The 57,671-nt window shown below is 69.4% G+C and carries 47 protein-coding genes and 3 pseudogenes (1 of these 50 only partly in view); 23 read left to right on the forward strand and 27 right to left on the reverse strand.

Features of this window, described 5'->3' with window-relative positions; all coding sequences use genetic code 11:
* The 7 genes from ACIQNG_RS33445 to ACIQNG_RS33475 form a co-directional block, all read right to left on the reverse strand.
* On the reverse strand, positions 1–1,247 hold the 5' portion of the coding sequence (locus ACIQNG_RS33445; RefSeq protein ID WP_401440367.1) for an aldehyde dehydrogenase family protein. Its footprint begins 208 nt before the window's first position; the window shows 1,247 of its 1,455 coding nt (coding positions 1–1,247); the start codon lies at positions 1,245–1,247; its stop codon lies beyond the left edge, outside the window.
* Positions 1,248–1,355: 108 nt separating this feature from the next.
* Positions 1,356–2,459 carry a zinc-binding dehydrogenase gene (locus tag ACIQNG_RS33450; protein WP_401490274.1) on the reverse strand — a complete coding sequence of 368 codons (1,104 nt, stop codon included), beginning with the start codon at positions 2,457–2,459 and terminating at the stop codon, positions 1,356–1,358.
* Between the two features lie 12 nt (positions 2,460–2,471).
* Positions 2,472–3,755 (reverse strand): MFS transporter, encoded by a 1,284-nt coding sequence (locus ACIQNG_RS33455; protein WP_401490277.1) that lies wholly within the window; start codon positions 3,753–3,755, stop codon positions 2,472–2,474.
* Positions 3,756–3,895: 140 nt separating this feature from the next.
* Positions 3,896–5,248, reverse strand: coding sequence for a phosphonoacetate hydrolase (gene phnA / locus ACIQNG_RS33460; RefSeq protein WP_401490279.1), 1,353 nt, complete (start codon positions 5,246–5,248; stop codon positions 3,896–3,898).
* A gap of 463 nt (positions 5,249–5,711) precedes the next feature.
* Positions 5,712–6,623, reverse strand: a complete 912-nt coding sequence (locus ACIQNG_RS33465) for an ROK family protein (protein ID WP_401490281.1) — start codon at positions 6,621–6,623, stop codon at positions 5,712–5,714.
* 50 nt (positions 6,624–6,673) lie between these two features.
* Positions 6,674–7,327 (reverse strand): ATP-binding protein, encoded by a 654-nt coding sequence (locus tag ACIQNG_RS33470; RefSeq protein WP_401490284.1) that lies wholly within the window; start codon positions 7,325–7,327, stop codon positions 6,674–6,676.
* 32 nt (positions 7,328–7,359) lie between these two features.
* Positions 7,360–8,280 (reverse strand): LysR family transcriptional regulator, encoded by a 921-nt coding sequence (locus ACIQNG_RS33475; protein WP_401490286.1) that lies wholly within the window; start codon positions 8,278–8,280, stop codon positions 7,360–7,362.
* A 452-nt stretch (positions 8,281–8,732) separates the two neighbouring features.
* Between ACIQNG_RS33475 and ACIQNG_RS33480 the strand changes: the two genes are divergently transcribed.
* Positions 8,733–11,153: a beta-N-acetylglucosaminidase domain-containing protein gene (locus ACIQNG_RS33480; protein ID WP_401490288.1), complete on the forward strand. Its 2,421-nt coding sequence runs from the start codon at positions 8,733–8,735 to the stop codon at positions 11,151–11,153.
* Positions 11,154–11,245: 92 nt separating this feature from the next.
* Here the strand turns inward: ACIQNG_RS33480 and ACIQNG_RS33485 are convergent, their stop codons facing one another.
* Positions 11,246–13,576 (reverse strand): hypothetical protein, encoded by a 2,331-nt coding sequence (locus ACIQNG_RS33485; RefSeq protein WP_401490291.1) that lies wholly within the window; start codon positions 13,574–13,576, stop codon positions 11,246–11,248.
* Positions 13,577–13,746: 170 nt separating this feature from the next.
* Here ACIQNG_RS33485 and ACIQNG_RS33490 point away from each other — a divergent pair, with 170 nt between their 5' ends.
* Genes ACIQNG_RS33490 through ACIQNG_RS33510 form a run of 5 tightly spaced genes read left to right on the forward strand, consistent with a single transcriptional unit; the run spans position 13,747 to position 19,479 of the window.
* The gene (locus tag ACIQNG_RS33490) at positions 13,747–14,796 is read left to right on the forward strand and encodes a LacI family DNA-binding transcriptional regulator (protein WP_401490294.1); all 1,050 of its coding nucleotides are present in this window, start codon (positions 13,747–13,749) and stop codon (positions 14,794–14,796) included.
* Between the two features lie 5 nt (positions 14,797–14,801).
* Positions 14,802–16,388 (forward strand): FAD-dependent oxidoreductase, encoded by a 1,587-nt coding sequence (locus ACIQNG_RS33495; RefSeq protein ID WP_401490369.1) that lies wholly within the window; start codon positions 14,802–14,804, stop codon positions 16,386–16,388.
* 40 nt (positions 16,389–16,428) lie between these two features.
* Positions 16,429–17,679 (forward strand): ABC transporter substrate-binding protein, encoded by a 1,251-nt coding sequence (locus tag ACIQNG_RS33500; protein WP_401490296.1) that lies wholly within the window; start codon positions 16,429–16,431, stop codon positions 17,677–17,679.
* The gene (locus tag ACIQNG_RS33505; protein WP_401490299.1) at positions 17,676–18,656 is read left to right on the forward strand and encodes a carbohydrate ABC transporter permease; all 981 of its coding nucleotides are present in this window, start codon (positions 17,676–17,678) and stop codon (positions 18,654–18,656) included. The genes ACIQNG_RS33500 and ACIQNG_RS33505 overlap by 4 nt, the downstream gene beginning before the upstream one ends.
* Positions 18,646–19,479: a carbohydrate ABC transporter permease gene (locus ACIQNG_RS33510; protein WP_401490301.1), complete on the forward strand. Its 834-nt coding sequence runs from the start codon at positions 18,646–18,648 to the stop codon at positions 19,477–19,479. The genes ACIQNG_RS33505 and ACIQNG_RS33510 overlap by 11 nt, the downstream gene beginning before the upstream one ends.
* Positions 19,480–19,705: 226 nt before the next feature.
* Here the strand turns inward: ACIQNG_RS33510 and ACIQNG_RS33515 are convergent, their stop codons facing one another.
* Positions 19,706–20,647 carry an AraC family transcriptional regulator gene (locus tag ACIQNG_RS33515; RefSeq protein ID WP_401490303.1) on the reverse strand — a complete coding sequence of 314 codons (942 nt, stop codon included), beginning with the start codon at positions 20,645–20,647 and terminating at the stop codon, positions 19,706–19,708.
* A gap of 82 nt (positions 20,648–20,729) precedes the next feature.
* Between ACIQNG_RS33515 and ACIQNG_RS33520 the strand changes: the two genes are divergently transcribed.
* Together ACIQNG_RS33520 and ACIQNG_RS33525 are read left to right on the forward strand one after the other, a co-directional pair.
* Positions 20,730–21,563, forward strand: coding sequence for an NmrA family transcriptional regulator (locus tag ACIQNG_RS33520; protein WP_401490305.1), 834 nt, complete (start codon positions 20,730–20,732; stop codon positions 21,561–21,563).
* Between the two features lie 107 nt (positions 21,564–21,670).
* A pseudogene (locus tag ACIQNG_RS33525) lies at positions 21,671–21,976 on the forward strand (hypothetical protein); the annotation flags it as partial.
* A 115-nt stretch (positions 21,977–22,091) separates the two neighbouring features.
* On the opposite strand, the gene ACIQNG_RS33530 reads toward ACIQNG_RS33525, so the two are convergent.
* From ACIQNG_RS33530 to ACIQNG_RS33550, 5 genes are all read right to left on the reverse strand, one after another.
* A complete protein-coding gene (locus tag ACIQNG_RS33530; protein WP_401490307.1) occupies positions 22,092–22,673 on the reverse strand; it encodes a hypothetical protein in 582 nt (193 codons plus the stop codon).
* Between the two features lie 1,484 nt (positions 22,674–24,157).
* Positions 24,158–24,478, reverse strand: a complete 321-nt coding sequence (locus ACIQNG_RS33535) for a hypothetical protein (RefSeq protein WP_401490310.1) — start codon at positions 24,476–24,478, stop codon at positions 24,158–24,160.
* 720 nt (positions 24,479–25,198) lie between these two features.
* A complete protein-coding gene (locus ACIQNG_RS33540) occupies positions 25,199–25,399 on the reverse strand; it encodes a hypothetical protein (RefSeq protein ID WP_401490312.1) in 201 nt (66 codons plus the stop codon).
* A 97-nt stretch (positions 25,400–25,496) separates the two neighbouring features.
* Entirely contained in the window at positions 25,497–25,649 is a 153-nt protein-coding gene (locus ACIQNG_RS33545; RefSeq protein WP_401490314.1) for a hypothetical protein, read from the reverse strand.
* 201 nt (positions 25,650–25,850) lie between these two features.
* Positions 25,851–26,402 (reverse strand): isochorismatase family protein, encoded by a 552-nt coding sequence (locus ACIQNG_RS33550; protein ID WP_401490316.1) that lies wholly within the window; start codon positions 26,400–26,402, stop codon positions 25,851–25,853.
* 378 nt (positions 26,403–26,780) lie between these two features.
* On the opposite strand from ACIQNG_RS33550, the gene ACIQNG_RS33555 reads away from it, so the two are divergent.
* Positions 26,781–27,320, forward strand: a complete 540-nt coding sequence (locus ACIQNG_RS33555) for a hypothetical protein (protein ID WP_401490319.1) — start codon at positions 26,781–26,783, stop codon at positions 27,318–27,320.
* 298 nt (positions 27,321–27,618) lie between these two features.
* Here the strand turns inward: ACIQNG_RS33555 and ACIQNG_RS33560 are convergent, their stop codons facing one another.
* The 4 genes from ACIQNG_RS33560 to ACIQNG_RS33575 form a co-directional block, all read right to left on the reverse strand.
* The gene (locus ACIQNG_RS33560) at positions 27,619–27,993 is read right to left on the reverse strand and encodes a peptidase inhibitor family I36 protein (protein WP_401490320.1); all 375 of its coding nucleotides are present in this window, start codon (positions 27,991–27,993) and stop codon (positions 27,619–27,621) included.
* 371 nt (positions 27,994–28,364) lie between these two features.
* On the reverse strand, positions 28,365–29,105 hold the full coding sequence (locus tag ACIQNG_RS33565) for an SDR family NAD(P)-dependent oxidoreductase (RefSeq protein WP_401490322.1): 741 nt from the start codon (positions 29,103–29,105) through the stop codon (positions 28,365–28,367).
* Between the two features lie 84 nt (positions 29,106–29,189).
* On the reverse strand, positions 29,190–29,621 hold the full coding sequence (locus ACIQNG_RS33570; protein ID WP_401490371.1) for an Rrf2 family transcriptional regulator: 432 nt from the start codon (positions 29,619–29,621) through the stop codon (positions 29,190–29,192).
* A 491-nt stretch (positions 29,622–30,112) separates the two neighbouring features.
* On the reverse strand, positions 30,113–30,280 hold the full coding sequence (locus tag ACIQNG_RS33575; RefSeq protein WP_401490324.1) for a hypothetical protein: 168 nt from the start codon (positions 30,278–30,280) through the stop codon (positions 30,113–30,115).
* A 681-nt stretch (positions 30,281–30,961) separates the two neighbouring features.
* Here ACIQNG_RS33575 and ACIQNG_RS33580 point away from each other — a divergent pair.
* The 4 genes from ACIQNG_RS33580 to ACIQNG_RS33595 all read left to right on the forward strand — a co-directional run bounded on the left by ACIQNG_RS33580 (position 30,962) and on the right by ACIQNG_RS33595 (position 35,201).
* Positions 30,962–31,759, forward strand: coding sequence for a 2OG-Fe(II) oxygenase family protein (locus tag ACIQNG_RS33580; protein WP_401490326.1), 798 nt, complete (start codon positions 30,962–30,964; stop codon positions 31,757–31,759).
* 118 nt (positions 31,760–31,877) lie between these two features.
* A complete protein-coding gene (locus ACIQNG_RS33585; RefSeq protein ID WP_401490328.1) occupies positions 31,878–33,170 on the forward strand; it encodes a ferric iron reductase in 1,293 nt (430 codons plus the stop codon).
* 20 nt (positions 33,171–33,190) lie between these two features.
* A complete protein-coding gene (locus ACIQNG_RS33590) occupies positions 33,191–34,660 on the forward strand; it encodes an IucA/IucC family protein (RefSeq protein WP_401490330.1) in 1,470 nt (489 codons plus the stop codon).
* A gap of 331 nt (positions 34,661–34,991) precedes the next feature.
* Complete coding sequence (locus ACIQNG_RS33595) at positions 34,992–35,201, forward strand: hypothetical protein (RefSeq protein WP_401490332.1); 210 nt, start codon at positions 34,992–34,994, stop codon at positions 35,199–35,201.
* Between the two features lie 472 nt (positions 35,202–35,673).
* On the opposite strand, the gene ACIQNG_RS33600 is transcribed toward ACIQNG_RS33595, so the two are convergent.
* Positions 35,674–36,321, reverse strand: coding sequence for a TetR/AcrR family transcriptional regulator (locus tag ACIQNG_RS33600; RefSeq protein ID WP_401490333.1), 648 nt, complete (start codon positions 36,319–36,321; stop codon positions 35,674–35,676).
* A gap of 147 nt (positions 36,322–36,468) precedes the next feature.
* Here ACIQNG_RS33600 and ACIQNG_RS33605 point away from each other — a divergent pair, with 147 nt between their 5' ends.
* A complete protein-coding gene (locus ACIQNG_RS33605; RefSeq protein ID WP_401490335.1) occupies positions 36,469–37,227 on the forward strand; it encodes an SDR family NAD(P)-dependent oxidoreductase in 759 nt (252 codons plus the stop codon).
* A 964-nt stretch (positions 37,228–38,191) separates the two neighbouring features.
* Here ACIQNG_RS33605 and ACIQNG_RS33610 read toward each other — a convergent pair.
* On the reverse strand, positions 38,192–38,449 hold the full coding sequence (locus ACIQNG_RS33610; RefSeq protein WP_401490337.1) for a hypothetical protein: 258 nt from the start codon (positions 38,447–38,449) through the stop codon (positions 38,192–38,194).
* A gap of 372 nt (positions 38,450–38,821) precedes the next feature.
* On the opposite strand from ACIQNG_RS33610, the gene ACIQNG_RS33615 reads away from it, so the two are divergent.
* The 4 genes from ACIQNG_RS33615 (at position 38,822) to ACIQNG_RS33630 (ending at position 41,767) form a co-directional block, all read left to right on the forward strand.
* Positions 38,822–39,547, forward strand: a complete 726-nt coding sequence (locus tag ACIQNG_RS33615) for a hypothetical protein (protein ID WP_401490338.1) — start codon at positions 38,822–38,824, stop codon at positions 39,545–39,547.
* Positions 39,540–40,043, forward strand: coding sequence for a hypothetical protein (locus ACIQNG_RS33620; RefSeq protein WP_401490340.1), 504 nt, complete (start codon positions 39,540–39,542; stop codon positions 40,041–40,043). Before ACIQNG_RS33615 ends, ACIQNG_RS33620 begins: the two co-directional genes overlap by 8 nt.
* A 408-nt stretch (positions 40,044–40,451) precedes the next feature.
* Positions 40,452–40,715, forward strand: a complete 264-nt coding sequence (locus tag ACIQNG_RS33625; protein WP_401490342.1) for a hypothetical protein — start codon at positions 40,452–40,454, stop codon at positions 40,713–40,715.
* A gap of 197 nt (positions 40,716–40,912) precedes the next feature.
* The gene (locus tag ACIQNG_RS33630) at positions 40,913–41,767 is read left to right on the forward strand and encodes a transposase family protein (RefSeq protein WP_401490344.1); all 855 of its coding nucleotides are present in this window, start codon (positions 40,913–40,915) and stop codon (positions 41,765–41,767) included.
* Between the two features lie 103 nt (positions 41,768–41,870).
* On the opposite strand, the gene ACIQNG_RS33635 is transcribed toward ACIQNG_RS33630, so the two are convergent.
* The 5 genes and pseudogenes from ACIQNG_RS33635 to ACIQNG_RS33655 form a co-directional block, all read right to left on the reverse strand.
* Positions 41,871–42,608 (reverse strand): phosphotransferase, encoded by a 738-nt coding sequence (locus ACIQNG_RS33635; RefSeq protein WP_401490346.1) that lies wholly within the window; start codon positions 42,606–42,608, stop codon positions 41,871–41,873.
* Between the two features lie 293 nt (positions 42,609–42,901).
* Positions 42,902–43,219, reverse strand: coding sequence for a hypothetical protein (locus tag ACIQNG_RS33640; RefSeq protein WP_401490348.1), 318 nt, complete (start codon positions 43,217–43,219; stop codon positions 42,902–42,904).
* Between the two features lie 181 nt (positions 43,220–43,400).
* Entirely contained in the window at positions 43,401–49,709 is a 6,309-nt protein-coding gene (locus ACIQNG_RS33645; protein ID WP_401490350.1) for a LamG-like jellyroll fold domain-containing protein, read from the reverse strand.
* Positions 49,706–50,797: a hypothetical protein gene (locus ACIQNG_RS33650; protein WP_401490352.1), complete on the reverse strand. Its 1,092-nt coding sequence runs from the start codon at positions 50,795–50,797 to the stop codon at positions 49,706–49,708. Before ACIQNG_RS33650 ends, ACIQNG_RS33645 begins: the two co-directional genes overlap by 4 nt.
* Before the next feature lie 1,295 nt (positions 50,798–52,092).
* Positions 52,093–52,383, reverse strand: a pseudogene (locus ACIQNG_RS33655) (SRPBCC family protein); the annotation flags it as partial.
* Between the two features lie 272 nt (positions 52,384–52,655).
* On the opposite strand from ACIQNG_RS33655, the gene ACIQNG_RS33660 reads away from it, so the two are divergent.
* Both ACIQNG_RS33660 and ACIQNG_RS33665 read left to right on the forward strand, forming a co-directional pair.
* Positions 52,656–53,219: a hypothetical protein gene (locus tag ACIQNG_RS33660; RefSeq protein ID WP_401490354.1), complete on the forward strand. Its 564-nt coding sequence runs from the start codon at positions 52,656–52,658 to the stop codon at positions 53,217–53,219.
* Positions 53,216–53,473: a hypothetical protein gene (locus tag ACIQNG_RS33665; RefSeq protein ID WP_401490356.1), complete on the forward strand. Its 258-nt coding sequence runs from the start codon at positions 53,216–53,218 to the stop codon at positions 53,471–53,473. The genes ACIQNG_RS33660 and ACIQNG_RS33665 overlap by 4 nt, the downstream gene beginning before the upstream one ends.
* 57 nt (positions 53,474–53,530) lie before the next feature.
* Here the strand turns inward: ACIQNG_RS33665 and ACIQNG_RS33670 are convergent, their stop codons facing one another.
* The gene (locus tag ACIQNG_RS33670) at positions 53,531–54,079 is read right to left on the reverse strand and encodes a hypothetical protein (protein ID WP_401490358.1); all 549 of its coding nucleotides are present in this window, start codon (positions 54,077–54,079) and stop codon (positions 53,531–53,533) included.
* A gap of 29 nt (positions 54,080–54,108) precedes the next feature.
* Here ACIQNG_RS33670 and ACIQNG_RS33675 point away from each other — a divergent pair, with 29 nt between their 5' ends.
* The gene (locus ACIQNG_RS33675; protein ID WP_401490360.1) at positions 54,109–54,282 is read left to right on the forward strand and encodes a hypothetical protein; all 174 of its coding nucleotides are present in this window, start codon (positions 54,109–54,111) and stop codon (positions 54,280–54,282) included.
* Between the two features lie 102 nt (positions 54,283–54,384).
* A complete protein-coding gene (locus ACIQNG_RS33680; protein WP_401490361.1) occupies positions 54,385–54,627 on the forward strand; it encodes a hypothetical protein in 243 nt (80 codons plus the stop codon).
* 335 nt (positions 54,628–54,962) lie between these two features.
* Here the strand turns inward: ACIQNG_RS33680 and ACIQNG_RS33685 are convergent, their stop codons facing one another.
* Positions 54,963–55,616 carry a hypothetical protein gene (locus tag ACIQNG_RS33685; protein WP_401490363.1) on the reverse strand — a complete coding sequence of 218 codons (654 nt, stop codon included), beginning with the start codon at positions 55,614–55,616 and terminating at the stop codon, positions 54,963–54,965.
* Between the two features lie 872 nt (positions 55,617–56,488).
* Between ACIQNG_RS33685 and ACIQNG_RS33690 the strand changes: the two are divergent.
* Positions 56,489–57,484: pseudogene (locus ACIQNG_RS33690) on the forward strand (IS5 family transposase).
* The last annotated feature ends 187 nt before the right edge of the window (positions 57,485–57,671 follow it).

Here is a 57,671-nt window from a genome sequence, read left to right on the forward strand (position 1 = left end):
CCGGACATGCCGTACTTCACTGAGTTGGAGATGCGCATGGCGTCGTCGTACCCGTCGCAGTCGATCACCGACAGCACGGGACCGAAGACCTCCTCCTGGGCGATCTCGCTGTCCCAGGCCACATCGGTCAGCACGGTCGGCTCCACGAAGTAGCCCGGTGTGTCCAGTACGGCCGCGCTGCCGCCGCAGGCCACCGAGGCACCGGCGGCGACCGCCGTCTCCACCGCATCGAGACAGGCCCGCATCCGCTCGTCGTTGACGACCGGCCCGATATCGGCCCCGTCCTGGTCACCGCGCCCGATGCGCATCGCCCGCACACGCGGGACGAGCCGGTCGAGCAGGGGCTCACGAACGGAACGGTCCACGATCACCCGGCTCGTCGCGCTGCACCGCTGGCCGCTCTGTCCGAAGGCGCCGTGCACGATCGCGTCGACGGCCGCGTCGAGGTCGGCGTCGGCCAGGATGATGAGCGCGTTCTTGCCGCCCAGCTCCAGCTGGGTGCGCATCAGACGGCCCGCGCCCGCCTTGTTGATCGCCTGCCCCACCGGCAGTGAGCCGGTGAACGAGATCCCCGCCACCCGCGCGTCCTCGACGAGGGCCTCGCCCGGCTGCCGATCGCCCTGGACCAGGTTGAGCACACCCGGCGGCAGGCCCGCGTCGGCGAACGCCTCCGTCAGCAGGGCCGAGGTCCACGGGGTCAGCGGGGACGGCTTCAGTACGGCGGTACAGCCGGCGACCAGCGCCGGGGCGACCTTCCACATGGGGATGGCCACCGGGAAGTTCCACGGGGTGATGAGGCCGACGACACCGAGCGGACGCCGGAAGGTCATCGCGAGGGTCCGCGGCTCCTCCGCCGGAGTGGTGACGCCGTTGATCCGCCGGGCCTCACCGATGGTGAACTCCAGGATGGCCAGCGAGCGGGACACCTCTCCCCGGCCTTCGGACAGGCGCTTGCCCTGTTCGCGGGTGATGGCCTCGGCGAACAGATCGTGGCGCTGCTCGATCAGCCGGGCCGCGGCGGTCAGGATCTTGGCCCGCTCGATCGGGCCGAGCGCGTCCCACGCGCCGTGGGCCGCCGCCGCGGCGTCGACAGCGGCGGTGGCGTCCTCGGCGCCGGACTCCGCGAACCGGCCGATGACATCGCCGGTGTTCGCCGGGTTGAGATTGGCGCGTACCGCGCCGGTGGAGGACGGCACCCAGCGGCCGTCGATGTGATTGAGGAGATGATCAGGGCGCGGCTCTGCCATGAGGGGGCTCCGTAGAGGAATCGGCCGGTGCGGCCGAGAAGGTCCAGGAAGTACGGGTGATACGGGCCGTGGCGGTACGGACCCGGGCGCCGAGCGGAGCGCGGCGGGTCAGTCCATGTGCACGGCGATGCGCGGTGCGGTGCCCTCGCAGGCGGCGGCGACGGCCGCGTCTATCTCGGTCAGCGGCAGCGCGTCCGGCACCAGGTCGGCGAAGAGACCCTGTGCCGGGGTCCGCGCCAGGAACCGGATCGCCTCGTCGAGGTCGTCCACCGTGTAGTTGTGGCTGCCTATGACGTGGGAGAGATTGCGGACGAAGGCGTTGGGCTCGAAGCTGACGGCCGGTCCGGGAGAGACCGAGCCCACCAGGGCGACACGGCCGTCCATGCCCACGATGTCCAGCGCGGTCTGGACGGCGCGGCTGTTGCCGGAGAGCTCGATGACGATGTCCGCGCCGTACTTCCGGGCCAGCTCGGGCAGCTCGGCCGGTTCGCACACCGCGGTCGCACCGAAGGACAGCGCCCATTGCCGTCGGCCCGCGTCGGGATCGCAGGCGACGATGTGTTCCGCACCCGACTCGTGGGCGTAGGCGACCGCGGTGAGGCCGAGCATGCCGCAGCCGATCACGACCACGGAGTCACCGGCGGACAGTCCGGCCCGCCGCGCGGCACAGACCACGGTGGCCGTGGCGCAGTTGGCCGGCGCCGCCACCGCGGCGGGAAGGGCCTCGGGCACGGCCACCAGCCCGGTGCCCTGGACGAGATGGCAGTGGGTGGCGAAGCCGCCGTTGAGCCGCCAGTGGTCGCTGAGGGCCTCGTGCCCGTACTTGCGGACCTCGGTGCACTTCTGGGGCACCCCGCGCACGCACCGACGACAGGAGCCGCAGGAGGTACCGATCGTCCAGGTGACGCGCTGTCCCGGTGCGACGAGCCGCCCGTCGACCATGCGGACGGCACCGGCCACCTCCTCGACGACCCCGACCGCCTCGTGCCCGAGGACCGTCGGCAGCGGGGAAGGCCGGTCGCCGGCGATGGTGTGGACGTCACTGCCACAGATGGTGGCCAGCTCCACGCGGACCAGCACCTCGCCGGGTGCCAGCTCCGGCCGGGGCTGGGAGACGAGCGAGAAGCCACTGTCGGGACCGGACCAGACGGCCGCGAGGGGAAGCGTGGTGTCGCTCCGCCCGGAGGACGACGCCGTGCTCGGATCAGTCATATGGGTTTCCGCCTAGCGTCGGATGGTGAGGGCCACCAGGGCACTGCACGCACAGGCTCCGGCGACGATGGGGAAGATGAGGCTGGTGTTGCCGGTGCTGTCCATCAGGCCGCCGATCAGAGGCTCGGCCGCACCGGCGAAGAGGTACGCGAAGCAGTTGACCGCACCGGTCGCCGTGCCCGCCATACGGTTGCCGGCGATGTCCGGGCACAGCGCCCAGAAGGACGACTGAGGGCCGTAGACGAAGAAGCCGGTGAAGAACAGGACGACGATGCCGGTGGTCGTGCTGAGCGGCGCGGTGTACATGGTCATCGCCATCACGGCGCCGAGCACCATGAACAGGATGATGGGACGGTCCCGGCGGGCGCCGAAGAGACGGTCGGAGATCTGTCCATTGACCAGCGCGCCCACGGCCATGCCGACGGGCAGCGCGACGGAGATCCACAGCGGGCTGATGCCGGTGTCCGCATCCTTCCAGTCCTCGCCGAGGAAGTAGACCGGCACCCAGATCAGCAGCCCGTAGCGGGCCGTGTTCTGGAAGCCGATGGCGATGCCGGCCGACCAGATCTTCGGGTTGCGCAGCACGGCCTTGTACCGCTGGAAGCTGGATTCACCTTTGCCGGCCGCCGCCAGGTCCGCGGCCTCCTCCTGCTCGCCCCGGGCGTGGGAGGGGGGCGGTCGCACGCCCGCCTTCGCCGGACTGTCCCGGGCGACGAGATAGAAGGTCACCCCGCCGACGAGCATCAGCAGCACGGGCACGCGGAAGATCCACTGCCAGTCGAGGTCGAGGGTGTCCACGACGATCGTGGAGGTGACGAAGGCCAGCACCGAGGCCATGCCGGCGGCGAAGGTGTAGAAGCCGAAGCTGCGGCCCCGCTCGTTGTGCGACCACCAGTTGGAGATCACGCGGCCACCGGACGGCCAGCCCAGCGACTGCGCGTACCCGTTCGCGCCCCAGCCCACCGCGAGCGAGTTGGCGCCCGTCGCGAAGCTGGTGAACCAGTTGAGGATGGTGGAGAGGATCGCGCCGGCGGTCATCATGCGCCGCCCGCCCCACTTGTCGGCGAGATTGCCGTTGATCATCTGCCCGGCCGCGTAGGACCAGAGCAGGATGCCGCTGATCGCGCCGAGCGTGGCCTTGCTGAGGCCGAGATCCTCTTCAATGCCGGGGATGGCGAACCCGAAGGTCTGCCGGCCGGTGTAGAAGAAGAAGTAGCAGAACATGGCGGCCAGCAGCATGCGCCACTTGAGCCGTGAGTACTCCTTCTCGGCCAGAGGCTGTGGACCTTCGGTCAAGGAGACGAGCTTTTCCGAGTTGGACATGGCTTTCCCACCGATCTGCGATGAGACTACGCTTTCCACCCGAGGTGGTTGAGGGGGCGCGGCTGGGGGACAGCGCCGCGACCGCTGCCGCCGGGCGGCGGCAGCGGCGGACGTCAGCGGGCTTGCTGTGAGTCGTTCTGGGCGGCGAGCGTCATGGCCACCCAGAAGGCGTCGTAGTTGTGGATGAGGGCAGGGTCCCCGAAGGGGCTGTCGAGGGGCTCGGGCTCGGGCAGCGGGCGGTTGATCAGGAAGGGGATCTGAAGCTCCCCGAGGGCGCCGTGCGACCGCAGCGGAGCGTCGAGCCCACTGAGGTCGTGCCAGGCGGAGAAGCGTCCGAGCGCGGTACCGGCCTCGGCGAGGATCACGATGTCGCCGATGCGGTCGGCCGGCAGGGAGTAGCGTTCGGCGGCCTCCTCACGACCGTGCACCTCCTCCACTCCGTCCAGCTCCCGAAGCTCCGCGATGACGGCCGCACGGTCGGCCTGCTCCGGCAGGTACACGCTCGCGAACGAGCCGAGGGCGCCGTGGTGCACCGTGTACGGGTCGGTGATCGGCAGGATGACGCGAAGCCCGGCGCCCTGCGCGTCGGCATCCGCGGGGAGGCCGAGAAGGCGACGGGTCTCCTCCTCGACGTAGATCACCCGTGGTGCGCCGGCCTCATCCGTCTTGGCGCTCATGCCGTGGTCGGCGGTGAGAACGACCGTCGCACCCAGCTCGGCGAGCCGTCCGGCGTAGTGATCGATCTTCTCGTAGAGGTCGTTGGCGGCCTCGGTGCCCGGGGCGTTCTTGTGCTGGATGTAGTCCGTCAGCGACAGGTACATCAGGTCGGCGCCACGGGTTTCGAGGATGCGTACCCCGGCAGCGAGGGCGAACTCGCTCAGGTCGGCCGAGTACACGCTCGGCAGCGGCTTACCGACCAGCTCCAGGACGTCGCCGATGCCGTTGTCCGCGACGTTGGCCTGGTCGGCCTTCTCCGCGGAGAAGCAGATGCCGCGCCGGGACGGGGCGACGAACCGCCCGGAGCCGTCGAGGGCCGGGCCCTCCTCGACCAGACCCGCGCCGAGCAGTCGGCGCAGCTTGTCCTTGGCGGTCACGACGACCACGTCGAGGCCGGTCTCGTTGGCGGCGGCGAAGATCGTCGGCGCCCGCAGAAAGCGCTTGTCGTTCATCAGCACCTCCTCGCCCAGCTCCGTGTCGAAGATGTAGTTGCCGCTGATGCCGTGGACGCTGGGGGGCCGGCCCGTCGCGATGGACACGTTGTTGGGGTTGGTCAGGGCGGGCATGGCGCAGTGGGCGGGCCAAGAGGTGCCGCCGCTCGCGAGGACCTTGCTCAGCCAGGGCATGCGGCCGGCCGCCATCGCCTCGATGTGGTAGTCGGGCTCGCTGCCGTCGATGCAGATCACCACCACAGGGGCGGAGGGCCTGGTGTAGGTCCTGCCGTTGACTGTGAACGTCGGTGCGGTCACGCGTGCTCCTCGGTGCGTTGCTGGCCGGTTTTTCTGTTGACGAGAGTGAGGGCGCGGCGGCGGAGGAGGAACCCCCGTTTCGGCTATGGGGGCTATTCGACCCGCCGGCCGCACCTGACAGCCCTTCGCCTACGGCCCGGCCCGCGACACCTGCGGGTGGACCCTGACCCTGACCAGCCCGGGAACGCAGATCGTGTGCCCAGGGGGAGGCGTAGGAGCTACGGCGAGGGGGTATGGGGGCGATTCACGAGGGGGAGACCCCTCCGCTGACCGACGGCTGACGACTGCTGACCGATAGCTGACGGCCGGCGACCAATGGCTGACGGCTGGTGGTTGGCGACCGACGGCTGGTGGTTGACGACCGACAGCTGACAGCCGACGACCGACGGCTGGCGACCGACGGTTGACGACCGACGGCGTGCGGCTCAGGACCGACGACCGATGACCCGGCGGCCCATTCGCCTCACGCGGCGTATGAGACCACGGACCGCGCTTCCCGTGCCAGGAGCGCCGCTCCCAGGCCGGCTGCGCCACGGCCCAGTCCCGTGACGGCCAGTTCGGGTCGCGTCCGGTGCGGAAGACGTTCGGCGAGTGCCGATCCCAGTGGTCGGAGGATGGCTCGCCCGGCGCGCACCGCCTCACCACCGATGACCAGGCAGCCGACGCGGGCGGCCACGGGGGCGAGAACCTCCGCCAGGGCGTCGACGGCGTTGCGCCACACGTGGGCCGCAGGGCGGTCGCCGCAGGCCGCGAGCAGCGGAAGGTCCCAGGCCCTCACACCACTCCCGCCGGACAGCTCGGCATACCGCCGGACGAGCGCCTGGGGCGAGACGAGGGCGGCCGGGCAGCCGCGGCTCCCGCACGTGCATTCCCCGTCCCTGTCGTCCCTGCCGTCCCTGCCTACGGTGGTCCGATGGTCGAGCACTCCTGCGCCCCCGCGGCGGACGAGAGTACCGGCCCGCAGTTCGGCCACCCCCACCCCGGACCCGATCGACACGAGGGCACACCTTTCGAACGGGCGTCCCACACCCACGCGGCACTCGGCGACGGCTGCGGCGTGCAGGCTGTGGGCGACGACGACGGGAAGGCCGATGTGCTCTTCCGTCCAGGCGCGGACCGGCGTGTGGGACCACCCCAGTGCCGCGCCGTGCTCGACCACCCCGGAGTCCTCGTCCACGACGCCGTGGACGGAGACCCCGACGGCCGCCACCTGGGCTCCGGAGCGGTTCGCACTCGCGACCAGCTCCGCCGCGCAGCCGAGCAGCGTGTCGACGACGGCGTCCGGCCCACGCTCCGGGCGTGTGTACCACTCCTCCGTCTGCGCGATGTGCCTGTCGGAGGTGGCGATGACGGCGCGAACGCGATCGGCTCCCACGTCGAGGCCGACCACTGACGCGGACCCGCCGGGTGCGGAGAGGCTCCCGATCACCGGCGGGCTGACCCGTCGATACCGAAGCCCGCCCGGACCCGCAGCATCAGGGGTGTGTGATCGGCGGTGCACCAGTCGGTCAGCTGATCGACAATGCCCGGTCGGCGACCGCATTCCCCCTCAGCGGGATCCCTGGTGTGCGGGACCGTCGGCAGGGGCCCGGTGTCGGTCACGTCGACGCAGAGCTCCGGCCCGGCGATCCCTACCTTGACCGACATGACGGCTCCTCCGTGCTGGGCGGCATGGGCGGCAAGCTCTCCCGCGATCAGGACGAGAGTGTCGCGGCAGTCCTGGTCCCCTCCCCACGCCGCCGCCCCTCGGTCGGCGAAGCGGCGTGCGACAGGCACGTGACGGGACTCGGCGGGCAGGGCAAGGAGACCTCCCTGAGTGAGGCGGGGGCGTCGCCGCCCGGGCGGGGACGACGCGCCGGCGATGCGGGGGAGCCGCGGCACGCCGCGCAGTGGTCCGGGTGAAGGAATGATCTTCATAGGTGTTCCCGACGGGTGTTCCCGCGTCTCTCGGGTCGTGGCGTACGCACGAACCGCCGTGCCGTGTTTCTGGGGCGGGGCGGCAGGACGGACGCCGCCGTGACTCGATGGTCCGAGCCACGGCGGGACAGGCGCAAGACGGTATCGGGTGATGTGCTCCATAGCCGGGACGAAGGGGAAGCCGTTGCCGCAGGTCAGCCGCTGGTGTCAGGCTCTGTGGGGGGCCAGCCGTGCTGTTCCCGCACCAGTTCCATGAAGACCTGCTCGGCCGGGGAAAGGATGCGGTCCCGCCGATGCACCAGAGAGATGACCCGAGGCTCCGTCGACTGCTCGGTCGGCAGCCTGACCAGCGTGCCCGCTTGCATCTCGTCGGCGACCGCGTGTTCGGAGATCAGGGCGATGCCGAGCCCGGCCCGTACACAACGCTTGAGGACCTCCGGGCCCCACGCGTCCGTGTGGGGTGAATCGGTGACGCCCCAGCGGGTCAGGGTCCGCTCCTGCACTTCACGCGTCTGGGAACCCTGCTCACGGAACACGATCCGCTCATCGGCGAGCATCTGCCCGGTGACCGGGCCCCGTCCGCCGAGAGGATGCCCGGGCGGGGCGATGAGGACCATACGGTCCTCCAGGACGGGCTCGGCCAGGAGACGCGGCTCGGCGGGAACACCGGCCACGATCGCCACGGCCACCTCGCCGTTCAACAACTGCTGTGTCACGGTCGCGTTGTTGCCGACGAAGACGTGGCTCTCGATGCCGGGGTGACGTCTGCGGTACAAGGCCAGAAGGTCGGGGATCAGGTAGGTGCCCAGGGTGGTCGTACCGCCCACCACCAGGCGTCCGGTCTGGAGGCCGCTCAACTGCTGTACGGCGGAGACCGCCTCGTCGGCGAGCAGGAAGACGCGACGCGCGTACTCGGCGAGAAGTTCTCCCTCCGCCGTGGGCCTGATCCGGGCTCCCGACCGGTCGATCAGCGTGATCCGCAGGGACTCCTCCAGTTTCCGAATCTGGTTCGAGACCGAGGGCTGGCTCATGTAGAGCTTGTTCGCGGCGGCGGAGAATCCCTGTTCCTCGATGACGTGCAGGAAGATCCACAGTCGGTGCAGGTCGAGTGTCACGTGTCGCTTCCGGTGGTGCGGACGGTGCTGTGGGAGTCATAGCTCATGAGCTCGCCCGGCACCAGTAGTGACACAAGGATCACAGTACGGTGGTGCACGCGTGAACTCCGGTTGTTGATCACGGTCACCGTAGCGAGGGCGGGACGGCGGTGGTCGTGCGACCACCCGATCCGCACACCCCGCGAGTCCTCGGCCGACCGGCGCTGATCGAGGCGCCGCAGGCGCACGCCTACGCGCAGGCCGGTGACCCGCCGGTGCCCCGCCGGTGACCCGGCGGAGCAGGAGACTCTCAAATGGACCTGGTCGCGGGGCGGTTGACCGGTCTTCTCACGGCTGCGAGACTCGCAAGAGGTGGTTTACATCGTTTACCCATGACTTGTCATGCCCATGTCTTCCGTGCGCGGAGAGCCACGCCGTGACCGGGCGACACCGCGCCGAGCATCGGAGGAACCATGAGAAGAAGGATCGCCCGGGGTGCGCCGTCCGCCGCAGCAGCCGTAGCCGTAGCCGTGGCATTGGCTGTCGGGTTGAGCAACTCGGCACCCCTTCCCGCCTCGGCCGCCCCGCTGGCCGGGGCGGCCCTGCCCGCCGTCTTCCCCACCCCGCAGTCACTTGCCCGTTCGGGTGACGACATCGCCGTCACCAGCAGGGTCGTCGTGGTCACCGACGAGCGGACGGACCCCTCGGCCGAGGCCCGCCTCGTGGCGTACCTCAAGGCACACGGTGCGGGCCGCGTCGATGTCACAGAGCCGCACCGTATGCCGAAGGCTTCCCCGCATCGGCTCACGGTGCTGCTGGGGCCGACCCAGCGGCCCGACATCGCGCGGACGCTGGGCCGGACCGACAGCCCCGAGCGCACGGACGGATACGCGATCTCCGTCCGCCGAGGTCGGTCCGATGTCGTCGCGCTGGGCGGCCATGACGGTGCCGGGCAGTTCTACGCGGTCCAGACGCTGCGTCAACTCTTCCAGCATGCCGAAGGCAAGCGCTGGAAGGTCTCGAACGTACAGGTCAGCGACTTTCCCTCGATGGCCCTGCGCGGCACGATCGAGGGCTTCTACGGACAGCCCTGGACGCATGCCGAGCGCCTGGACCAGATGGATTTCTACGGCGACATCAAGGCCAATACCTATATCTATGCGCCCAAGGACGACCCCTACCATCGCAGCAAGTGGCGTGACCCCTACCCCGCCGACAAACTGAACGAACTCGGCACACTCGCCCAGCGCGCGGCGGCCAACCATGTGCGCTTCACCTTCGCCGTCTCACCGGGGGAGTCGATCTGTTACTCCGACCCCGCCGACCGCGTCGCTCTCAAGGCCAAGCTCCAGGCCATGTACGACCTGGGCACCCGAGCCTTCTCCATCCCGCTCGACGACATCAGTTACACCCGGTGGAACTGCGACGCCGACCTGAGGACCTACGGCGCCCCCGGACGGCCGGCCGCGGCTGCCGCGCAGGTCGCTCTGCTCAACGACCTGCAGCAGAACTTCATCGCCACCCATGAAGGGGCCCAGCCACTGCAGATGGTCCCGACCGAGTACGGCGACTTGACGGACACCGCGTACAAACAGAAGCTGCGGGCCTCGCTTGACCCCGAAGTCGTGGTGATGTGGACGGGCACGGACGTCGTACCCCCCAGCATCACCAACGCCCAGGCCGACGCGGCCTCCAAGCTGTTCGGCCGCAAGGTCTTCGTCTGGGACAACTATCCCGTCAACGACTACGGCAACACCTCCGGCCGACTGCTGCTCGCCCCCTACGACAAGCGTGAGGCCGGTCTGTCCGACCACCTCAGCGGCATCGTCGCCAACCCGATGAACCAGCCCTACGCCAGCAAGGTCGCCGTCTTCGGCGCGGCCGACTTCGCCTGGAACGACAGGGCCTACCAGGCCACCGCCAACTGGCAGCGTGCGATGTCCTACCTCGCCGGCGGCAACACCGCAGCCACCGACGCGCTCCTCACCTTCGGCGACCTGGAGCACCTCGCTCCCACCTTCGGCTCCACGCCCTGGCAGAGCCAGGCGCCCCGACTCAGCACCCAGGTCACCCGCTTCTGGACCGCTTGGGACCGGGGCGACCGCGAGCAGGCCGTCCGGGAACTGCGCATCTACGCACGGGCGGTGGAGGAGTCCCCCGCCACCATCCGCAGCGGCGCGGTGCAGCGAGGATTCGCCGTCGACGCGGCACCGTGGCTGGACGCGACCCAGTTGTGGGGCAGCGCGGCCGTGAAGATGATTGACGCCCTCCACGCCCGCGACCGCGGCGACCGGCCGACGTCGGACCGGCTCGCCGCCGAGTCCCGTTCCCTCCAGGCGCGGGCCAAGGCCGTACGCACCGCCCCTTCCCGCAACACCTGGGGCGAGGTCACGCCCAAGGTCGGCGACGGGGTACTGGACAGCTTCCTGGTGCAGGCGGACACGCGTCTCGCCCTCTGGGACACCGGCGGAGGCGGGCAGAATCTGGCACTGACCGGCACCGCCACCGCTTCCAGTGTCGAGCAGAATCTTTCGCAGTTCGCCGCGGACAAGGTCAACGACGGCAGCCTCGGGAGCCGCTGGGCATCCGGCTACAGCGACGACTCCTGGGTGCAGATCGCGCTTCCCGCGCCCGCCCGGATCGCCGCGGTGACCCTCGCCTGGGAGGCCGCGTGCGCGACCGAGTACAAGCTCCAGACCTCGGTCGACGGAACCACCTGGACCACGGTCGAAACGGTACGTCCCGAATCCTGCGGCAACGACGTCGTACGGATCTCCGGCGGCGACCCGGTGCGCCACGTACGGATGCAGGGAGTCGAGCGCAGGAGCACATGGGGCTACTCCGTCTACGAACTCGGCATCTACGGTTCCCCGTCCGTCGGCGAGGCCGACTGATCACGGGCCTCCGTCGCTGGAGGGGCGGACGGGCCTTGACCTCGGGCTGTGGAGCGGCAGGCGGTGGCGCCGGGCCGTTCCCCGGACTGCCGTCAGCAGCAGCCCGCCAGAGAGTTGGCGCCGGATCCGGCCACCGGCGTCAAACCGTAGAAGACGCGCGGCGCGCCGTCGAGGGTGAGGGTCACCTTGCCCTGGACCGGTGACAGCTGCCGGCCGCGGCCGATGGCGTCCAGCTCGCGTACGGCGTTGCCGGCGGTGACCGTGAGGTGGGTCTTGGTCGGCCAGGGGTCGGTCCAGGGCTCGGGCGCGGGAAAGTGCCAGTCGGTGCGCTCGCCGGAGGTGTTCAGCAGGTAGCCGTCGGCCCGGTTCCACAGGACGACCGCCGGGCCGTCGGGCGTGTCGAACCACAGGCCGAAGGTCTGCGGGTCGGGGAAGGTCAGCCACCCCCGGAAGACGGCCTGGTCGAGTGTGCGGGCCGCGTGCGCGTACGCCAGGAGAGACGGCTTCGGGCTGAGGTCACGGTTCATCAGCCCGTAGTGGTACTCCACGTTGCCCGGGTCGGCGACCTGCGGCATGCCCAGCACGCTGTCGTGGAACTGGTACCAGCACACGCAGGTGACGCCTTCGGCCTTCGCCAGGGCCAGGGTGAGCAGGACGTTCTCGGCGGCGTGCCGATAGGTGTCGTGCCACCAGCTGTTCGGCCTGGTCGGCGCGTATGCCTCGGTCAGCCAGATCTCCTTCTCGCCATGCTGGGCCATCAGCGTCTTCAGTTGCTTCAGGCCGCCGTAGAAGTTCCAGTACGTGCCTTCGGGGCCGGTGCCCCAGTCGCCTCCCGTCGGTATGTAGTCCGGGGTGAAGTTGCCGCGGCCGGGGTGGTAGGCGAACGCGTCGATCAGGTCCCAGCCGCCGGCGGCGATGAAGTTCTCCACCCAGGGCTTGTCCATCCCGGCGAGCCCGTTGTTCATCAGCTTGACGGCGGCGCCGGTCGCGGCCCGCCGGTCGAAGACCGGCCGCAGCGCCTTGTCCAGGTAGGCTTGGGCGGCTGTTCCGGTGTTGAACGGCCGGTTCAGTTCGTTGCCGACCTCGAAATAGCCGGCACCGGCTCCTTGCGCCACGGACAGTTTGTCGGCCGCCCAGGCCGCCGCCTCGGAGTCGGTCGCGTCGAGAGACGGCTGCAACTCGATGTTGTGGCGCATGCCCCGAGCGTCGAACGCCGAAGGCGGCAGGCCCGGGCCTCCGTCGTAGGCGATGCGGACCAGGGAGATGCCGGCCCGCTGCCAGAGGTCGAGTACGGCGTCGGCGCTGGGCCGCTGGAGCCAGGGGTAGTTGGCGATCCCGAACATGCTGTCCGCGCCGGCCTGGTAGGTGAACGCCGGCAGGGTCGCGAGGTTGGTCCGGGCGAACGCCTCGTCGCCCGTGGACCGTACGACGACCTCGGCGAACGCGATACCGGCTGCCGGGGCGGGCACGGTGAAGGTGTGCTGCCAGGTGCCCGCCGCGGCGATGGAGCCGGTCACGGTGGTGGCGGCGATCTGTGTGCCGTCGAAGTCGCGTACCGAAAGTTCCAGTTCGGCCGTACGTGTCGCACCGCCGTTGGCGACCAGGGCGGAGAGCCGCATCGGCTCGCCGGGCACCTGGTAGAGGTTGAAGTCGCTGTCGGTGGTCAGCTCGATGCCGAGTTCGAGGCCGCGGCCGATGGTGGCCGTGGCCGACGGCCTGGTCTCAGAGAAGTGGAAGTCGGCCCGGCTGGTCCACCCTCCGGCCGGGTCGGCCGTTCCCGGCGCGTGGACCCAGGTCGCGTTCGTCCACGCCTGGCGGGAGCGGTCCAGCAGGAACATCCCGTGCAGGCTGCCCCAGGCCGAGGTGTGGGCGACACCAGCGGGCTCCTCGTAGGGGATGCCGCCACCGGCGTCGCGGACCCATTGGGTGATCGCGATGTAGTCGTCGGGCGCGGTCGGCGCCTGGATCGCCCGGCTGAACAGGAAGCCGTCCGGCAGCAGGGTGTCCGCGCCGGTGATCCGCCACTCCAGCCGGGCGTGCCCGGTGGTGACGCTGAACCAGCCGGTGACGGTGGTCGACCCGGCGGCGGCGAAGGTGTAGTCCATCCTGATCGCCGGGGTCCCGTCCGGCAGCGTCGCCAGCGCGGGGGTGCCGCCGGTCGACAGATGGATGCCGGTGAGCTGGTCCTTGATCTGGAACTTCGACCCGGCGCTGCGGGTGACACCGGCCGCGTCGCGGATGGCGAGGCGACCGCCGACGCTCGCCAGCAGGCTGATCCCGCCGGCGGTCAGGGTGACATCGCCGTCCGCGGCGTGGGCCGTCACGGCGGTGGGCTCGGTGATCAGTACGACGCCGGCCGCGAGCGCCGCGCCGAGAAGACCGCGGCGACTGAGGCGGGGGCCTTCGGCAGGGGGAGTGGTCATCGTCTGCTCCTGTCTGGCAAGAACTAGTCCTGATAATGCGCATCTTCAGCGAGGTGACACGGACGGTCTCAATCGGTCAGGCGGTTGGTCAAGAGGTATTGCGCTTTTGTTTCAGGCGGTTTAACGTCACCGACGTCCTGCTGAAGTTACGCATTATCAACGGAGGATCGATGCCATCGAAGCCGCGTCGGGTCACCCAGCGCGAGGTCGCCGAGATCGCGGGGGTCAGTCAGACCACCGTCTCGGTGGTGCTGAACGACCGTGACGGCACGAATGTGCGCATCCCGGAGGAGACCCGGGCGCGGGTCAAACGGGCGCTTGAGGAGGCGACCTACGTCGCCGATCCGGCGGCCCGCCGGCTGGCCGGTCTGGACAACCAGATCATCGGCGTCTTCACCTACGAGGAAGCCCTGTCGCCGGAGAGCCTCGACTTCTACGGTCCGCTGCTGAACGGCATCGAGCGTGCGGCCGAGGAGATCGGCTGGGACCTGCTGCTCTTCACCTCCTCGCCGGTGGAGAACGGCACCCGCAGTCTGTTCCACCGCAAGACCCGGCTGCGGCTGACCGACGGCTGTGTCCTGCTCGGCCAGCAGATGGTCGGCTCCGAGCTGGAACGACTGGTCGCCGAGCAGTTCCCGTTCGTCGCGGTCGGCCGCAGGGACGAGACGGCCGCGGCCGTGCCGTACGTCGGCGTCGACTACGTCACTCCGGCGAACACCCTGATCGACCTGGCCGTGGACCGCGGACACCGCCAGGCCCTGTATGTGCACCGTGGCCGGGACACCGCCACCGCGCGGGACCGGCGCGGTACGGTCGAGGCCGCTTCGGCGGCGGGCCGCATGGCGTTCATGCTGGTGGGGGAGGAGCGCGTCGCCGAACTGCCCCGGCTGGCCCGGGCCACGGAGGCCACGCTGATCATCGCCGAGGACGCCTTCCTCACCGAGGACGTCGTCCTCTCGCTCGTCGGCGCCGGGGTGGACGTACCCGGCGAGATCTCGGTCGCCGCGCTCGGCGAGGTCCGCGGTCATCGCACCGGCGGACGAGCGCTGACGGGCTTTCACGTGCCCCGCAGACAGGTCGCGGCCGAAGCACTCGAACTGCTCCACCAACTGATCACCACCGACCCGCAGGAGTGGGCCGGTCTGGACACCCAGCGGCTCCTGGTCGCCGGGGTCGAGGCGGGCGACACCATCGCCGCCCGGCCGACGGGGCAGTCGTGAACAGGATCGCCACCGAGGTGGCGGTCATCGGCGGCGGGCTCGGATCGGTGGCGGCCGCTCTCGCGCTGCTCCAGCGCGGACACCGGGTGGTGCTGACCGAGGAGTACCCGTGGCTGGGCGGCCAGCTGACCTCGCAGGCGGTGCCGCCGGACGAGCACATCTGGGTGGAGCAGTTCGGCGTGACTGCCCGCTACCGGACCCTGCGGGAGAACATCCGCCGCTACTACCGGGACCACTACCCCCTGTCGGCACAGGCCCGCACGGACCGTGAACTCAACCCGGGGCGCGGCCGGGTGAGCCGGCTGTGCCACGAGCCGCGGGTGGCGCTCGCGGTGATCGAGGCCCTCCTGGCGCCCTACCGGTCCAGCGGCCGGCTGACCGTCCTGCAGCCCGCGGTCCCCGTCGCCACCGAGACCGTGGACGGGGTGGTCCGCACGGTCACGGTCGCGGATCCGCGGACCGGCGCGCAGCGCGTGATCACGGCGGAGTTCGTGCTGGACGGCACCGAGACCGGTGACCTGCTGCCGTTGACCGGCACCGCGTACGTCGTCGGCGCCGAGGCCCGGTCCGACACCGGTGAGCCGAGCGCCCCCGACGTCGCCGACCCGGCCAACGTGCAGTCGATCGCCTGGTGCTTCGTCTTCGACCACGCCCCCGGCGACCACACCATCGCCCGGCCCGACGACTACGACGACTGGCGCTCGTTCGAACTGCCCTACTGGGGCGCGCCGATGCTGTCGTTCACCGCGCCCAACCCTCGCACCCTGGTGCCGGAGCAGCGCACCATGATCGTCAATCCGGAGCAGGACGTCTCAGGCGACCCGCGGTTCGACGCCGGGGACCGGGACCTGTGGCAGTTCCGGCGGATCGCCGCCCGCCAGACCTTCACCGACGGCCTGTACGACAGCGACATCGTGCTGGCCAACTGGCCGCAACTGGACTACGTCGGCGGCTCGATCATCGACACGGACGACCGCGCGCGGCGCCTGGCCGCGGCGAAGGCGCAGTCCCGGGCCTACGTCCACTGGCTGCAGACCGAGGCACCCCGGCCGGACGGCGGCCGGGGGTGGCCGGGCCTGAGGCTGCGCGGGGACCTGGTGGGCACCGACGACGGCTTCGCGCAGGCTCCGTACATCCGGGAATCGCGCCGGATCAGGGCGCTGACCACCGTCCGCGAGCAGGACATCTCGATCACCTCCCGCGGGTCCGGCGCCCCGGCCCGGTTCGACGCGTCCGTCGGGGTGGGGATGTACCGGATCGACCTGCACCCCTCCACGGGCGGCGACAACTACATCGACGTCGAGTCCGCGCCGTTCGAGATCCCGCTGGGCGCCCTGGTCCCGGTCCGGACCCAGAACCTGATCCCCGTCGCCAAGAACATCGGCACCACCCACATCACCAACGGCGCCTACCGGCTCCACCCCGTCGAGTGGAACATCGGTGAGTCCGCGGGCGAACTCGCCGCGTTCTGCCTCGACCGCGGCCTGAGCCCGCGGCAGGTCGCCACCGAACCCGCACGCGTCGATCAGCTCCAACGCCGCCTGGTCGAGGCCGGCGTCGAACTCCACTGGCCCGAGGTCGTCGGCTACTGAGCCGCTCCGGCCACCCCGCACATCGAAGGGAACCACCCCCATGATCAGAACCAGAAGGGTGCCGGGCGCCGTCGCCATGACGACGGTTCTCGCACTCAGCGCCGCCTGCTCAGGACCCTCGGACGAGGCAGTGGACCTGCGGATGACGGTCTGGACCTCGGACAAGGGCCAGCTGGCGCTGTTCGACAGCATCGCCGCCGCCTACCGCGAGGACCACCCCGACGTCTCGAAGATCACCTTCGAGAGCCTTCCCTTCGAGGACTACAACACGACGCTCACCACACAGATCGCCGGCGGCAACGCCCCGGACCTCGCCTGGATGGGCGACCTGTCGCAGGACCTCATCGCCTCCGACGCGCTCGTCGGGCTGACCGACACGTTCAAGGCCAGCCCCGGCTGGAAGTACGACGACCTGCTCGACAGCGCGACATCGGAGTACAGCCGCGACGGCACGCTGTACGCCTACCCGTTCTCCAACTCGCCGTACGCCCTCTACGTGAACACCGATCTGCTGGCCGCAGCCGGACAGAAGACAGATCCGGCCACCCTGACCTGGGACCAGGTCGCGGCGGCCGGAGCGGCTGTCCGCGCCAAGACCGGCAAGGCCGGCTTCGTCATCCGCGACTTCGACTACAAGGCGTGGAACACGCTGGCCACCGTGTGGACCGGCTGGGGCGCGGCGGCGTGGAGCGCGGACGGCAAGACCTGCACCTTCGACAGTCCCGAGATGCAGCAGGCGTTCACCTTCCTGCACGACGCGGCGTTCAAGACACAGGCGATGCCCGGACCGGGCACCACGGCCGACTTCTTCGCCGGTGACTCCGCGTTCACCGTCGCGCAGGTCTCCCGCGCCTCGCTGCTGACCGGCGAGTTCGAGTTCGGGCTGCACCCGCTGCCCGCCGGTCCCAAGGGCACCTACTCCGTCCTCGGACAGGCGGGGATGGGCGTACTGTCCTCCAGCAAGCACAAGGAGCAGGCGCAGGACTTCCTCGCGTACCTGACCGATCCGCAGAACGCCGCCAAACTGGCCCAGTACTTCCCGCCGCCCCGGCAGTCACTGCTGACCGGGGACAAGCTCGCCGCGAACAACAAGGTGCTGAGTGCCGCCCAGCTCCAGGACGCGGTCGTCGACCAGCTGCCGGACGCCGTCGCCCTGCCCAACCACACCAGCCCGGCGGAGATCGCCCAGAAGGGCAAGACCGCGCTCGACGCGATGTGGCGCCCTGACGCCGACATCCCGGCCGTCCTGCGCTCGGTCTGCACCGCGATCGATCCGATCCTGACCAAGTGACCAGGACCGAGGCCGCCGAGCGGGCCACCCCGCAGGGCACCGGGCAGGCGACCACGCGGGCCGCGGCCGGCCCCGCACGCGCATCCGGGCCACGCTTCTGGACGACCCGCCGACGGGACGCACTGACCGGCTACCTGTTCATCCTGCCGCAGTTCGTGGGGGTCGCGCTGTTCGTGCTGCTGCCGGTCGGCATGGCGATCTGGTACAGCCTGAGCAAGCGGAACGTCTTCACCGGCGAGCAGACCTTCGTCGGCGGCGACAACTACGCGGCCTTGACCCACGACCCGCAACTCCCCGAGGTGCTGCTGGCGACCGTGCTCTTCTCGGGCGGGGTGGTGGTCGTCAACGTCACGCTCGGGCTGCTGCTCGCCGTTCTGCTCAACCGGAGGTTCCGCGGTGTCACGATGTTCAGGACGCTGTTCTTCTCCCCGGTGGTGGTCTCCGTGGTCGCCTGGACCCTGGTGTGGGGCTTCCTGCTCCAGGACAACGGCGGCATCAACGGCCTGCTGGGCAGCGTCGGGATCGACGGGCCGAACTGGCTGCAGCACGGCGACACCGCGATGGTGTCGGTGATCCTCACCCAGGTGGTGCGCGGCGTCGGGGTCAACATGGTGCTGTTCCTGGCAGCGCTGCAGAGCGTGCCTCGGGAGCTGTACGAGGCCGCCCGCATCGACGGTGCCGGCAGCCGCACGGTCTTCGCCCGGATCACCTTGCCGATGATCTCCCCGACCGTGCTGTTGACCGTCATCGTCACGGTGGCCGGGGCGTTGCAGTCCTTCGCCCAGATCGCCGTCCTGACCGGCGGAGGACCGGGACTGTCCACCACGGTCCTCGTGTACTACGTGTTCCAGCAGGCTTTCGAGTTCAACGACATCGGCTACGGCTCGACGCTGGCCCTGATGCTGCTGTCCTTCGTGATGCTGCTCACCTTGCTGCAATGGCAGCTGCGCCGTAAGTGGGTGTTCTATGAGGACTGACAGAGCCCGGTCGGTACTGCTGGTCGTCGCGCTGAGCGTGCTGGCGATCCCGTTCGTGGTGCCGACGATCTGGATGGTCGCCGCGTCGGTGAAACCGCTGGCGGAGATCTTCAAGGCCCCGCCGTCGCTGTGGACCGACTCACCGACCCTGTCCGCGTACCGCGAGGCATTCACCTTCCAGCCTTTCGCCCGCCAGTACTTCAACAGTGTCTACATCGCCGTACTGGTCACACTGATCACGCTGCTGGTGGCCGCTCTGGCCGGGTACGCCTTCGCCCGGATCCGGTTTCCCGGCGCGAACGCGCTGTTCCTGGTGGTGCTGACCGGGATGTTGGTACCGAGCGAAGTGACGATCGTGCCGCTGTTCCAGCTGTTCACATCGACCGGCCTGGTCAACACGCACTGGCCGCTGATCCTGGTGACCGCACTGGCCGGACCGTGTGTGCTGGCCACGTTCATCATGCGGCAGTTCTTCCTCGCCCTCCCCGTCGAACTGGAGGAGGCCGGCCGCCTCGACGGCCTCGGCCGTCCCGCGATCTGGTGGCGGATCTGCCTGCCGCTGGCCAGACCGGCCCTGTCGGCGGTGGCGATCCTGACGTTCCTCGCCTCCTGGAACCTCTACCTGGAACCCACCGTGTACCTCACTTCACCGGAACTGTTCACCCTGCCACAGGCCCTGACCCGCTTCACCGACGCCTACGGCGGCCCGATGTGGAACACCCAACTCGCCGCCGCCACCATGACCGTCCTGCCGATGCTGACCGTCTTCGTCCTAGCCCAGCGCCACTTCGTCGAGGGCCTGTCCCACTCCGGCCTCAAATGACCCAACCAGCCTTCCCCCGAGGCGTTGGAGACCGCCGCATGATGGAATCGTCCACGGATGCGGCGCTCCTACGACCATGAGGCGGGCTCTCCGGCAGCCGGGGACGGCGCCTGACGTCGGTGTAGACCCGGTCGTCGCTGCGAGCCAGGGCCGGCATGACTGCGTAGGACAAGAGGTCACGAAGCATGGGCCGGTCCGCCTTGCGCTGGCCGGCGGGGCTCCGCGCTCACCGCGCCGGCACCGCGCTGCGATGCTCCTGCGGGCTGACGCCGTACACCCGCTTGAACGCCGAACTGAGGGCGAACCCGCTGCCGTAGCCGACCTGCCGGGCGACGACGTTCAGCGTGGCGTCGGACTGACGCAGCAGGTCGGCGGCGAGGGCCATGCGCCACTCGGTCAGGTACGTCATCGGCGGCGTGCCGACGGCGCTGCGGAAGCACTCGGCGAGGGTCGCGCGTGACACGCCGACTTCAGCGGCGACCCGTTCCAGCGTCCAGTGGTTCGCCGGGGCCTCGTGGAACAGCCGAAGCGCCTCACCGGCCACCGGGTGGGTGTGGGCCTGGTACCACGCCGGGGCCTGCGTCTCGGGCCGGTCGAACCACACCCGCAGCACCGAGATCAGCAGCAGGTCGAGCAGCCGATCGAGTACGACACTCTGGGCCGGCCCCTGCCGGGTGACCTCGCCCGCCAGTACCGGGATCAGCGTCGAGTCCCACGTGTCGTCGGCCACGACGAGCACGGGCGGAAGGACGTCGAGCAGGCGCTGGCCGACGGCGCCGACCTCCTCGTACACGCCGAGCAGCAGCTGCACCGACCCGTCGGGGTCGCTGCCCCAGGTGCGCACTCCCAGGGCCATCCGTTCGCGCAGGTCGACGCCGTCCGGCGTGACGCATCGCTGCCCGGGGTGCACGATGACCTGCGGCGCGATCGCCGCATCGTCGCTCATCACATAGGGGTCCGGACCGCGGACGATGGCGACGTCGCCCGGACGCAGCCGCACCGGTTCGCCGTGGTCGGGTTCGATACTCGCTTCGCCGCTGAGCATGACGGCGAGGCACAGTGGTGATCCGTCCTGCACTCGGATCGACCACGGTGGGTCCAGCACGATGCGGAGGACGAAGGCGCCGCTGGCCCGAGGGCCCTCAAGTAGCCCTGCGAGTGCGTCCATGCGCCTCAGTTTAGACGATTGAACATGCATCCAGGCATCTCAACCATGGACCGTCCAGCTCTGTGTCCTTCAGGCTGCAGGCATGACAACAAACGAGCACACGACATTGGTTCTCGGCGGTACCGGCCGGGTCGGCCGCAGGGTGACGAAGCGGCTGATCGAGCGACGCGTGAAAGTACGGGTCGGCTCCCGCACCGGTGAGCCCCCGTTCGACTGGGAGACCCCCGCGACCTGGGCCGGCGCCTTCACCGGAGTCCAGTCGGCCTACCTGATGTACTACCCGGAGGTCGAGTGGCCCGGCGCCGGCGATGCCATCGCCACCGTGGCCCAACTGGCCGTCGACGCGGGCGTCCGGCGCCTGGTCCTGCTGTCCGCCCGGAACCAGGACGAGGCCCTGCGGTGCGAGGACGCCGTGAAGAACCTCCCGGTCGAGTGGACCATCGTCGCTCCGGCCTCCTTCAACCAGAACTTCGACGAAGGCGTGTTCCTGGAGCCGCTGCGTCAGGGCGTGCTGGCCCTGCCCGCCGGCGACAACTCCGACCCGTTCGTCGACGCCGACGACATCGCCGACGTCGCGGTGGCGGCCCTCACCGAGGACGGCCACGTGGGTGAGCGCTACGAGCTGACAGGGCCCCGGCTGTGGACCTTCGCCGAAGGCGTCCAGGAGATCGCCAAGGCGACGGGCCGCGATCTCCGCTACGAGCCGATCACCCGGAAGCAGTTCGCCGAAGCCATCGTCGACGACGGTGCCCCGCGCGACTTCGCCGAGCCACTGGCCACGCTCATCTCCGAGTTCTTCGACGGCCGCAACAGCTCACTGGCCGACGGCGTCGAACGTGCCCTCCACCGCAAGCCCCGCGACTTCGCCGACTGGGTCGCCGAGATCGCCCCCACCGGCGTGTGGAATACCGCCTAGATGACCCGTGCGCCCTCGTTGCCGTTCGAGGTCGAACTGTCCCTTGAGGGTCTCGCGTTCGTCGGCCTTGGTACCGGTCAGGGCGAAGGTGATGGGCAGCCCCGGGTATCGTCGTGATCTGCGGCTCCACCCGCTTCATGACCGAGATGAACGAGGCCGATCTGCGGGAGACCAAAGCCGGAAAGATGGTCGTCAAACCGGGCTGTGACATGAAGTCGCCCCACGCACTCTGATCCGATCCCGTCGAGGCCGAGGCGCTGAAGGTTCGACTCGACGATCTGCACAAGGCGAAGATCCGGCTCGCTGATGAAATACTCGTAGTCGGCGACTACATCGGAGACAGCACCCGAGCCGAAATCACCTACCCCCGGTCGCTGGGCAAGCCCATGCGGTTCACGCAATCTCGCGGTGACTCCGGCCAGCGCCCACCTCACACCCTCCGCAGGGCATCCCTCGGAATCGATCATCTGGCGAACAGCCTCAGTGGTCCCGCCGGAAGGAGCGGGAGACGAGTCGGCACGGCCGCCCTCAGCGAACACCGTTCTTGGCCAGCAGGTTCAGCAGAGCGTCCACCAAGGGGGGCTTGAGGCCCATCGCCAGGAACGCCAAGGGTCTGCGGCCGTGCCGTGCGATCTCGAAGCGGTGGAACATCATGAAGACTGACGCGCCGCTGAGCCGGTTCAGCACGGTCACCTCGCTCCAGGCCACCGCGTCCTGCACGCCGCCGAACAGATTGGTGACGATCAGACCGTCCGTGCAGAGGTAGCAGCGTCTGAGCCCGAACTTGGCGGACATACGACGCCATGCCAGCATGAGGCCGAACAGGACGAGCACCACCGCTGTCATGACGGCGCCCTTGGCGAACGCGGCCGGGGGCGCGACGGCCACCAAGCCGACGATCAGGATGACGTACAGCACCATGCCGACCCGTCGCGCCATCTGAGCCAGGCCGCCTCCCACTCCCGCGATGGGATAACTTCCGAGCTTCTCGCCGAGGCCGAGCCCGGCCACGTTCTGCCGCATGATGAACCGTCTTCCCTGGAACAGAGCCATGATCTTCCCGTCGATATGGAGCGGCTGACGGGACGGCAGCAACAGCAATGTCGGCATCACCGGATGCGAGGCGCTGCGAGACGGTCCCAGCCGCATTTCACACGGAGCCACGACGACCACGGTCGGCCCGGCGCGGTGTCCGCATGATGAGTCGAGCGAACGGACGGGTACGGGGCACCATCTGCACGAGCTCGACATACTCGGTCTTCGCCTGTGCGCCACGGCGCCCAAGCCGTCCGGCATCGGACATCCCGCAGTCGCGGTGTAGTTGCCGTCCGAGACGCCGCCGCCGACGATCCCACCCGTGTCAGTTCCTGGCCCACTTCCGCAGCGGATCGGGAGGCGTGGATGAGCAGTCCGGCGGCGGACGCCGGCTCCATGGGCGGCCGTAGGCTGCCGCCGACCCCCCGGTCCCCGCCGACCAGGACGCCCACCCCGTCCGGGGAACGGAAGCGGAGCCGGGGCATCGAGCATCTGCTCCAGACCCGCCTTCATGTCCAGGACCGCCGGGCCGAGGGCGGGCCCGTCGGCCCCCGACCAGGGGCGGCTCCTGCCCGAGCCCACGGGCCACACCGTGTCGTGGTGTCCCGCCGTCGCTTCCGGCCCGGCCCTCAGCAGCCTTCCGATCGCGCCCACTACGGTGCTCCCCGTCGTGATGACACACTTCCCCCTCGGGTCTCATGGGCAGCGGTGCGGCGGGGTGGTTCCCCCTGCGGATCCCGCCGCGTGAACGACGTTAGGACGGGCCAAGGCATTCGACCAGCGACTGAATCGCATAGGACCTATGCACCTGGAGAATGGGTTGCGGGAAGCGAGCGAGGCCCGGAGGCGTGTTCGAGGTCGACGCGTTGAGGCTGTCCGGGTCCGTGACCACGGCCGGGTCGTTCACCAAGGCGGCGGGCGGCTCGACTCCACACAGTCCGCGGTGTCCCGGCGCAGCGCCGCGCTGCAACAGCGGGCCAGTGGACCCCATTCGACACCTCCCTCGGGCCATACGGCCCAAGCCCGCCAGCCGTACGCAGCACCGGCACGCCATGGAGCCAGACCGTTCGGCCCCGCCCCCGTACCCCCGAGCGGGCCGACCAGGTCCGCACCGGGCCCGACGCGGCAACAGGGGCGGACGGCCACCGGCCTTCGACCTTGAGGTCCACAAGCGCCGCAACAGGGGTGGAACGCTGCTTCAACCGGCTCAGGCACTGGCGCGGGATCGCCACCCCCTCCCACCGTCAAAAGCACAGCATTGTGCCGCCTCGCTCGCGCCAGTGTGGACCGGAGGACTGACATCCTGTTGGGTGGGGTGGCAGGGTGGCAGCTCCTCGCGCCCCTCATTTTGCGCACCGTCTGCCGCCGGCCGGTTCACTCACGCCAGCGGGCACGCTGCGTGCTGGACTCCTATTGGATCTCCCCCACCTGGCTCCGCGGCGTGTCCGGTGTCACCCCCGCCTGCCTCCAGCGGCAGCGGCGACGTCGCCCTCCCCTGTTGGCTGGTTGACTGGCGAGGCGAGGAGCCCGGTGCGCCGCGGGGTGCCCTGTACGGCAGGTCAGCTCTGGGCGTTCCCGCCGATCGTCAGTTCCACCTCGTCCCCTGTGGGGGCGAACTCCCGGACCAGCCAGGCGCGGGCGCCAATCGGTGTGCTGGCTCCGGTGGTGTAGGCGGGGACGGCCAGTACGGTGCCGGCCGGGTCGGCGGTGCGCAACTGTGCGTCGGTGGTGACCGAGTCCGAGAAGCGCAGGAGCACATCGATCGGGTGCGGCCGGTCGGCGAAGGTCTGGGGGTCGGGCAGTCCCTGGAGGCGGCAGCGGGCGCCGGGGAAGAGGTGGGTGTGACCGCACACGGCCAGGAAGGCGTCGGGCTGGGGCATGAGACCTCTGGTGGACGACGGTGGCGTTCGGCCCTTCACAGTCTGGCGGCGGATCCGCCCGCGCCGCGGCTCTCCCAGCGGGACGGTGCCTGCCTTCACCCGGTCGGTGGTGCTGCCCCTGCATCTGCCGCCCAGCCGAGTTTGAGAACAGCGAGCGCGGCGAGTTCTTCGGCCGTCAGCCTGGCTCGGCCGCTCGGGCTATTGCTCAGGATCACCCCGAACTTCTACTTCCGACCGCTCCGGCAGTACCGCTACGTGACCTGCGAGGGTCTTCAGAGAGCCCGTGCGGGCTATCGGTCCCGGTACGGCGGTGGCGGATGCCAGCCGGGTATTTGGTGTGCCGTGTGAGGCATCCGGGTTTCGACCGGAACGAGGTCCGGACCACCTGGGCGGGTGCTGTCACTATCACTGGCCGTGATCTCCGGCGGGCGAGGTTGCATCCCCCTGAGAACTGGCCGCATGAGCGGTCAGCGGTAGATCACGGCCTGTGCGGAGAGCATCGTCTGCGAGCGGGCTGATCAACGTGAACGGGGTAGCGCCGAGGCACGCCCGAATGCCGTCAGTACTTGATCTTGGTGAGTGTGGTGCTCAGTCCGCACAACGCAGAGGCTGGCAACCAGGAGCCCGTTGCGGTCTGACCGAGATACGGGCCAGAGGGGGCAACGGGATGATTTGGAACAACTGACGGGCCTACTGCGGGGCGGAGATCGCTGCGGCATGTTATTCGTGCTCGCGCAGCATCCTCATCACGGTTGCCGGGGAGGGGTGCTGTCCCTTCTTCGCGCCCGTGGTGCTGAGGAGCCGCTTGGCGATGTCGCGCAGGCTCATCTCCAGGTCACGTAGGCGCAGGGCCATGGGCGGCATGGACTCGTCGGTGACCGGCGCCGCCGATGGTCTTGCCGCGCTTTCGGGCGGACTCATGGCATTCAAGGGTGCGGTCGCGGATGTACGCTCGCTCCATCCCGGACATGGCCGCGAGCATGGTGAACACGATGCCAGACGGGTCGTGCGAGCCCCTTCAGCTCCCCGGTGAGGAACTCGGGCCGACTTCGCTCGCCTTCGGCTCATCGGCGAGTATGGCGAGTTCGATGCCGCGGCCGAGCCGCTCGTGCTCGCGGACGACCAGGGTGACGGCGACCCCGGAGGAACGGATCTCCCCGGCAAGCCTCACAGCAGCCTCCAGCTCGGGCCACTTCGTGGGGCGAGTGGAGATCTTCTCCGAGAGGACCCGGATCACCCCGACTTCGGCGAGGGAGTCGAGGTGCGCGTCAAGGGACTGCCGGGGCGGTTCGAGGCACGGGCGTACCCGAGGCGGACGTGACCGGCCGATGCGGCACCGGCGCAGTCGCGGAGGGGTACTTCCTCGGCCTCATTACGCCTCGGGCGCATCCAGCTTCGGCGCTATGAAGTCAATCTTTGTGGCAGGCAGGACCCGAACGCTGCGATCGGGAAAGTCGATGTGCCGGTAGATTTCGTTGTGATGGGCGATCGACTGGTCTGGAGGGATGAAGTCCGTGGGCTGGGGGCGAACCGATGTGGTGTGCCCGTCCGCCACCAGTACGAGGTCGTAGCCGTGGCTGAGGGCCTGGCGGGCGGTCGTCTCCACGCAGTTCTCGGTGGCAAAGCCGGTGACCAGGACCTCTGTCACGCCGAGCCGGATGAGCGTCTCGTCGAGCTCGGTGCCCAAGAAGGCGTCCGCGCAGGTTTTTGTCACCACCGGCTCTCCGTTCCGCAGTGCCAGTCCGGGCAAGGCATCGCCGCACCCCTGCTGCTGAACCGTGACGACGGGAACATTCGCGGCACGCGCCCGGTAGCTGAGCCCCGCGATGGTTCCGACGGTTTGCTCAGGGCGGTGCATGATGGGCCTCATGTTGCGCTGCATGTCGATGACGAGGAGCGCGGCACGGTGCGGTGTCGGCGGCATCGGCCTACCGTAGCTGTCCCTCTGCCGTGGTGGTGGACAGCCCCGAGGCATCGTGTTGGCCCCTATCCGTGACGCGTGTCCGGCCTGCCAGGCAGGTGGCAACCGCAATCGGAAGGATCAGGAGCGCGAAGGCTCCGGCACATGTGGGGAGGCGGTTCGTTGACGCCGCTGAGACTGCCATGAACCGAGCCGACGTCACGGCCAGGACCAAGCTCTGGCCAAGGTTCTGCGAGGTCTGCGTCGCGCCGCTTGCGTAGCCCTGCCTGTCAGCCAGAGTGTGCGCGAGCGACAGCAGTGTGAGTGACGGCGTCGCGAGCCATGCCGATGGCGGCGGCTATCGCCATTGAGGACACCGCCGCGGCCGGGAGCCGTACCGGTATGGTGCACAATGCCGCCACCGCCACCGCGGCAGCCATGATTCCGGCCCCGACGGCGACCAGTCGGTGCCGCGACACCCGGCTCTGCAAGCGGCCCTGTGTCCAGGAGGCTCCGGCCCAGGCAGGTGCCGCCACGGTGAAGCCGACGGCCCTCGTCTACGCCTGCCTCCTCCACCTGACCGGCCATCAGCTGTCCGCGCTCTTCCGGTGGCAGCTCGCCGCAGGCGCCGACACCCGCGCCGTGGCCTATTGCCTGCACCTGCACCACCTCGCCGCAGGCGGGTCCAGGCGGGCACGGCACTGGTACCACGAGGTCACCCGCTCCACGGCGGACACCACCCCGCCCGACACCGTGTTTCTCACCGCGCTGGAGATCTTTGTCGGCTACGTCCGCGCCAACGGCTCCCGCGCGCACCCCCGACCGGTCTGCTGGAGACGGAGGTCGACCGGCTGGCCGCCCGCCCGGCGGGACCGCCTTCATCGCCCTGACCGACCGGCAACTCGCGTCCCACCTGGAGGAGTTCACCGCCGACCGCTATAGCGCCAGCACAAGAAGTAGGGGAGTCCTGTCCCGGCCTTGGTTCCGAGGCCACCGGCCGGAAGGACTCCCTGACGACTCCGCCATCACGGAAGAGGATGTCTGCCATGCACCCCAGCCACCCACCAGCCCGCAAGGGCCCGAAACGGCCCACCGCCCTCTTGGAGTGGGCTGCCCACTGCTGGCGAAACCGCCCTCGCACGGCCTGAGAGGCGCCCTGTTACGGCGTCGGCGCCGGGAAAGACGGCATATCCGGGCGGTGAGCTGAGGGATTGGGCGCGAACTGGCGGCTGGCCCTCGGCTAGAAGAAGTCGCACCGCACGGACGAAGCGGTGTCGTTCTCGTGGCCGGGCAGGTTGACGCGGTAACCGCTGCGCATCTCGTGTCCGCCGCCCGAGTCCAGCGCGTTGTTCCACCACATGCACGTCACGCCGCTCTTGTTGGACCAGGACGACATCTGGTCGTTGAATCCGTGGATCTCCAGCCAGTAGAGCTCGGTGTGCGACGACAGCGCGATGCCTCCGCCGGTGAAGTCGTAGGCCCGGAAGAGGCACAGACGCCCTGCAGGGCAGTCCGAGCCGGAGAAGGTGATGACGGGCGCGGCATGGGCCGGCGTCGCGCTGGTCAGAACGGCAGCCAGGGCAAGCGCGGCGGTCAGAAGGCTGGAACGGCGCATGAGCGTCCTTTCCGTACACGTGGGCAGAGCGGACAGCGTCAGCATCGCCTGTGGTGTGCTCCACCCGCGACGTTACGGCACATCTGCTCACGGACGGCTTGGTTGCCCTGCCCCCCTTCTCGCGGACCGTCGGGCGGTGTGCTGCCCCTGCCCGACGGTCGTGCTGCGCCTCCTGGTCGCCACTTGCTCACATGGCGGGCTCCGCCACTCACGGTGAATGTGGGCCGGCTTCTCAATCCGAGGAAGAGGAAGCGGCATATCTCTGCCCCAAAGGGTAGGTCGGGGGTGGAGGAGTGTCGCCGTGGTGCCGAGCAGGTGTCAGTGATTCGCTCGCCCTCGGTGCGGGATCGGACCGAGGGCGGTCTGTATGACTAGAGCTGGGTGGCTCCGCCGTCGACAAGGAGTTCCGCGCCGGTGGTGAAGGAGCTCTGGTCCCCGGCCAGGTAGAGGGCGGTCGCGGCGACCTCGTCGGGGTGGCCGGTCCGGCCGAGCGGGGTGGGTGCGGTGGGTTCGGTGCCGTCCTGCGGGAGGGCGGCCCGCAGTTCGTCGGCGCCGGGGGTCGTCACGGGGCCTGGGGTGAGGGCGTTGACCCGGATGCCGCGGTCGGCGAGTTCGGCGGCCCAGGTGCGGGCGAGGCTGCGGGTCGCGGCCTTGGTGGCGGCGTAGATGCCCAGGCCGGGGACGCCGCGCAGGGCCGCGCTGGAGGAGAGCAGGATCACCGAGGCGCCCGCCGGGAGCAGCGGAAGCGCCTTCTGGACGGTGAAGACGGTGCCCTTGAGGTTGATGGAGGTGGTGCGGTCGTACTCCTCCTCGGTGATCGTGCCGAGTGGGCCGAAGCCGCCGACGCCCGCGTTGGCCACGACGATGTCGAGGCGGCCACTGCGCTCGGTGATCCCGGCGAAGAGCCGGTCGAGATCGTCGAGTTCCGATACGTCGCCCCGGATCCCGATGGCGCGGTCGCCGATCTGCTCGACGGCGCTCTCAAGCTCGGCCTCGCGGCGGCCGGTGAGGTAGACGGTGGCCCCTTCGGCGGCGAACCGGCGGGCGATCGCCAGGCCGATGCCGGTGGAGGCCCCGGTCACGAGGGCGGTCCTGTCGTCCAGCTGTCCCATGGCATTCTCCGATGCTTGATGTAACTACTATTGTTACGATTCGGGCCGCGAAAGGCGCCGCCCCGTCACGATCCGCCGCCGGAGCTAGGCGTCCCTCAGTACGTCGCGCAGCACGTCCTCCAGCGTGGTTCTCGCCAGTTCCGTGCGAAGAGCGGTCTCGACACCGTCGTAGGCGGCACCCAACACAGGTGCTATACCCCGACCCACGACGCACTCGCGGTCGGGTGCGGCAGGGTGCAGGGCGAAGATCGGCCCCGGCTCCACCGCTTCGTAGACGTCGAGCAGGGTGATCGTCGACAGGTCCCGGGACAGCGTCCAGCCGGCCCCGGCACCCCTGCGCGAGTCGGTCAGCCCAGCCTTGCGCAACTGGGCGAGCAGGCGCCGGATCACCACGGGATTGGTATTGACGCTGGTCGCTATCTGCTCGGAGGTCGCGACCTCGTGCCCGCGGCGCTGATACAGCCCGATCCAGGTCAGGGCATGCGCGGCGACAGTCAGTCTGCTGTTGGCCCCCACGTTGTCCCTCACCTCCCCTCTTGTTGAAACAATAGCAGTTACGACTGGCTTCGGCGAGTGCACGGGGGCAGTTCCCGGGCGCCTCGGCCGTCTCCGGCACCGCCGGTCGCTCCGCCCCCGCTTGGCGCGCCTGCGGAGCGCTCCACCCGCCGGAGGGATACCAGCGTGCACTCCAGGCGCACCGCCAGGTTGTCCGGCCGTCGCGGGGCGACCCGGCCATCGCGGACGTGGTGGACACCGGTCACCTGGACGTTGTCCCCGACGCCCCGACGCCCCGACGCCCCGGCCGTCGGCACGAAACCGTGCTGGACCGCACCGCGCCTGATCGGGGCGGCCAATGAGCGGGTGCCGAACGCGAACGTCCGCGCCCTGCACATCCTGGCGCCCGCGCCCATGAAGACCGGCCCCACCACGGCGGACGCCGCCCCGGCCCCGGCCTTGCCGTCGGGCCGTCGGCCGTGAACTTGGCTTCGTCCGCTACCCACGGACCCTCACCGTTGAAGCAGAACCGGACCAGGACGTGGTACACCGTGGTACGCCTCGAAGCCCTTATTGTTCTGAGTGAGGGCGAGGATGCCGGCCTGAAGGAACCTGCTGACGTCGACGCTGGTTTCGTCGTCCTGCCCGGCGACGAGTTCGCCAGTGACGCTCATGTCCACGCTGCTCTCCAAAGGAGCTGCTGCTCTCCAAAAGGGCTGCTGCTCTCCAAAAGGGCTGAGGTCGGAGTTGGTCTGCTGAGCACGACGGCCGACTGCCCGTCGGGAGAGGCCGCCCCTCCGAGCTCCCATGCCCGCGGCGGAGGCCGCGAGGGCCCCGCGCGTTGCGGGGCGGACGCGGCGTGTCGCGGCCCAAGAGCCCGGTTCGCGGTGCCGTCGCGGGGTCCTCGCGCCGGGTTCCTCTAGACCAGCCATCTCGTCAGATGCCCCGCAGTTACGTCACCGTCATTCGATTCTCCGCACACGGTTCTTCCGCACGCGATGGATCGGACGCGTCGAAGACCGACTATGTCCATGAGAACGGAGCCGTGCGGGCAGGCCGTGCCCACCTGGGCCGAGCGACCGCGGTGGGCCGGCAGCAGCCGACTGCGGTGGGCCGGCAGCGGGGCTGACAGCGTCCTGGCAAGTGGGCATGCAGGGGCGCATCGCTGGTTCGCGCGCCTTGACTGTGTGACCTCGTGCGCCTGGGTTCCGCGCCCTGACCGGTGGGTGGGGAGAGTGCTGTAGTGGAGGCGGCGCGCGCTCGGTCCTCTGTGGCCCGCCGCCGAGCGGCAGTACTTGGCGAGGCGAGGACGCGCACGGCGAGTCGATGGGGACAGTCGGTGCAAGGCCACGGGAGGGCAGATGACCGCGATGGCGCGTGCCGTCGACGACCTGTTCCGCCAGGGATACGCCTGCATCGCGCTCGGGCGGCACGAGGCCGATGTGGCCGGCACCTGCCTCCGGGAGGGAAGCGGGTTCTTCGAGCTGCCTGCCGACGGCAAGCTGCGGCACAGCGGCGCCGACAGCAACTACGGATACCGTCCGACGGGCATCGAGTATTCGATCACTCCTGAGCGCCCGGACTGCAACGAGTCCTTCACACTGTGGGCCGGCCGGCTCGATCTCATCCCGGGCGCGGCGGACATCGAGCCGTTCACGACGGCGCTGCTTGCGTGGCAGGCCGTGTGCAGTGACCTCACCACAGAGCTCCTGGACGGTTGTGCGGCACGTTTCAGTGCGACGGCGCCCAGGTTCGCGGTCGCCTCCCACCTGCAGTTCAACAACTACTTACCGGCTCCTGCCGGGCGGGAGTTCCTGCAGGAGCGGCACGAGGACGGTCACATGGTGACTCTCCTTCACGCGAGGGGTTCGGGGCTGGAGTTCGAGATCGGCGGTGAGATGCGGCCGGTGGTGAACTCACCGGACCAGGTTCTGGTCCTGGCGGGGTCGGTGCTGACCGCTTTGACCGGTGGCGCGGTTGCGCCTCTCTATCACCAGGTCCGCCGGACACATGCGGGAGGACGGCGGTCGATCATGTACTTCGTCAATCCGGAGCTGGCCGAACCGCTGTTCCCCTGGACTGGGGAGCAACGAGACCTACGGGACTATGTGCGTGCGGCCCCGCTGGCTTTCGGTCTGCCCATGGTTGAGGAGCTGTGACGCCGAACCCCGGGCCCACCCGCCCCACTGGCGGGCGTGGCGGGCCGGGACAGGCCGTGAGGCGTGTTCGGACCGATTCTGCCGTGAGCTGTTGTTCCCGTCTTTCAAGGTGGTGCCCGTGATCCTCGGCGAGGCAGGGGACCTGCTCGGCACCTGGCAGTACGCGGAGCGCTACCTCGGCGGTGGAACCCGCGCCTACAGCCCGTTCTCCACCGACCTTGACGTCCCCGATCTCTATCACCCGCAGGTCGGAGCCGACCGCTTCACCGTTCCCACATTCGTGGTGCCGCGCAGGCACGGCGTGTTCCTCCACGGGCACGTGCGGTCAGCCGTCGCCCAGCTCTACCGGCGCGGGGACGCGTTCCTGCTGCCCGTGCATCCCGCGACTCTCACCCACCGGCCGCTGCCGGGGTGGGAAGTCCTGTACCACGCTGAGCGCGGGCCGGAACTGTCAGTGGTGCCGGCAGCCAACACGCGCACCGTCTTCGTGGAGCGCATCGACGGGGTCCGGGTGGAACCGCACTTCGTCAAAATGCACTATCCCAAGCGCCTGTCGCGTTTCGTCAGAACGCTCGGCGAGCAGGCCATCCGCACCCAGCTTTGGACGTACCGGGAACTGGAGAGGGCAGGGCTGCCCGTCCTGACGGAAGCGGCCGGCGGGGTGCTGGGCACGTCTCCGGACACCGCATGGGGATTCCTCATCCGCGAACTGCACCCGCGGGGCGGCACCACCGTCGGCCCCGGCCGGGGCATGGCAGGACGCGACATCGCCACGGACCCGCCGCACCACACCGTCCCGCTGTTCGCGCTGTACGGCCGCGACGTCCGCCGACCCCACGACCCCACACTGATGGAACAGCTCATCGCCCGCGGCAGCGAGGCCCCGGCCCGATGGCTGGCCCGCCGCGTGGTGGTTCCCATGGTGCGCCTGTGGCTGCGCGCGGTCCTCAAAACCGGATGCGCCCCGGAACTGCATGGCCAGAACACCCTGTTCTCGTTCGACCCGGACGGCGGGCACACCGCCGTCCTCTTCCGGGACTGCGACCTTTTCGTCGACCCGGCAACCCGCGAAGCCGGAGGGCCGAACAAGGGCCTCCCTCCGGTCAGCGTCATCGGGCAGGACGTGCGGGAGCCGGTCTCCCGCGTCTTCAGCCTCGTCTACGACAGCTACATGGCGCACCACGCCCTGGACCGGCTCGCCCAAGTCGCCGCCGACAGACTCGGCGTCCCCACCACTCACCTCCACCAAGCCGCCCGCGAGACCTTCACCGCCCACGGTGGCCGCACCCTCCCGTTCCCCGACACCGTCTTCTACTACGAGAACCAGCTTCTGCCCGACGACGGATGGCGGCTTCGCGACACCGGCGCGACACCCACCTGGCGCACACCGCCCACCGCTGCCACCCCGTGAACCCGTCGAGGGAGACACAGATGCGCTACCTCACCGAACTGGAGACGACCCGACCCGACACCGTTCCCCGCTATGCCGCCGCCCTCCCCGGAGCGCAGGCCACCGTACTGGGCCGGCTCTGGGGCGCTCTGGCACGCGAACCCCTCCCGGGACTGCGGTCACGCACGAGCGACTCCTCCTGTCTGACGGTCACCTTCGACAACGGGCACCACGTCACCGGCCCGGACGCCGCCGGAATCATCGCCTGCGACCTGCCCGAACTCACCCTCGACGGACGTGACGTCACCGATCCGGCAACGCTGGTCCGATGCCTGTGGCCGGGCCCCGACGGGGACCGCCTGGCGACCGAGGTGTCCGGCAGCGTCGACGGACTCGCGCTCGCCCGAGCCCACGCCCCCTCCGGGGCGGGAACGACCCGCGACAGCACCTGGTACGAACAGAGCGTCATCGACGGCCACCCCGTCCACCCCTGCAGCCGCAGCCGGCCAGGGATGTCCGTGGCCGAAGTCCTCGCCTACGCACCCGAACACCGCCCAGAGTTCGAACTCCCCCTGGTCGCGGTGGCCCGCGAACGCATGCACACCCCCGCCCCCGACTGGCCCCTGACCGACGGACCGCGCATCCTGCTCCCGGTCCACCCCTGGCAGCACGACCACATCCTGCCCCGCTACGGCCTCATCGCCGCCGGCTCGATACCGGCACGGCCGCTCATGTCGCTCCGGTCCGTGGCCACAGAGCAATGGCAGATCAAAATGTCCATCGACGTGCAGCTGACCTCTGCCGTCCGTGGCCTGTCCCACCCCACCATGCACAACGGGCCCGCCCTCTCACGCGTCCTCCCCGACCTTCCCGGCCTGACCTTCCTGCGCGAGACACACGCCGCTGGCATCGACCCGCATCTCGGCGCCGTCCTGCGCCAGCCCCCAGAACGCCACCTCCGCGCGGGCCAAGTCGCTGTCCCCCTGTCCGCCCTGACCACCAGCACCACACCGGGCATCGACTTCGCCACGGTCATCACCGCCACCGTGCCGCCCCTGCTGCGCATGCTCGACCGCGGAATCGCCCTGGAAGCCCACGGACAGAACACCCTCCTCGTCCTCGACGAGAACCAGCAACCCCACGGGCTCCTCTACCGCGACGTCGGCGGCATCCACCTCAGCCCCCACCGCTTCGGAATCCACCCCCCGCTGCGCGGCACCATCGTCAACGACGACCCCCTCGTCCTGCACAGCAAACTCGCCGCCGCCATGACCATGACCCTTGCCGGACTCATCCACGCCGCGGATGACGACAGCCTGTGGGCCTACGCCGCCCACACCATCGACACCACCTACGCCGACCTGCCGGCCGACCACTGGAACCGCCACCATCACGCCCTCTTCCACGCCCCGACGCTGCCCGTGAAGGCGTACACCACCAAACGCCTCGCCGACGACCCCCGCACTGACCTCTGGTGCCGAACCCCCAACCCCTACACCGCACACCGCTGACAGCCACCACCAACAAGACCCCTACGCTCCACTCGCATTCCCGGAGCACGTCCGGGACCACTCGAACCGTGGTCGGGAAAGAGCTCGGGCAAGGCCGGCTTCGGCACGCGGTCCACCGTACCGATCGTCATCCATGGACAACCGGCCCTCTCGCTCTCCCGACCGGAGCCGGGCGACGACCGTAAAGCGGGACACACAGCCCTCCGGGTTCGCCCCCGTACTGGCCGCGCTGATGGCCGACCGGGCCTGGCAACTCCCCGCCGCCGACGCAGCGTCCTGGACCGCTGGTCGACATCGCCGCGACCCTCCCCGCGCCGGGCCTCGTCGTGCCTTGGCTAGGCTTGCCGCATCCGTCTCGCCCCGGAAGCGGGCGCGGTATTGCCAGTCCCTGCTCCAGTCGGCGGACCTGACCGGCCGAGCCCTGGGCGTCGCCCGCAGCCGCGATCTGGGCGCCGAGGGCCGCGGCGAGTTCCCGCTCTCGCCGTTGGAGAAATGCGTCGGCTGCGCACCGGCCGTGCCGGTCAGCGGTGAGCGCAGGTGACTCTTCGAGAACGAGGTAGGTGTGGATTTTGCGAGCTGGACGAAGAAGCCGCAGCCCGCCGACGGCCAGGAGGCCGAGCAGTGACCGCGGTCGGGACCCGCCCACCCCGAAGGCGGCGGCACCGACCCCGACGACCTGGTGTGTGCACCGGGTACGGCTGGACGTGTCCACGACGGGCCTTCGGGCCTGGCAGGCCAGGGGCATTCCGGCGAGGGCCCGGAACGTGCCCCGTCGATCACTCTGCGGCGCTCCGCCTGCTGCCCGCCCGTCCTGCTACTGACGGGCAGTAGGCGTCGGCTCCTCGCCTCCGTGGCGTTGGGCTCGTGCCGCTTCACGAGCCGGCGACCTGCCCGCCGGGCGCCCGTCGCGTGAATGACGCCTACAGGCCGCCCCGGCACCGACCGGCCGCCTACCGCAGCGTTGCGGGGTCCGGGGGCGGGCGCCGTCCGCACCCGCAGCGGTGCCGGAGCCCTCAGGAGTGCTGCGGGTCGTCGGCGCTGCGGCCGTAGCGGGCGAGCATCGTCGTGACCGCCTCGTTGACGGCATGGCTGACGTCGGCGGGTGCGGGGCTCCAGTCGGCGAGCAGCATCCGCGGCCACAGGACGTAGTTGGCGATCATGCCGAGGAACTGGTTGGTGGCGCTCTCCGCGTCAGGTACTACCGCAGTGCCCGTGGCGTGCTGGGCCTCCAGGTAGTGCTGGACGGAGATGAAGTAGGGCAGCTTGCCCAGCTCGAACTGGGCCCGTCCCAGTTCCGGGAAGCGCGGAAGTTCGGCGATGACAATGCGGAAGAGGGCCGCCATCGCGGGCCGGCCGATGAGGTCGGCGTACTGGCGGCCGATCGCGCTCAGGCCGGCGCCCAGGTCACCGGGCTGCGTCGCGGGCGCCGCCGGGTCCGGCCCGCCCTTCCAGTACTCGGTGACGATGGCCTCGAAGAGCGCCGCCTTGGTGGGGAACTGCTTGAACAGCGTGGACTTCGAGACGACCGCTTCCTGCGCGATCTTCGCCAGCGAGGTCCCGTCATAGCCCCGCTCCAGGAACAGCTTCGTGGCCGCTGCGGTGATCGCCTCGCGCTTGCGCTGCGCGAGTCGTTGATGGTGCGCGGAGAGCCCTGCGGTCATGGGCCCAGTATGCCTCATGGCGAGGCGAGTCACTTGACTCCCCACTGTGCGGATGTTTACGTGGATAGAGGCGAGTCGCTCGACTCGCGTCCGGCCGGCGGGAGCACTCCGGCCGGGGCCGTTCCGTTCCCGCATGGAGAAGCACTCATGGAGTCAGGCAGGATCGCATTGGTGACCGGCGGCAACCGTGGGCTGGGCCGAGTCACGGCCCAGTCGCTGGCCCGGCACGGGCTGCGCGTCATCGTCACCCACCGCGGCGACGCGCAGGAGGCCGAGGAGACGGTCAAGAGCGTTCAGGAAACCGGCGCCACGGCTGCCGCACTGCGGCTGGACATCAGCGACGTGGCTTCCTTTCCCGCCTTCGTCTCCCGCCTCGCCGCGCAACTGGAGCGCTGGAAGGCGACCCGGCTGGACGTCCTGGTCAACAATGCCGGGATTGGGCTGTTCGGACCGCTGGAAGCGGTCACGGTCGATGACTTCGACGCGGTGATGGACACCAACGTGCGCGGCACGTTCTTCCTCATCCAGGCGCTTGCGCCCGTGCTGGCGGACGGGGGGCGGATCATCAACGTCTCCTCCTCCCTCAGCCGCCACACCAGTGCCGGCACCTCGGTCTACTCAGCCTCCAAGGCGGCGGTCGAGGTCCTCAGCCGGACACTGGCCGTGGAGCTGGGGGCGCGCAAGATCCGTGTCAACGCCATCGCGCCGGGGCCGACCGCAACCGACTTCAACGGCGGCGCCATGCGGGACGACGCGCAGATGCGCGAGGGCCTGAGCGCGCAGACCGCGCTCGGCCGCGTCGGCGAACCGCAGGAGATCGGCGACGCCATTGCCGCGCTCACCTCCGAGGACCTGCGATGGGTCACCGCCCAGCGCCTCGAAGTGTCCGGCGGCGCCCTCCTGTAGGGACCCCGCCGACACCGTGTACCCCGCCCCTTACCTGGCAGAACCCGGGGGGTATCAGACGTGGTCCGCCCCGCGGGCCCGGTGGGCGGCATGGCGGGCCTCGTCGCTGCCGCGCTCCCGGCCATCCAGTGGGCGGCGGTCTGCTCGCAGAATCCGAGCAGACGGCTGAAGACGAACGCGGGAAGCTCGGCGGCCAGGTCCATGAGCGAGGCGTTCCGGGTGGGCCCGGGCCGGATGCCGAGCGCCTTGTGCCTGCGCGACAGCCTGACCGGCTCCATCGGGCGAGCGGCCCGGGAACCGGGGAACAGCCAGCGGCTCGGGCCGGGTTCGAGGCGATGGGCCTTGCCGTCCGGGTGGCGCACCAGGTCGCGGAGCATCTCGTCCAGCGGCGGCGGGATCTCTACCGGGTGCGTGCCCAGGCGCAGCCGCAGCGTGGTCCCGTCGTCAAGGACGTCGTCGCGGCTGAGTGCACAGATCCGGGACGCAGGCTGCGCGAACAGCAGCGGGAGCCAGTCCGGCCGCGCGGTCACGGACCGCGATGTCGTACGAGATCAACAAGGGTTTGAGGATGGGCTCTCAGAGGGCTGTACCCGCAGCTGGCGGCGTCCAGGCCAAGGCGGGGCCACCCGTGATCATCGGCCTTTCGGCATAGTACCCCATCTGTTGACGTATCACCGTCCGCTATCGCCGTCGCCGTCGTCCGTGCCGTCCATCGCTGACACCAGGTCAGTACGGCGGAGCGTAGTCATTCCCCCGTCTGGCTCCGGTGACGGTCCTTCAGTGAACTTGCCATGTTGCATGATGATTACGCCATGTTCGAGGGGGCACCGCCCACGGTGTGCGGAAGTGGTGTGAAGCCTGTGCTTCGATCACATTGCCCCGGCAGGCACTGCTGCCGCAGCCGCGCACGCCTGCCGTCTCGAACGGAATCAACACAGGCGGGCACAACTTGAGATGGAGGACATTACTGCCGTCCGGAGCTGCAGTGCTGGGACTGCTTGGCGGCACGCTGAGCCCCGCGCAGGTGGCCGACGTCCGCGACGCCGGCGGCCCCGGACAGGGGAAGCGCAGCACCCGCGAGCTGGGTGTCAGTACCCGAGCCTGAGGACTTGGACGACACGTCGCTGGAACTCGACGACGTCATCTCCCAGCCATCACCGGCGAAGCCGGAGGTGGAGACACCCGGCCCGGTCGGGAACCCGCCGGGCGACAGCGACGGCACGGACGGCGGTGTACTGATACCCGGCCCGGTCACCGGCCCGTGGGCGCCGCAGCCGTCTGCAACCGGCAGCTGGCCGGGCCCGGGCCGCAGGAATCACGATGCCGGTGATATGCGCGACCTGGGCGGCGGACCGACCGGTGTCGTTGCCGGGCCCAACCGTGGACGCTCGGCCCTCTCCCGACTGGTGCGACGACAACGGCGCCAACGGCAAGCGGTACGTCATCAGATTCAAGGCATGCGGGATCTTTCCGGCGGACCTCGCCCAGATCGACCCGCGCACCGGACGTGTGACGGGCCGGATGAAGTACCTCGTACGGGGCCTACGCGTACAGCCGGCGCACCATCAAGACCTGGGCGTACCAGGTCGAACTGATGGAGGTCTCCAGCTCAGGCACGCTCAACGGCGTGAACGCCTCGGGCGGCGCGAAGTGCACCGGAAAGCGCAAGATTACTCAGAGCACCTTCCCGGCCCAGCCCATGAGCCGCACCCAGGACGCCGTGGGCCGGTTCTTCGCCGATACCACCATCAGGACCACCCCGAAGGGCGACAGGGGCGAGGGCCAAGCGACCGCGTCCTGGCTGTTCACCAGCCTCGGAGCCACACCCAGCAACACGATCACCCTGCCCGCCCCGCCGGTGCGCTGTGACAATGCCCTGCCGGGGACCTCGAAGACGGGCTGCGTCATGCCCTACATCCCAGCGATGGCCTATGCGAAGACCGGCGAGTTTCCCGAGCTCGCCGCGCACATCGAATACGCGCAGAACACGCTGAATCTGCCTGGCAAGTACGGCACCACGCGCCACCTGACCCGCCAGACCGACAAGGTGAAGATCAGGCAAAACCGGAACGCGACATGCCCGCCCAGCCTGCCACGGCCTCCGGGCCGCAGCTGCGACGAGTACCCCATGGCTTCCACGTGGCAGGGCGGCTCAACCGGCAACTTCAGCCGCCGCATGATCAACCGGTGGCAGAACGAGGATGGCCGGCCGTGCGCTGAGCAGGTTCTACTTGTACAACCGCACCATCGAGAAGGACAAGTTTCTGGTGTGGCTCAAATGATCCCGTCACGAGGGCGGAGAGGGCTTCCTGATGAGTGACCAGATCGGAGAGGGCAGGGGTGAAGTCCCTGTCCAGTACCATCAGTTCGACATCGGCGACGAGGAGGGTCCCACCGGTCCGCCTCTTGACCGGAGCAGCAACGGACTCGTGTGCGTGGTGGACGGGGCCACGACGGTCCAGACCGGTATCCACACGGGCGACGTCCATGTCACGGTCACCCTCCACGAGGCCAGGCCCGAACCCGACGACGGTGACTGGCAGGAGATCGTGGAGATCTCGGCGCACTCCGCCTCGGGCGAACTGATGATCCGCTCGCTCATGGCCGACCTGGACGAGGAACTCCCCGCCCTGTCCTTCCAGGGCCCCGGGCACTACCGGCTCCGGATCCACGCCCGGGGCCGCGACACCGCCGTCGACGGGGCTCCGGACGTGGTCACCGAGTGGTACCTGATCCAGTCCTGGCCAGCACCCACCGCAGGTCCGGCCGTACTACGCCTGACGGACCGGTACGGAGCCGGGGCACGCGCAAGCTGATCTGCACCAGCAAAGCTGCTGCCTGTCCCTTCTATGACCCGGAGCGGGCAGCCAGCAGCCCTGCTTCCAAGGCCAGACGCCACAGCCAGGACTCCTCGTGGCTCGCCAACAGCGGTCGGCCTCGCCGCCGCCGGAGCCACCGCGGACAGGAGCTGGACCGAAGCCGCCGCCGGGCCCGGGCCGACCCCCGAGGAACCGCAGAGCACGAGGCTGCGGGCCACCGCGTGACCAGGACCGCCGACTGCGCACACAGGGTTCACCCGGCCCGGCCAGCCGTGCGCCACTTGCCCGGGTGAACCCTTCCCCGACCGGGCCCGATTGCCGGTTCCGGCCAGGCACCGGTGCCCTACGGTGCTGGCCACGGGCCCGTGTCCGGCCCTTGCGAGCCGGTCGAGAGAGCGAGCTCACATGAGCAGCGGTTTCAGGGACGGAGTCAGCGCGGCGGTCGCCTCTGGCCCGCACGGCGAGTCCGGGTTCTGGTTCTTCAAGGGGGACCAGGCCGTGAAGGCGGACGCCAGGGGCGAGAAGCGCGAGTACGGTCCGGCGAACATCACGGCGACGGAGGCGTGGCCGGCGCTCGCCGCGTTCGGGCGGACATCGACGCCGCGGTCTTCTCCGGTTCTGACAAATCTGCTAACGATCACTAACGAGCTCGTGCACGGTAGGCAGTGAGACGTCGGGCTCTTGATCGTTGATCATGGTTGTGTGGTGGGGAATGCGACTCGTGCAGTGATCATCAGCAACCGGCGGATCACGGGCCTGACGGCAGATGTGATCGCTGAACTCGTTGCTGAGATAGGCACGTTGTGGCACGAGCGCCACCAGGTCAGGCTCGCCTCCAGGCAGCGGAAGCGGACAGTGGGCGGCTGGTGTTTGTCGATCGGCTGCTTGCCACCCTGGTTCATCTCCGTCACGGGACGACTCACGATGTGTTCGCCTGCTGGTTCGGCGTGGACCGCTCGACCATCACCCGGGCCATCGGCGAGGTACGGCCCCTGCTCGCCGAGCGGGGGTGCACCGTCAGCCCGGACGTGCGGCTGCGAAGTCTGGCCGAAGTCGTTGATCATCTCGGCGTGACCGGGAAGGCCGGCATCATCGACGGCACCGAGATCCGAGTCCGCCGCCCGGCCGCCGGACGCAAGGACCGGGACAAGTTCATCTCCGGCAAGAACAAGCAGAACACCGTCAAATCCATGGTCGTCACGGACGACGAAGGCCGCGTGCTGTTCTGCAGCCCGACCAAGCCCGCAAGCTGCGCGGACATCACCCACGCCCGCCAGTTAGGGCTGGTCAAGCTCTTGGCCGAAGGACCCGCCGTCGAGATCCTCGCCGATGCCGGCTACCAGGATCTGGGTGCTCAGACCGGCGGACGCGTGGTGACACCACCGCACCGCAAGTTCAAGAAGAACGCCCCGGACTGGTACGAGGAGATCTACGAGCGCCAGCGCAAAGCACACTCCTCACGCCGCATCCGCGTCGAGCACGGCATCGCCCACCTGAAAAACTGGCGGGCCCTGGCCCGCCACCTCGGCCGCCGCGAACACATGAGCGACACCGTCCAAGCCATCGCCGGCCTGCTGTCCCACCAACAGATCACGGCCTCAAATCCGCACGGCAGATGTGAACTCCGAGCCCCACTGACGTCCTCGACGTCTCACTGCCTACCGTGCACGAGCTCGTTAGCTGTTTTTCGAGTTCGTCCAACTCCGCACGACGAGCGGTGATCCGTTTCAGCAGTTCGGGATCCAGCATGCGTCGGATCGTAGAAGGCCGTCCGACCGCCACGGGAAGGAACCAGCGAACCCACCGCGAACGTTACTCACACGCTCACCGCACTGAGCGTTCCAGTGCACTCTGATGATCGGAAACCCACTGGTAGGCCGCTCGGACGTGTCTTACCGCGCCTGCGTCACGGAGCCGGGTCATGGCGACGTCACCGGCATCAGCCTGGGACTCGATGCCACGCCAACACCGGTCCTGCCACCACAAGATCGTGGATACGAGACGTTGCCGGTCCGCCAACTCGTAGCTGTCGACAATCAGCCTCATTCGCCGGGCAGCCTCCTCGACATCGGTGACTGAAGGTCCCAGACCGAGGTACTGCCAGCAGACATGAGCAATGTCATGGATCCGCGCGCCCGGCGCCGCGAGGTCCCAGTCGATGAATGCCGCTGGTCGAAGCTCCCTACCGGACACCTGATAGACCGTGTTCTTGGGCGACAGGTCGTTGTGGCACACGACCTCTTGGTCACCGGCCAGCGGGGTGCCGGCAGTCAGTTCGTGGAACTCACGCACGAGCCGGGCGACCGTCGCCAGACTCTCGTCGGAGTAGACAGCAGCAGGTTGACGCGGCTCCCAAGCCACATTCCCCTCAAGGTAACTGAGAACTTCTCGGCCCTCGTCGTCCACACCGAGATACCGCGGAGCACCACTCCAGCCACGGGCTTCAAGCAACCTCAGCAGATCACCTACGAACCACGTGCGAGCCGAGGCTGGACGGCGCACCGTGTCCCCGACACGAACGACCGCATTGACGAAACCTCCGGGCAAGGGCGACTCAGGCATCAGTCCACCCTGCCTGATCGTTACCTCGAATTGCCATTGACTTGTCGTGACGCTTGATCCGTCCCGGCACGACTCCGTCAGATGATCTACTTCGCAGACAGTCGCCCACGACCAGCGTGAGCACCCCAAGAACCGATCACACCAACCTTATGAACTGCGGCTTCAAGGTGGCGGAGGCTCAGTGGAGCCCACTCGATGTCGTGCATCGCACTGGATGCTGATCATCGTCTCCGCGCGGGCGGCATGGGCGAAAGCGAGGGCCTCTTCGGCGTTGGGCTGTTCTTCCGGGGTGCTCACGCGACTCCTCCTGAACTCCGACCCGGCGCGGGCTGTACGCCGGGCGGCAGGGTGTGTGATGGGGAGGGCGTTGTCGGGGCGGGGTGCGGCCGGGGGCCGTGGGTGACGGCGCGCTTCCGTATCCCGTCCTGGAGCGTGGCAGCCATCTTGGCGACGGCCTCGATCGTGGCGCGGGTCTGCTCCAGCGCGGCAACATCGGTCCCCTGCTGCTCCTGGGTGCGGCCGGACTTCCGGTCCGTGGACAACGCTCCGGCGGCCAGACGGGCCCGCGCGTAGAGGGGAGCGGCCCGCTTGAGGGTCAGCGGGCGCAGCACCGTCTGGTAGTCGGTGTCGCGCGAGTGCAGGGCGTGCAGATCGGTGGTCTGGCAGGCGACGTGTTCGCGGCACGGGGAGGCAGTGCTGTACGCGGGGCTGGAAGAAAGAGTGAGCCGACGCGCGCCCGGTGCCCGGCCCTCTCAGGGCCGGGCACCGGGCGCGAGAGCGCATCCGGGACGGTCAGTCGATCACCCCGTAGTAGTCCGCGAAGAAGCCGATGATCTCCGTCGTGTACGGCAGGAGCTGCGGCAGATGCGCGGCGAGCGCGGTACGGGTGGCGTCGGCCAGGTCGGCAGTGGAGTCGGTCGCGGTGCGAATGTAGGGGTCGAGCCGCCGGATCAGCTCATAGTTACTCTGAATGTCGACGCTGCGCAGCGTCCCCTCCACCGGCGGCGCTCCCGGCGGCGGCACGGCGGGCAAGATCCGGGAGACATAGGTGACCCGGTGCAGCACCCTCCAGCAGGGCGGCTTACGGTCGCTGTGACGGGCCTGGCGCAGGGCGGCGGCGCTGGAGTCCGTGCTGTTGGCGAGCCAGATGGGATCGGCGACCTTGTTGTAGAAGTCCTCGAAGTGGGAGGTGTCCTGGCCCAGATAGAGGGTCATGAAGCGGTAGGCGTCCACCTTGCCGGGGACCCGCACGGGCTTGCCCGAAGCGTCGTACTTGGGCTGGCCGTTCTCGTACTTCTGGAGGTCCCGGGTGGGGTTGCACTCGACCGCCAGGCTGTGCGAGCGGGTCGCCTCCTTCGAGCGCTGGCGGGTGACAGTGATCCCGCCGCCCACCGAGCCGTCCAGCTGGAAGCCGATGCCGACGCCCGCCACCTCGAAGGAGCCCTCCAGCGACCCGGTCACCGCGCCGGAGAAGCTGTAGGAGCCGCCCGTGGTCTCGCTGACGACATCCACCGTCCCGGTGGTCTCGGCGAAGAAGCCGCCGTCCGCGGTCCACACATAGGTGTTGGCGATGTTCCGGTTGGCGAACGACCCCGCCGACTCGGTCGGCACGCTCTTCTCCGGAGCGCCCGGCGCCGAGCCGACGACCGACTCCAGCACCTTCGCGGCCCGCTCCGCGGTCGGGTCCGAGTCGGAGGTCTCGGTGGAGACACTGGCGTAATAGTTCTCCAGCTCCTGCCGCTCCCGCAGGATCCGACGCTTGATCGCGTACGCTTCGCGCGGCTTGAAGTAGCTGTACTCACCGCGCTGGGAGGCGTTGGCGTAGGCGGGATCCAGCACCTTGCCCTGGGCGTTGAAGCCCACCGTGCCGTCCAGCGTGCCCTGTTTGGTGTACTGGGGGTTGATCGGGAAGGTGATGATGTTCCAGTCCTTGGGAATGTCCGGATTGGGCAGCATCCGGTACGCCACCAGCGCCCCCGAGTGCGCCAGCCGCAGCGCGTACACATCCGCCGTCTCCGACTGCACCAGCGCGTATCCGTTGTTCGCCGGTACGAAGCGGCGGCCGATGTCGCTGTTGAGCGGCTGGCTCGGGTCCTCCCAGCTGCCGGTGAGGGTGGCCGAGGTGTCCCGGGCGGTGCTGGTGCCCTGGGCGACGGAGGTCTCGTCCGTCCAGCCGTTGGAGAACTCGAAGCTGCCGCCGATCCGGCCCTTGAGCGAGACCGAAACGGCCGGCGCGGCGGTGCCGATCCCCAGCGGGGCCATGATCAGCAGCAGGCTCTCGTCCACCTCGTTCCCCGCCGAGAAGCTGAACGCGGTGTCGACGCTGCGCTCACGGGCGGAGGAGAGGGTCGAGGTGACCTCGTCCGCCTGCTGGAAGGTAACGCTGGCGCAGCCCGTGGGGTCGGTGCCGCCGGTGAGGTTTTCCGAGGGCACGGGCGGCGCGCCCTCGATGTAACCGATGAGCTGGGGGTCGAACTGGACCTGGCTGACCCACTCGCTGACCAGATCGCCCACCTTGTAGCCGGTGGTCAACCGCCACACTCCGTTCACCAGCTGGGAGTAGGCGCGCTTGAGCACCCCGTACGCCTCACCGGTGCGGGTGTACTGGAGGTCGGCGTACTCGGCGGCGGCCGACGGCGCGGTGATCGGCTCGTGGAAGGCGGTGCGCACCCCGGCGAGCGCGGAGCGCACGGCCGCGGTGTCGGTGGAGACCGGCGCGGTGGACAGCACGACCTGCGGGCGGGTGGTGTCGGCCGTGCCGATCGCGAGGTCGTTCCCGCGCAGGGAGTGGTCGCGGACGAGGTCGGCGGTCGCGGCGGTGGAGTCGGTGTCGAAGGGCCAGTACGCCAGCAGATCCTGCTTGTCGCCCTTGACACGGGTGAAGAGATTGTCGAGGAGCTGCTCGGGGGTGCGGGCGGTACGCCAGAGCCGTACCTCCTCCAGCGTGCCGCCCAGGAAGTCGATGAAGCTCGCCCCGTTCGGGGAGTAGGCGCCCAGGGTGAGCTGGTCGACACCCCACTCACCCAGGGAGGCGAAGTTGGTCTCCAAGGGGACGGGCTGGCCGTTGCGGTAGACCAGCAGGGAGCTGGCGGCCGGGTTGGGGTCGGTGGCCCAGCGCGCTCCGCGCAGCTTGAGGTCGTATCCGCCGGCGTTGTCGGCGGTGGTGTTGCCCTCGTTCTCCTCGAAGGTCCAGTGGGCGAGCAGCCCTTCGTCCCGGGGCTGGATCGCGGTACCCAGCTGATTGGTCTCCCTGGCCTTGCCCCAGATCCGCACCTCGCCGATGGCGCCCGTCAGTCCGTAGACCGCCGTGCCCTCCCTGGCGCGCCCGATCTCCAGCGGTCCGTCATTGCCGCGCGGGCCCGGTCCGGTGTAGCGGGTGGTGCCGATGTCGGCGCCGTCCACGACGAAGCGGATGTCGTCCCACGCCTTGGCGTCGACGCGCTCCACGACATCGACGCTCCTGGTCTGGGCCGCGCCGTTCTCGTCGGTGTAGCTGATCTGCCGGGTGCCCTTGATTTCCTGGGTGGAGCGCCCGGCCTTGCGGACGACCGCGATCCGGCGGAAGCCCGCGGTGATGGCCGAGGTGGAGGTGAAGCGCTTCACGACGGGGCCGGGCTCCTCGAAGGCGAACTCCAGCTTTCCGTCCGATCGCACCGAGAGCTGGTACGGGACGCTGCCGCCCGAGCCGTCGCCGAGCCGTCCCTTGGAGACCAGACCCTGCGGGGTCCCGATGGCGTCGATGGCGGCGAAGACCTCGATCGTCAGGTCCCCCGGCACATCGAGGGCGTCGGCGTCCGGGGTCTCCGCCCAGGAGGAGCCGTTGAACCGCAGCGCCCAGGACTGCTCGTACACCATCGCGAGATGGGCCCACTCGCCGTTCACATAGGTCTCCCGGCTCCTTCTGGCCTTGTCGCCCACGACCGCGACGACCCGGTAGCCCTTGAGCGGGGAGATGACCGCGGCGGCCGGTCCCCAGACTCCGCCGTGCCGGCCCCGGACGCTGATGTCGGGGAACTGGCTCAGCTGAGGACGGGTGCTGTCGTAGAGCCAGGCGCCCGTCAGTCCCGGTTCGCCCGGCGGGACCCGGCGGTTGCGGTCCGCGCTGACATCGGCGGCCGACCGGGCCGTGTTCCAGGTCCGCAGCTCGGCGAGCTGCCCCGAGAAGAACACGGTGGTCCCGCTGTCGGTGCGCCCCACGATCAGATCGGCCGTGCCGCTCGGGACGCCGGTCGCCGTGCGGCGGGCCACCTCGACCCCGTCGCGCAGAATGACCTGGAGCCGGGTGGTCCGGTCGAAGGTGACCGCCCAGTGGTGCCAGTCCCCGTCCGGGTAGGTCGCGCTCGTGGTGAGGACCTGTCCGGTGAAGCCGAAGCGGAACGCGCCGGTACTGGTGAAGCCGACGGTCAGCCCGTTCGCCCCGATCGCGACGATGGTGTCGTCCTGGGTGCGCCCCGTGGTCCGCTTGAGCCAGCACTCGATGGTGAAATCGGTCCCGGTGGGGTCCGCGCCCGGGATCGCCATGGCGACGCTGCCGTTGAGGATCATGCCGCCGCCGACCTGCGAGTCGGGCAGGGCGAATGCGACCTTGGTCTCCCCGCGCTTCAGATGCAGGATCCGCCCGCGGGACGCCCCCTCGAAGGTGGAGTTGACCCAGGCCTCGACGGTGAGGTCGCCGGTGACCGGGACCTGGTCGAGGCGTTCGGTCGGCAGCGACAGCCGGTGGTTGTAGCCGTCGAGGGCGAAGGCACGGCCCGGGGAATCGCCGCGCCAGCGGCTTCCGTAGCCGGCGGCCTGCGCGGTCGCGGTGCCGTTGGGCACCGGCAGGTCGCCCTTGTCGGCGCTGACCGTGATCCAGCGCGAGCCCTCCGCCAGGGAGGCCCCCGGCCGGGAGGAGGCGGCGCGGCCGGCGTCGTAACGGATGAGCGACACCGGGGTGCCCGCGGTGACCCCGCCCGGCGGCGCGGGCACCACCCGTAAGGTGGTCGACCCCACGGCGGCGGCCGTGTTCACCAGATAGCTGCCGGTGCCGATCCGCACATAGGAGGGGGCGGGCACGGCGAGCCGGCTGGCCTGGGTCAGGGTCACCACATCCCCGGCGATGCTCGCGACCGTGCCCACCTGCACCGGCTCCTCGGAGTCGCCGTTGACGGCGGCGGCCAGATCCCGGGCCCGGCGCGGGAGCCGGGTGAAGGTCTCCGTCTCCGCGCCCCGGGTCAGGGTCAGATCGCAGAGCCCGGGGACGGCGGCGTTGTTCACCGTGGAGTCGGTGACGCGGATCGTGGTGGTGCTGAGATCGACACCGGGGTCACGGGCGGTGAAGAGGGTGGTGAGACCCCCGCCAGCGAGCTGCTGCACCCCGCGCACGGCGGTGGTGTCCAGATAGGCGGCGAAGAACTGGCTGTTCGAGCCCTGGAAGTAGAGCACCAGCCGGCCTGTCGCGCTGTCCAGCAGGAAGGGGGTGGACGAGCCCCGGGCGAACTTCAGCAGTCCGCCCGCGCTGCTCAGCCCGCTGGCGTCGATGCCGATGTGCGGCACCGGCAGCACCAGGTCGCCCGCGCCCATCAGCCCGCCGGAGAGCCGCGCCAGCTCCTCACGGCCGGCCCGGATCTCCGCCCACTTGGCGGCGGAGTCCCGGGCGCGCTGCTCCAGGGTCGTCTTGATGGTGGCGACCCGGTTCACCTTGACCTGGAGGGCCGCGTCGGGCAGGAACGCGATCCTCTCGGCGTGGTAGCGCCTGGCCTGCTGCTCGCTCCCCTGGACGCCCGCTCCGAGCCAGAGGTTGCCGGCCACGTTCTGGAGCTGGAGGTCGGAGCCCAGGTCTCCCCTGACGTACCACTGGGCGGAGGTGGGCAGGGTCCCGGTGAGGGTACGGCGGACCAGCTTGACCGCCGCGCCGGACGCGGTGGTCTCAGGCTCGGCGACCAGATTGTCCGAGCCGACCCTGACCAGTACATAGGCGGGGTTGTCATACTTGGCGGCGGTGCCGGGAACGGGCCTCAGCTGCCACTGGGCCGTGGGGCTCCGCAGCAGTGCCAGCGCCTGTCCCTCGGCGGCGGTCTGGGTCGACAGACAGGTGGAGGTGGCGGCGTCGTAGACCGCGCCGGTGCTGGCCCGGAGTTCGACCGACCACTTGGCGGGATCGTTGGCGTTCGTCCAGGTCGCCGTGTCGATCTCCAGCTCCAGACCCGATTTCTCGTTCTCCAGGGTCCGGACCTCGCTCGCGATGGCGGCGGCCTGGGCCTCCAACTGGCTGACCGCGTTCGACTTGGCCGTGATCTGCTCGCTGGTCGCCGTCCCCTGGCGGTCGATGTCCGCCAGGGTCAGCACATCCGGCACGGCGGCGAGCCGCCCGTCCGCGCCGACCCCGAAGTCGAGGGCGGCGATGTGCGCCTCGGCCGTGGTGTTCCCGGTGGGGCGGGTGGAGAAGGCGAGCAGCACCCGGGCCTGCCGCTTGGCGGGCTTGATCGCATCCTCGTAGCCGGAGGCCACCTGCTCCTGCTGGTAGTAGAGGGAGGCCGCCAGGCCGGAGATCACATCGCGTCCGGCGACGGTGAAGCTGTCCCGGCGCACCCCGGGGTGGTCGCTCACCTGGGCCTCGGAGGTCACCCAGGTCGCGGTGCCGGTGACCGTGCCGTGGGCGGCCGTGTCGGTCTGGTCGTACACCGCCGTCCCGGCGCCCTCGTCGAGCCGGTAGTAGGCGATCAGCCCCGGCTCATTGCCGATCAGCCGGTACGAGCGCTCCTCCGTCAGCTCGCTCCGCGAGCGGCCCCGCTTCCAGATCCGCACCTCATCGATCACGCCGGAGAAGAACCCGCCGCTCTGCGCCGATCCGATCCGCAGCCCCGCGCTCCCGTCCCCGGTGGAGGCGATGTCCGCGCTTCCGCCGAACGCGCCGTTGATGTAGAGGGTCGCGGTCTTGCCGTCATACGAGGCCGCGATGTGCGCCCAGACCCCGGCGGTAAGGGTCTGGGCCGAGGTGAGGGTCCCCCCGATGTGATCGAGGACGACATTGCCTGAACCCGTGATCCGCAGCTGGAAACCCCGCTGGACCGCACCGGCCCAGCGCGCGAGGACCGGACCGCCCGCCGGCTGTGGCTTCACCCACGCCTCCACCGCGTACGGGCCCCCTGGAACTTCAGCGCGGTAGCGGTGCCGAGATCCACATACGCGTTGGAGCCGTTCAGCTGGAGCGCGGTCTCGGCGAGCCGGTTCTCCGGGGTGACCGGCACCAGCGGGAGGCCGGTGAAGGGGCAGGTGCCCGGGGCGCGTTCGAACACCGAGCCCTTGTAGTCGGCGCTCGGGCTGGTCCAGTAGCGGCTGCCCTGGGTGTTGAAGAGTCCGTCCTCGCCCTGTTCGACGTTGAAGGAGTCGACCCGCTTGGTGAGCCCGTTGTGCGCGAAGAACTGCCAGCGCTGATGCCCCTGGACGGTGGTCGGGGTCAGCAGCGCGGTGAACCGGCCCTCGGTGAGATTCCGGATGAACGCCAGCTCCTGCGTCGGCTCGTGGAACGGCTTGCCGTCCATGTCGCTCGCACCCAGGCTGTCCTTCGAGGACCCCGGCTCGCTCTTGTGCCTGCTGCGCTTGAAACGCACCTCTGACACCGGCTTCAGCCGGCCGTCGACCAGCAGGAACCGGTCGCACAGCAGCGTGTCGGCCGCCACCGGGACCTTCGCCCCGGCTAAATCCACGGTGAAGCCGGTCCGTGAGGTGTCACCGGATGAGCCTCCGTCGGAGAGCACGAAGACGGAGTCCGGGTGGGTCGCGCCGACCGCCTGCCGCAGCACCACCACATGGGTGCCGTCCGAGAGGACCTGGAACGGTGCGGTGGCGGTCAGCCGGGCTGTCGTGGACAGGAACCGGTCCGTCTCCGACGGCTCCAGCTCTTCGTCGGTCCCTGCCTCCAGCCGGCCGCCCTTCTTGACCCGGGGCATCGCCGTGGCGGGTATCACGGAGTAGCCGACCTTCACGATCTCGTCGGGGAACGGCAGCTCGACCGGGTTCTCCGACCAGTAGGCGGCGTCTAGTTCTCCCCGCTTCTCGTCGTGCGAGGAGAGGTCGAGCACCGTGTAGACGATCCTCCGCTTGTCGTCCATCGCGAACGCCAGCGCGGTGCCCTGATGTCGCACCATCGTGGTGTGGGCGTACGTCCGGTCGCTGTAGATCTTCAGCAGACTCTGATCAGTTGTCATCAATCATCCGTTCTCGTTGGCCCACCCGCCGGCAGGGCGGAAGGGCAGCAGGAATCGACGCAGGGCACTGCAAACTCGCCGCCGAACGCGGCACAGAACCAATCAGTAGAATCCCCGGAAGCAGTGGACCACGCACCCACGCAGATCGGCTATCGAACACTCAATTCAATGCGATCCGCGGCCTACCGGAATGGCCGAAACCGCATCCATGGCCGGATGAAGCTTCGCCACCGTAGACAGAGGAAGTACCGGGTGACTCCTCCGTGGTGCAGAACGCCGATCAGCGCCAAGTAGAAGCAGAGAACGGACGCAAAGCGCCTTGTCGTCTGCAGCCGTTGGGAGGGCTGATCGAGACTGTCCAGCACCAGAGGTTGTCGGGACTGCAAAAAATCGCAGAGTGTCCGGCACGCCCATTCCTGTACCCTGGTCTCGTCACTCTCCCTCTGTCACGCGGGCCTTGTTCCGACGAAGGTGTTCGCGGAGCTGGAGGCGCTGATGACGACGTTCGTCGGTCAGAGGGAGACGGAGGACTCGCCGGACTCGCTGGATAGTGCGGTGTGGGCGTTGTGGGACCTGTGCCTGGATCCGGCGATGCCGCCTCCGCGCGGTGGCGATGGCCAACGGTTGAGTGGACGGCGGTAGGAACAAACACTGCCCAGGAGTGAACTTCTGCGTACCCAGCTCGATAGTGGGGTCGGACCGCCATGAGGCGACGGTCCCGGCTGTGCTCTTTCGCCCGGAGCGAGGCGAGCGCGTCAGGCCCGAAGGTGCTCTGCATCCTCGCTGAACTGGAAGATTCAGTATTCTTCGTGCGCCGATTCACGGGGCAGCGCGGGAAGAAGCATCAGTGAGAAGCACCACGCACGTAAGAAGGAAATGCGACGCCGTATGAGGGAAACAGGCAAGAACTATCAGGCCGCATTAGTGACAGCCGCCAGCAGCGTGAATCTGAAACGGCTGGGAATCCCCCGATGCCGGATGCGGCGGACCTCCGTGAAGATGTCATCAACGCAGTGCGGGATGCCGAGATCCCGCAGACTGACTGGCTGCCTTCGAGAGGGAAGCCCGACGCCTGCGGACCGATCGGTTGATGACGATCCGTCGGCTGAGGGAGGGGATGATGGTGGTGATCGGGCATATTTACCTGCCAAAGTGTATCGGTGGCGAGTGGGCGCAGAGTACACATGGGTTGGGCGGTGGTGAGAGGGTTCGTGAGTTGTAGTCTTCCTCTCGGCGTGGGGCCAATTCCCGGGAGTGGATGTGGGCCTGCGCGAGTTCGTGATTGACGCGTGGTCGAGGTTGTTCTGCAGCCCGGTGTGGAACTCGCCGATGTGGTGCGCGCTGGGCACCAGCACACCGCCCTTGGCGTACGACTTCGAGCGCATCGCCGGCTGGGTGCGCTCGAAGGCGTCGAAGTCCTGTTGGTCGACCCGGTGGAACAGCTCCACCGAACGGTCCATGTCCTTGCCGCTCTCCACCACGCGCGGCAGGTACAGCCAGTCGCACTCGACGACCGTACGGCCGGGTGCCGGCGGGTACATCCGATGGAAGATCACATGGTCGGGCACGAGGTTGATGACTTCGGGCAGTGCCACAGCCCTCCTCGTGCCTATCAGCGACAGGCCGGTGACGAAGCTGAACTCGTCGTTATCTAGGGCTGTCAAGTCTTCCCGCAGGTAATCGAACTGAATGCCTTTCTGGCGCGTGAGGCAAGTTCGTTTCCTGGAGCGGGTCCTCAGATCCCGTGATGTCGGGTCACTCGTTCGTGTTGGGGCGACCCGCCGGGCCGTTTCGGCTCCGGGCCGGGGCCTACGGTGGGGGACTTCGATGGCTTTGCGGAGGAAGGTGAGGTCCGGGCATGGGGCCGGTGTGGAGCATCCCGCTGGAGCAAGGGCGGGTGGAAGTGCCGTCGAGCATAGAGGGCGTCCGTGCGGGTCTGGAGCCGGAGAAGGCGGCGGAGTTCGATGCGGCGATGGCCCGGACCTCGGCGAAGCATCTCGTGTACGTGGTCCTCGACTGGGCCCTGCCGACATTGGCGGGAGGCGTGGACGGGCCGGTGGTCCGTCGGCTGAGGGCCGGGGACTTCGCCGGGGTGGTGGACGAGGACGGAAAGCCGGTCGCACCGTCGCATCCGCCGCTGGACGAGGCGGCGGGCGAGAGTGCGCCCACGGTGTACTCGGCGGGCTTCCCGGTGGGGTCGAGGACGTTCCCGGCCACGATCGAGGACATCCGGGCCGCGCTGGAGGAGGGCCGGCGGGCGGAGTTCGAGGCGGAGATCGCCCGGACCCCGGGCCATGAGCTGGTCTACGCCCTGCTGCGGTGGGCGACTCCCCCGGAAGACCTGCTGGCGGAGGACGCGCTGATCGCGGAGCTGAAGGCGGAAGAAGCCCGCCTGGCCGCCCGCGGGGAGGTAGGGGGATGAGCCAGTACCGCATCCAGTACGCGGGCGAGGCCGAGAAGGTCTACCGGGGGATGAACTCGCAGTTCAAAGCCCAGTTCGACCGGGCCATGGAGCGGACCCTGGCGAGAGACCCGTACGGTCACGGCTCGACGCCGGCGAGTCCGGGTCAGGAGCCGACGCGGAGGCTGGCCACGGTCGCGGGGGCGATCGTGCGCTACTACATCAGCGGTCCGCCGCTTCTGGTCGTCACGGCCGTTCAGATCGTCCATATCTGACGGTCTGTGCGCTTCTGGTGCCTGTCGGCCTGCCCGTGTACGGGGTGGCCGCGGGCATCAGGGCTGTTGGGCGAGGAGGTCGGCTGCCCGTTCGGTGAGGTCCCGGGCGTCGGGATCGTCGGGGTAACGGGCGAGGCGGTGCCGCAGGTCGTGGGCGGAGTCGCGGACGCGGGAGGACTGGACACCTTCGGCCGCGTCGAGGAACTGGGTCCAAGTGGTGAGTGCGCTGTCGAGGTCGCCTGGGCGGAGGTGGAGGGCGCCGAGTTGGCCGAGGACGTTGGCGCGGCTGCGACGGCTGCGGCGGCTGCGGCGGCTGTCGAGGCCGTGGACGGCGAGGGCTTGGTGGAGCTGGGCCTGGGCACCGGTGAGGTCGCCCATCTGGGCGAGGATCATGCCGGAGACGTGGGACCAGCGGCCGATGGTGAAGTGGGATGCCCAGGAGGTGGTTGAGGGGGCGTCGGCGTTGTGCTCGATGTGGGCCTGGGAGGCGGCGAGGGTGCGGGTGGCGAGGTGGTGGTCGCCGTCGAGGGCCGCGGCTTCGGCGAGGGTGACCTCGTAGTAGGCCCGCGCCCGCTGGTCGCTGATTCCCTTGGCTCGGGGACGCATTCCTCCGCGAAGGCCAGAGCCCGGCCGCGGTGGCGGGGTCCGGCTTCCGTGGCCTGTGCGGTGAGCCCGCGCAGGGCGGTGGCGGCGAGTTCCTGGTCGCTGGCTTCGTCGGCGAGCCGGTAGGCGTGGACGTAGTAGTCGCGGGCCGTGGATTCGTCGTCTTCGTCCTGGTGCATCCAGCCGATGAGGTGGGCGAGGCGTGAGGTGGCGGCGTAGAGGGCCTGGCCGGTGGCTTCGCTGTAGCAGCCCCCTTGGAGCCAGGGGCCGACGTTGTGGGTCAGGTAGCTGACGGCGAGGTGGCGGACGTGGCCGCCGCCGTACTCGGCGGAGTTGGCGCCGAGGACCTGGGCCATCTGCCAGACGGCCGCGACCTCTCCCTGGCCGACTCTGACGCCGTTCTCGGCGGAGCGTACGCGGCGGTGACGGCGTCGGCGTCGGGGACGCCGAGAAAGGCGAGGGCCCCGCCGCCCGAGACAGTGAGGAAGCTGCGACGGTCCATCTTTCCGCTCCTTGCGAGGGCCAGGATCGAATCCACGGTATCGGCGTGACCGGCCCTGGAGCCGTGACCGGTCGGCTGGTCGAGCCCTAAGACCCGGTTGACGTGGGGCATCCAGTGGGGTCCTGGCCTGCGGTCGCCGCTCAGGAGTTTGCGCGCGTACTGGCGGCTCATTCCGCCGGGGCCGGGGCCTGCGGCGATGCCGAGTTCCCGGGCCAGTTTGGTGGGGCCCCAGTCGCGTTGTTCACAGGCGGCCGTGATGGCGTGGTGATCGAAACGGCTCTGGTCGTGGTCCATGACCGTCGGCCCTTCCGGCTGGGTTACACGGAGCTACACGGGGTTACATCGTGGGCCCTCTTGCCGGTGCGACGTCAGGTCGGCGGAGGCTCACTGGTCGGCGACCGGGTGGGCGCGGAGCGCGGGGTCGAGCAGGTCATGGGAGGCATGGGCCGGGGCTTCGTCCTCGCCGTAGGTGTTTGCGGTGAGGAAGTCGGTCTCGATGGGCGTCAGGTTCGCGATCAGGGTGTCGAGTGGGTAGGTGTCGACGAAGCGGGCTCGGGTGTGAGTGACGAGCATGATCGCGAGGGGCTCGTCGCCGGGCATCGGGAGGCCGGGGTAGACGTCGCCGCCCCAGTACATGACCGGTGCCTCGGTGCCGGGGTGCGCGAAGCGGCCCGCGCCGGCCAGCATCAGCAGATCGGTCTGGGTGCTGGTCTCCTCGCCGTGGTAGTCGTACAGATAGACCTCCAGAACCTCGTTACGGTGGCGGAGCAGGCTGAAGCCTTGCGCGGCGCGGGGGGCGAGCAGTTGCAGGGGGGTCTTGTCCCGCTCGGCGCGGATCCCGGCCACTGCCTGCGGGTAGTGGGCGGCGGTCTCGGCCAGGTCCCAGTCCGGGGCGGCGCCGTCGATGGCCCACCCCACGTACATCGCGGACGGGTTCTCGATGATGTCTAGGCCCGGCAAGGGCGTGTGCAGCCACTCGTCGAAGCCATCGCGCGACATCGGTATCCGTGTCGCCAGCATGAACGAACGAGCGCCCATCAAGTGTCTCCTCGGAGCAACAGCAGCGGACCTGACCGGCATCCGCCGACAACCGGCCCGGAAACCATCGGGTGCCTCGCACAATAGCCCGCCCACCGACGCCGTTTCAGGCCCGCATACTTCCACAGCGAAACTCAGCAGCAAGTTCCGTGGTTTCACCTACCGGCCGCCACCGCGCCCCTAGGGAATGTGGCGTCGCGAAAACGGCTTGGTGACGCGGTGGGAGCCAGGGCCGACGGTGGCCACACGGTCGGCCAGGCCGCCAGGGACAGCTCACCGCGGCTGGTGAAGACCAGGAGGAGAAAGCCCCAGGTCAGCTGGATGAATCCGGCGTACCGGAAGGGCCAGTCGCCCACAGGCCCCGCCTGCATCACGCACCTCATACGCGCCTTGCTCGTTCCGAAGAGCCCCGAACTCAACTCCTGACAAACGATCTACTCCACAGACATCTGCCCACGACCAGCGTGAGCACATTGGAAGACCGTCACACCAGCCCTTTGACCTGTGCCTTCAGGTTGGCGGATGCTCCGCAATGGTCCGCGCGGTCTCACGCCCCGCCCGACTGCGTGCGCTGCCTGTGTCAGGCCCGTTTGCGGCAGCGGGGAGAGCGGTACCGTGCCGAGGCGGGATGTTCCGCCTCGACTGTCCAACTCGATCCGCAGTCCGGGCAGTTCGCTGTCCGGGCGGCCTGGACCGCCTGGGTCCTCGAACTCGTGCGCCGCAGTCGGCGCCAGTGCCGCGAGCGGCAGGCCGACGAACAGAACACCGCCGCGGCCTTCGCCGCCGGCATCAGCGGATCACCGCACCCCCGGCACAACCTCATCTTCTTGGTGCCCGGTGGTGTGCTGGGTGGGGCTGGTAGAACTCGGTGTGTGGCACGTTTTGATGTGACGGATGCCGAGTGGGCGTTGATCGAGGGGCATCTGCCGGCGACGGGGCCGCTGCCGCGGCGTGTGCGGGACCAGTTCAACGGGGTGCTGTGGCGGTTCCGCGCGGGTACGGGGTGGCGTGACGTGACGGAACGCTGTGGGCCCTGGTCCACGGTGTCTGGGCGAGAGCAAGTCTGTTCCAGGCTCTGATGGACGCCCTGATCGCCGGGGCGGCGGCACGGGGGCAGGTTGGGCTCGAAGTGGTCGGTGTGGACTCACGATCGTGCGGGCCCACCATGAATCGGTCGGGCCGGCGGTCGTCGGGGAGACCCTGGACGCACTCGAACAGGCCCTGACCGAGGGAAAGAGGGTCCCGCTGCCGGAGCAGGGGCCGGTCCTGCGGGTGATCCATCGCAGGACGTCCCCGGTGCGGGCACCGGGGACGAGGCGCAGCCGGACCGCGCTGCGGCACGGCACCGCTCCAGGGTCCGGGCGAAGGCGGCCGGACCCGGCCGCTCCAGAGGCGGGTTGAGCAGCAAGATTCATACCGCGGTCGACACCTCGGTCCTGCCGCCGGCCTTTCTCCTGACACTCGGCCAGACCGCGGACAGCCCGCAGTTCCAGACGGTACTCGGCCGGATTCGGGTCGCCGGCCCGGTCGGCCGCCCGCGCACCCGGCCCCGGGCGGTGGCCGTCGACAAGGCGTACCCGTCGAAGGCCAACCGTTCCTACCTGCGCAGACGCGGTATCACAGCGGTCATCCCGGAGAAGAGCGACCAGGCGGCCAATCGCAGGAACAAGGGCCCGTCCGGCGGCCGGCCCGTCACCTTCGACCCGCGCCGGTACCGGCAGCGCAACACCGTGGAACGCTGCTTCCAGAAGATCAAGACCTGGCGCGGACTCGCCACCCGCTACGACAAGTCCCCCGCAAGCTACGAAGCGGGACTCCACCTCAGAGGATCGATCCTGTGGCTCAAGCACATCACCCCAACCACATGATCCGAACCTCAAACAACTCCTAGCTTGAGGCAGTCGCATTCCTGCAGGCGGCTGCATTGGCCACGACCGACCCGGAAGTGAGAGCACGGATTGCCGCTCTTCATGAGGCGGTGGCGCGGACCAGCACCAGCCACCCCAGTGATCCGAGCGGTCTGTCAGAGCCCTGAGCCGGGAAAGCACGGCCCGT

The organism is Streptomyces sp. NPDC091377 (assembly GCF_044757045.1).
Classification (GTDB): Bacteria; Actinomycetota; Actinomycetes; order Streptomycetales; family Streptomycetaceae; genus Streptomyces.

Coding starts and splice junctions, on each gene's coding strand:
- ACIQNG_RS33450 (WP_401490274.1), bottom strand. CDS start 2,459: ATGACTGATCCGAGCACGGCGTCGTCCTCCGGGCGGAGCGACACCACG.
- ACIQNG_RS33470 (WP_401490284.1), bottom strand. CDS start 7,327: ATGGAGCACATCACCCGATACCGTCTTGCGCCTGTCCCGCCGTGGCTC.
- ACIQNG_RS33480 (WP_401490288.1), top strand. CDS start 8,733: ATGAGAAGAAGGATCGCCCGGGGTGCGCCGTCCGCCGCAGCAGCCGTA.
- ACIQNG_RS33485 (WP_401490291.1), bottom strand. CDS start 13,576: ATGACCACTCCCCCTGCCGAAGGCCCCCGCCTCAGTCGCCGCGGTCTT.
- ACIQNG_RS33490 (WP_401490294.1), top strand. CDS start 13,747: ATGCCATCGAAGCCGCGTCGGGTCACCCAGCGCGAGGTCGCCGAGATC.
- ACIQNG_RS33500 (WP_401490296.1), top strand. CDS start 16,429: ATGATCAGAACCAGAAGGGTGCCGGGCGCCGTCGCCATGACGACGGTT.
- ACIQNG_RS33510 (WP_401490301.1), top strand. CDS start 18,646: ATGAGGACTGACAGAGCCCGGTCGGTACTGCTGGTCGTCGCGCTGAGC.
- ACIQNG_RS33515 (WP_401490303.1), bottom strand. CDS start 20,647: ATGGACGCACTCGCAGGGCTACTTGAGGGCCCTCGGGCCAGCGGCGCC.
- ACIQNG_RS33520 (WP_401490305.1), top strand. CDS start 20,730: ATGACAACAAACGAGCACACGACATTGGTTCTCGGCGGTACCGGCCGG.
- ACIQNG_RS33530 (WP_401490307.1), bottom strand. CDS start 22,673: ATGCCGACATTGCTGTTGCTGCCGTCCCGTCAGCCGCTCCATATCGAC.
- ACIQNG_RS33535 (WP_401490310.1), bottom strand. CDS start 24,478: ATGCCCCAGCCCGACGCCTTCCTGGCCGTGTGCGGTCACACCCACCTC.
- ACIQNG_RS33540 (WP_401490312.1), bottom strand. CDS start 25,399: ATGAGTCCGCCCGAAAGCGCGGCAAGACCATCGGCGGCGCCGGTCACC.
- ACIQNG_RS33550 (WP_401490316.1), bottom strand. CDS start 26,402: ATGCCGCCGACACCGCACCGTGCCGCGCTCCTCGTCATCGACATGCAG.
- ACIQNG_RS33555 (WP_401490319.1), top strand. CDS start 26,781: ATGGTGCACAATGCCGCCACCGCCACCGCGGCAGCCATGATTCCGGCC.
- ACIQNG_RS33560 (WP_401490320.1), bottom strand. CDS start 27,993: ATGCGCCGTTCCAGCCTTCTGACCGCCGCGCTTGCCCTGGCTGCCGTT.
- ACIQNG_RS33565 (WP_401490322.1), bottom strand. CDS start 29,105: ATGGGACAGCTGGACGACAGGACCGCCCTCGTGACCGGGGCCTCCACC.
- ACIQNG_RS33580 (WP_401490326.1), top strand. CDS start 30,962: ATGACCGCGATGGCGCGTGCCGTCGACGACCTGTTCCGCCAGGGATAC.
- ACIQNG_RS33590 (WP_401490330.1), top strand. CDS start 33,191: ATGCGCTACCTCACCGAACTGGAGACGACCCGACCCGACACCGTTCCC.
- ACIQNG_RS33600 (WP_401490333.1), bottom strand. CDS start 36,321: ATGACCGCAGGGCTCTCCGCGCACCATCAACGACTCGCGCAGCGCAAG.
- ACIQNG_RS33605 (WP_401490335.1), top strand. CDS start 36,469: ATGGAGTCAGGCAGGATCGCATTGGTGACCGGCGGCAACCGTGGGCTG.
- ACIQNG_RS33615 (WP_401490338.1), top strand. CDS start 38,822: ATGGAGGTCTCCAGCTCAGGCACGCTCAACGGCGTGAACGCCTCGGGC.
- ACIQNG_RS33620 (WP_401490340.1), top strand. CDS start 39,540: ATGAGTGACCAGATCGGAGAGGGCAGGGGTGAAGTCCCTGTCCAGTAC.
- ACIQNG_RS33625 (WP_401490342.1), top strand. CDS start 40,452: ATGAGCAGCGGTTTCAGGGACGGAGTCAGCGCGGCGGTCGCCTCTGGC.
- ACIQNG_RS33635 (WP_401490346.1), bottom strand. CDS start 42,608: ATGCCTGAGTCGCCCTTGCCCGGAGGTTTCGTCAATGCGGTCGTTCGT.
- ACIQNG_RS33650 (WP_401490352.1), bottom strand. CDS start 50,797: ATGACAACTGATCAGAGTCTGCTGAAGATCTACAGCGACCGGACGTAC.
- ACIQNG_RS33660 (WP_401490354.1), top strand. CDS start 52,656: ATGGGGCCGGTGTGGAGCATCCCGCTGGAGCAAGGGCGGGTGGAAGTG.
- ACIQNG_RS33665 (WP_401490356.1), top strand. CDS start 53,216: ATGAGCCAGTACCGCATCCAGTACGCGGGCGAGGCCGAGAAGGTCTAC.
- ACIQNG_RS33670 (WP_401490358.1), bottom strand. CDS start 54,079: ATGCGTCCCCGAGCCAAGGGAATCAGCGACCAGCGGGCGCGGGCCTAC.
- ACIQNG_RS33685 (WP_401490363.1), bottom strand. CDS start 55,616: ATGGGCGCTCGTTCGTTCATGCTGGCGACACGGATACCGATGTCGCGC.